This is a genomic window from Desertibaculum subflavum (assembly GCA_003576705.1).
Lineage (GTDB): Bacteria > Pseudomonadota > Alphaproteobacteria > Ferrovibrionales > Ferrovibrionaceae > Desertibaculum > Desertibaculum subflavum.
The window spans coordinates 1-54801 of the sequence record QOZS01000022.1; the positions used below are offsets into that span (position 1 = coordinate 1).

The window sequence follows — 54801 nt, forward strand, 5'->3', positions numbered from 1 at the left end:
TCTCGCCGGCGCGCCGGAAGCCGGCGCCAGGCCGGCCGACCGTGCGCTCGCCGGCGCCTTCGCGGCCGCGCTGCGCGCCGGCGACATGCCCGGCCTGATGCGCCTGCTCGCGGGCGATGCGGTGCTGCTCTCCGACGGCGGCGGCAAGGCGGTCGCCGCGCGCAACCCGATCCTTGGCGCCGACCGGGTGGTGCGCTTCCTGCTTGGCGTGCGGCGGAAGAACTACGCGCAGGCCAGGCTCGAGGGCGTGACCGTGAACGGCGCGCCGGGCTTCGCGCTCTATGTCGGCGACCGCCTTTCCGGGCTCTATGCCTTCGCCGCCCGCGCAGGGCGCATCACCGCCGTCTACGTGGTGCGCAACCCGGACAAGCTCCGCACCTTCAGGGCCTAAGGCGCGCGCTTGCGGCCGCTCCACATCGCGCGCACCAGGTTCTCGCCGTGCAGCAGGCTCGATGCCGCGACGCCGAGCAGGTGCAGCGCAATGCAGCCGAGCATCAGGTTCGCCAGCGCCTCATGCACTTCCTCCAGAGCCTTGGAGCCCCAGAGCGCGTCGCTCGTCATCAGGATGCCGGTCGCGCATTGCAGGGTGAGCAATGCCAGCATGACGACGATCATCGCACCGCCGGCCGGGTTGTGGCCAAGATGGCGCGGCGCCCGCCCACCCACCACCGTTCGGAGGTAGCCGGCGATGGCACTCGGCCGGCGCACGAAGTCGCCGAAGCGAGCATGCCGGGTACCGACCACGCCCCAGATGAGACGCAGGCCCACCAGTCCGGCAATGCCGTAGCCGGCCGCGAGGTGCAGCGCCTCGATCTCGTCGCCGCTCATGAAAGCGACGGAGAACAGGACGACCAGGCTCCAGTGGAACACCCGCACCAGCGGGTCCCACACTTTGACGGTGGCCGGGGGCAGAGCGCCCCCGGTTTCCGTCCGATGCACGATCGATGTCATCGGCGCACCGTCACAGCCGGCCGATGATCTCGCCCGAGGTCGGGTCGACGAACAGCTCGACCCGGGCGCCGCTCGGATCGATGGTGTAGATCTCGCCGCAGGCGTTCTTCAGCTTGGCCTTGCGCACCTTGTAGCCCATCGCCTCGACCTTGGCCTGCAGGGCCTCGATGCTCATCCACTTGGCGGCCGGCGCGTCGGTGCAGGGCCGGCCCAGGCTGCCGGCCTGCGCGGTGGCGGCGCCGGCGGCGATCGCCATCGCAAGGGTGGAAAGCAGAATGGTCTTACGCATGTCATTCTCCCTGGCTTGGGGTTGTCGCCGCGTCGTGCGGCGGGAACGGCGCCACCATGGCGGCGCGGCGCTGACGCCCGCCTGATGGCCGCTGTCAGCTTCCTGTCAGCTTCGCTGCGGCAGGATCGGGTATGGCTGCGGAGAGCGTGACATGACGCGGTTCCATGCATGGTTGCTGCTGCTGGCGCTGGCCGGGGACCTGGCCCGAGCGACGCCGGCACGCGCCGACGGGTACGACCACGAGCTGGCTCGCCGCGCCGTCGAGGCGGGCGAGGCGAAGCCGCTTGCCGAAATCCTGCCGCTGGTCCGCGAGCGCTTCGGTGGCGAGCTGGTCGGGATCGAGTTCGAGCGCGAGGGCGGCGTCTGGATCTACGAATTCAAGGTGGTCGACACGTCCGGCCGGAAGACAGAGATCTATGTCAATGCCCTGACCGGCGCCGTGGTGCAGGTGAAGGACAAAGGCCGGCACCGGGGCAAGGGCTGAGCATGCGTATCCTGCTGGTGGAGGACGATCCGCGCATCGCCGCCGACGTGGCGCGCGCGCTGACGGCCGCCGGCTATGTGGTGGAGTCCGTGGCCGACGGCGAAGAGGCCTGGTTCCGCGGCGACACCGAGGACTATGCCGCGATCGTGCTCGATCTCGGCCTGCCCGGCATGGACGGGCTCTCGGTGCTGAAGCGCTGGCGGCGCGGCGGCAGCGCCATTCCCGTCCTGGTGCTGAGCGCGCGCGGCAACTGGGCCGAGCGGGTCGAGGGCATCGATGCCGGCGCCGACGACTACCTGCCGAAGCCGTTCCGCATGGAGGAGCTGCTGTCGCGCTTGCGCGCCGTCATCCGCCGCGCCGGCGGGCATGCCGCGCCGCTGTTCGAGATCGGCGATCTTGCGCTCGACCCGCGGCAGATGAAGGTGACATTGCGCGGCGTAGCCGTGCCCTTGTCGCCGCTCGAGTACCGTCTGCTCGCCTATCTGATGCACCGTCAGGGGGAGGTGGTGTCGCAGCTCGAGCTGACCGAGCATGTCTATGTCCAGGACCACGAGCGGGATTCCAACGCCATAGAAGTGCTGGTCGGCCGGGTGCGCCGCAAGATCGGTGCGGAGCTGATCGAGACGCGCCGCGGCTTCGGTTACCTCGTTCCAAGAGCCGAGGAATGAGTGGGCGTTCGCTGCGGCTGCGCCTGGTCGCCGGCGGCGCCGCGGCGCTGGCCGTCGCTCTGATCGCTGCCGCCTTCGGCCTCGCGCTGCTGTTCGAGCGACACGCCACAAGAGTGGTATCCGACGAGCTCGAAGTGGTGTTGCGCCAGCTTGCCGGCGCAGCGGAGGTCGGCTCTGACGGTCGCCTGCTGCTCACCGGGCAGCCGGCCGATCCGCGTTTCGCGGTGCCGCTCTCCGGCCTCTACTGGCAGGTCGGCGACGACCGCGGCGATGTGCTGCGCTCGCGCTCGCTGTGGGACACGGTGCTGGCCCTTCCGGACGATCGTCCCTTGCCGTCGGCGGTGCACCATCACGAGATCGGCGGTCCCGCGGGGCAACAGCTTCTGATCGCCGAGCGGATGCTGCGCCTGGCCGATGGCGAGCAGGATCGGCTGGTGCGCCTCGCCGTGGCAGCCGATCGCGTGCGAATCGAAGGGCCGCGCGCTGCTTTCATTGCCGACCTGCTGCCGGCGCTAGGCCTGCTCGGTCTGCTGCTGGCCGGCGCGGCGTGGGTGCAGATCGGCCTCGGCCTGGCGCCGCTCGCCGCCATCCGGCGCGGCGTTGCCGCCGTCAGGGCCGGCGCTTCGCACCGGCTCGTCACCGACGTCCCGGCCGAGGTGCGGCCGCTGGTCGAGGAAGTGAATGCGCTGCTGGCGGCACAGGAGGCGGCGGTCGAACGCGCTCGCGGCCGCGCCGCCGATTTGGCGCATGGGCTGAAGACGCCGCTCGCCGCGCTCGCCGCCGACAGCCGCCGCCTGCGCGAGCGCGGCCAGGCGGATGTTGCTGCCGACCTGGAGCAGCTCGGCGATGCGATGCGGCGCCATGTCGAGCGCGAGTTGGTGCGCGCGCGCCTGCAGGGCGGGGGGCGGCGCCCGGCGGGCGCAACGGCGCTGGCACCAGTGCTCGATGGCGTGGTCGCGACCCTGGCCCGCACGCCGGCCGGCGCGCGGGTGCGCTTCGAGATCTCCGTAGCGGCCGACCAGACGATGCCGTTCGAGCGGGCCGATCTCGCCGAGATTCTCGGCAACCTGCTCGACAACGCGGCCCGTCACGCGCGCTCGCGCGTCCGCGTGCGGGCAAAGGGGGCGGGCGCAGTCACCACGCTCACTGTCGAAGATGACGGGCCCGGCGTGCCCGAGCCGGCCCGCGACGCGGTGATCCGGCGCGGCGCCCGTCTCGACCAGAGCCCTGGCAGCGGGCTAGGTCTCGCCATCGTGCAGGAGGTGGCAGAGGATTACGGCTGGCATCTGACCCTCGCCACATCGTCTTTGGGCGGCTTGGCCGCAACCATGAGGCCGGGAGCATCCGTTTTCCATAATGATCAAAATAAATTGCAGATCTTGTGATATTATTGTATTATAAGAGAAAGAAACGCTGGGTTTCCGGGATGTGCGTCTCTACGAACCTCGCCTCGCCTCGCCGCCGGCTGACGGCCGCGGAACAGAAGCGCCGCGGAACAGAAGCGCCGCGGAACAGAAGCGCCGCGGAACAGGCGTGCCGCGGAACAGATGCGCCGCGGCTCCCGCGATTGCCCCGAAGGCGACTCGCTTGGCCTCCGCCGCCTGCCCTAGGATGGCGCCATAGCCAAGGGGCCATACCAAGGGGAAGCTCCATGAGCGGCATTCCGGACTACGACAGCTACGATGCTCTCGGACTGGCCGGGCTGGTGGCAGGCAAGCAGGTCACCGCGGGCGAGCTGCTCGACGAAGCCGTGCGCCGCACCGAGAAGGTCAACGGCCAGATCAATGCCGTGACGGTGCGCCTCTACGACGAGGCGAAGGCGCAGATCGCGGGCGGCCTGCCGCAGGGCTCGTTCAGCGGCGTTCCCTTCCTGCTGAAGGATCTCGGCGCGCTGCTGGCCGGCACACGCACCACCTTCGGCTCGCGCCTCTATGCCGAGTTCGTCGCCGATCACGACACCGAACTGGTGTCGCGCTACAAGCGCGCCGGCTTGGTTATCTTCGGCAAGTCCGCCTCGCCGGAGATGGGCATCAGCCCCTCGACCGAGCCCGCTTTGTTCGGCCCCTGCCGCAGCCCCTGGAGCCTGGAACACAGTGCCGGCGGTTCCTCCGGCGGTGCGGCGGCGGCGGTCGCCGCGCGCGTGCTGCCGCTCGCGCATGCGACCGATGGCGGCGGCTCGATCCGCATCCCGGCCTCGGCCTGCGGCCTGTTCGGCCTGAAGCCGACCCGCGCCCGCACGCCGTCCGGCCCCGATGTCGGCGAAGGCTGGGGCGGGCAGAGCATCGCCCATGCCGTCAGCCTCAGCGTGCGCGACAGCGCCGCGCTGCTGGACGCCTCGGCCGGGCCGGATATCGGCGATCCCTATTGGGCGCCGCCGCCGAGGCGGCCGTTCCTCGACGAGGTCGGTGCCGATCCCGGCAAGCTCCGCATCGCGGTGACCACGGTGCCGTGGAACGGCGAGCCGGTGGATGCCGAATGCAAGCTTGCCGCCGAGCAGGCGGCCAAGCTCTGCGAGAGCCTCGGCCATGTGGTCGATTTCGCCACGCCGGTCTTCGATGCCGAGGCCTTGCGCAACGCCACCCGTATCATCGTCGCCGCGAACGTGCGCAACGTGCTGGAGCTGCGCGCCGCCGCGCTCGGCCGCGCTCTGAAGCCGGACGATGTGGAGCCGCTCACCTTCTCGCTCGCGCAATCGGCCGACAAGTACAACGCGATGGACTACGCGCGCTCGGTCAATGTCCTGCATCGCACCGGCCGCATCGTCGCGCATTTCCTGGGCAAGTGGGACGTGCTGCTGACGCCGACCATGTGCCAGCAGCCCTGGCCGCTCGGCGTGCTGTCGCTGTCGAACCCGGACGGCGATGCCTTCGCGACGGCGGTCAACCGCTCGATCGGCTTCACCTCGCTGTTCAACGCGACCGGCAATCCGGCCATGTCGGTGCCGCTGCACTGGACGGCCAAGGGGCTGCCGGTCGGCGTGCAGTTCGTCGGCCGTTTCGGCGACGAGGCCACCCTGTTCCGCCTCGCCGCCCAGCTCGAAGCGGCGAAGCCCTGGATCGCCCGGCGGCCGCCGGTGGTGGCGGCATGACGCCTGGCGCGGCGCGGCGCATCCTGCCGCCGGACGAGTTGAAGGTGCTGTCGGTGCGGGCCGATCTGCCCGGCCTTGTCCGCACTGCCGTCCACGCGGCGGCCATCGCCGCCGGCGCCGCCCTGGTCTGGGCATCGCTCGGCACCTGGTTTGTATGGCCGGCGATGTTCGCGCATGGGCTGACTTTGGTCACGCTGTTCGCGCCGCTGCACGAGAGCGTGCACTACACCGCCTTCCGCTCGCGCCGCCTGGCCGAGATCGTCGGTTGGGTCAGCGGCGTGGCGATCGGCTGGAACGCGCCCTACTACCGCTACTTCCACCTCGCGCATCACCGCTACACCCAGGATCCGCTGCGCGACCCGGAGCTGACCGTGGCCGTGCCCACCGGCTGGCTCTCCTTCGCGCTCCGTCTCTCCGGCTGGACGCATTGGAAGAACCGCTTGCTCGAGCTCTGGGATATCGGCCGCGGCGCGTTCGGGCCGCGTGCCGATTGGATACCGGCTTCGGCGCGCGCCGGCGTCGTGCGCTCGGTGCGTCTGCAGATCGTTTTCTACGCCGCCATCGCCGCGCTCTCGCTCGCGACCGGGTCGATGGCCGTTCTGTGGTACTGGCTGATCCCGGTGGTTATCGCGCAGCCGGCCTTGCGCGCCTGGCTCCTCTGCGAGCACACGCTCTGCCCGGAGACCGACGACCCGCTGGTCAATACGCGGACCACGCTGGTGCCGGCCTTGATGCGGCTCCTGATGTGGAACATGCCGTTCCATGCCGAGCATCACCTCTACCCGCAGATCCCGTTCCACGCACTGCCGGCGGCGCATGAAAGATTGCGGCCGCATTTCGCGCATGTGGTCCGCGGCTATGGGCCGACGCTGGCAGCGATCAGGACGAACTTCCGATGACGACCGGAAAGGCCGGCATCTTCCAGCTCGGCGACGTGAAGCTGCAATGCGGCGTCACCTATCGCGGCATGCAGCTCAGCTACAAGGCCTTCGGCCAACTCGATGCCACGAAATCGAATGCCATCGTCTTCCCGACCTCGTATCAGGCCAAGCACACCGACATCCAGCACATGGTCGGGCCGGGCCGCGCGCTCGACCCCGCGCGCTGGTTCATCGTCATCCTCGACCAGTTCGGCAACGGGCTGTCGTCCAGCCCGAGCAATGCCGAGCCGCCGCTCGACAAGGACCGCTTTCCGCGCATCACCGTCTACGACAACGTGATGGCGCAGCGCCGGCTGATGGTCGAGCTGTTCGGCGTCGACCGCCTGCATGCCGCGGTCGGCTGGTCGATGGGCGCGCAGCAGAGCTATCACTGGGCGGCGCTGTTTCCGGACGCGGTGCCGCGCGTCGCCGCGATCTGCGGCTCGGCCCGGACGGCACCGCACAATGTGGTGTTCCTCGAAGGCGTGAAGGCGGCGCTGACCACCGATCCGGCTTGGCGCGGTGGCTGGTTCGACGGCGTGCCCGAGCGGGGCCTGCGCGCCGTCGCCCGCATCTATGCCGGCTGGGCACTGTCGCAGACTTGGTACCGCGAGGAGCGCTGGCGCGGTCTCGGCTATGCCAGCCTGGAAGACTGCTTGATCCACGACTGGGAGGCGAACTGGCTCAGGCGCGACGCCGCCAATGCGCTCTGCCAGCTCGCCGCCTGGAAACATGCCGATATCAGCGCGAACGAGCTCTATAACGGCGATCTCGCGGCGGCGCTGCGGGCGATCAAGGCGCGGGTGCTGCTGATGCCGGGCGACCACGACCTCTATTTCCAGGTCGCCGACAACCAGGCGGAGATGCAGCACCTGCGCAATGCGGAGCTGGTGCCGATCCCGTCGGTCTGGGGTCACCGCGCCGGCAACCCGACCGCCGCCAATCCGGAGGACCGCGCCTTCGTCGACGCCGCGCTCAAGCGCCTTCTCGAGTCTTGAGCGCGCGGGCGAGGGCGCAGAAGCCTTCGATCGGAATTTCCTCGGCGCGCCGCGTCGGCGCGATGCCGGCTTCGGCGAGCAGGGCCTCCGCGTCGCCCAGCGCCTTCAGGCTGCCGCGCAGCATCTTGCGGCGCTGGCCGAAGGCGGCGGCGGTGACGCGCTCCAGGGTGGCGCGGTCGGTCGGGGCGAGCGGCGCCTCGCGCGGGATCAGCTCGACCACGCTCGATTCCACCTTGGGCGGCGGCGTGAAGGCGCGGGCTGGGACATCGAACTGTCGGCGCACCTTGTGGCTCCACTGCGCGATCACGGCAAGGCGGCCGTACGAGGCGCTGCCCGGCGGCGCGGCGAGCCGCTCCACCACCTCCTTCTGCAGCATCACCGTGATGCTCGCGAACGGCGGCTCGCACGCCAGCCATCGCAGCAGCAGCGCGGTGCCGATGTTGTAGGGCAGGTTGGCGACGATGCGGACCGGCCGGCCGCGGGCGAACAGGGCTGCCGGGTCGAAAGCGAGCGCATCGGCCTCGATCACCTCGATCCGGCCGGGATAGGCGGCGATCAGCGGCTGCAGCGCGGCCACCGCGCGGGCATCGCGCTCCACCGCCACCACCTCGGCGGCGCCTTCGGCCAGCAGTGCGCGCGTCAGGCCGCCGGGGCCGGGGCCGATCTCCAGCACGGTCGCGTTCTGGATGTCGCCGGCGGCGCGGGCGATGCGGCGGGTCAGGTTGAGGTCGAGCAGGAAGTGCTGGCCGAGGCTCTTCTTCGCCGCCAGGCCGGCCGCCGCGATCACCTCGCGGAGCGGCGGCAGCGCCGGTTCATCCGCCGGCATGCCGGGCGCGGTTCGCCGCCATCGTGGCCGCGAGCTTCAGCGCCGCGATCAGGCTGGCCGGATTCGCCTTGGCCGTCCCGGCCAGTTCCAGCGCGGTGCCGTGATCGGGCGAGGTGCGGATCACCGGCGTGCCGATGGTGACGTTGACGCCGCCCCAGAAGTCCACCGTCTTGATCGGGATCAGCACCTGGTCGTGATACATGCCGAGTGCCACGTCGTAGGTCCGGCGCGCCTCGGGGTGGAACAGCGTGTCGGCGCTGAGCGGTCCCCGCGCTTCGACGCCCTCGCGCCGGAGCGCCGCGACGGCGGGCGCGACGATCTCGCCGTCCTCGCGCCCGAGGGCGCCGCCCTCGCCGGCATGCGGGTTGAGCCCGGCCAGCGCGAGGCGCGGCCTGGCGATGCCGAAATCGACCCGCAGAGCCTCGGCGGCGATGCGTCCCGTGGTGAAGATCAGATCGGTGGTGAGCCGCTCGATCGCCGCGCGCAGCGGCAGGTGGATGGTCACCGGCACGACGCGCAGCTCCGGGCTGGCCAGCAGCATGACCGGCGTGCCGCCGGCCAGTTCGCCGATGAACTCCGTCTGGCCGGGATGACGAAAGCCGGCGCGATACAGCACCGCCTTCTGGATCGGGTTGGTCACGACGGCGGCGGCCCGCCCGCTGCGCACGTGTTCGACGGCCAGGCGGATGGCGCCGAGCACGGCTTCGGCATTCGCCTCGTCGGGCACGCCCGGAACCACCTGCCGCGGCAGCGCGAGTGGCAGCACCGGCAGCGCGGTGGCGAAGGCGTCGGCGGCCTCTTCCGGTCCGGCGATCGAGCGCATCGGCACGTCAAGGCCGAGGCGACGGGCGAGCGTTGCCAGCCTCTCGGGGCTGTCGACCACATAGAACGGGGCGATTCCCTCGGAGCTGCGATCGCGCCACGCCATCAGCGCGATTTCGCCGCCCACGCCCGCCGGCTCCCCCATGGTCAATGCAAGCGGCAGCGGGGGCATCGCGGCGCTCACCGGAACTCGACGACCGAATCTCGCCTCAGATCACGCAGCAGGCGGCGGGCACCCTGCTCGATGCGGGCGGAGGCAAGGCGCTCGCGCATCCGGTCGCGGTCGGGCTCCTGGCTCGTCTCCTTGCGCTCGCAGACCATGTACATGCTGAGCCCGCTTTCCGAGGGCACCGGCGGCGAAAGCTTGCCGATCTCCAGATCGGCGGCGATCGGCCGCACCCGGGGCGGCATGTCGCCGACCTTCTGGCGCGGAATATCCGTCGCGCCGCCCTTCAGCTGCAGCTCGCGGGCAACGCGTGTCAGGTCGTCGCAGCCGGTCACGCTGTCAAACACCGCGCGGGCCACCGACAGCGTGGCGTCGGCTTCGGCCCGGCTGGTGTTCGGCGTGATCGGAAAGGTTATCTGCTTCATCGCGACGGTGGCATCGGCCGGATTGCCGAGCCGGATCTGTCGCCGCTCGCGCACCAGCACGATATGGAAGCCCGTGGTGGAGCGGATCGGCTCCGAGATCTGCCCGGGGGAGAGCTTCGCGACCACGCGCTCGACCTCCTCCGGCAGCGTGCCGGCCCGCACCCAGCCGAGATCGCCGCCCGCGGTTGCGGTGCTGCCGTTGCTGAACTGGCGCGCCATGGCCGGGAAGGCGGCGCCGCTGCGCAGCTGCTCGATGATGTTGACTGCGTTGCGCCGCGCTTCCTCTTCCTGGTCGGGATTGTCGACCAGCAGCAGGATCTCTGCCAGCAGGCTCTCCGTGCCGCCGACATCGCGCTTGAGCTGCTGGATGGCGAGGTCGACCTCCTCGTCGGTGATGACGATGCTGGGCAGCACGCGCCGGCGTATCACCTTGCTCCAGGCGATCTCGGCGCGAAGCTGCTGGTTCAGTGCCTGGATGCTGGCGCCCTGGCGGGTAACCACCTCCTCGAACTTGCCTTCCGGAATGTTGTTCTGCCGCTCCAGCTGGCGAATGGCCTGGTCGAGCTCTTCCGGCGTCGCGGCGATCTTCATCCGGCCCGCCTCCTGCATCTGCAGGCGCTCGTCGATCAGATTGCGCAGCACCTGGTCGCGCAGGCGCCGGCGCAGCTCCGGGTTGTTCGGCTGTCCGGTGGCGGCGATGGCGAGGTCGAGGCGCTGGTCGAGATCCTGGGCCGAAATCACCTCGTCGTTGACGATGGCAGCGATGCGCAGAATGTCCTGCGCTGCCGCGCTGCCGAAAACCGGCAGAACGGCGGCCAGCGCCAGGGCGAGGGCGCAAAGGGTCGACAGCGGCGACGAGCGGAACCGCACCGTCAAGCTGCGCCGGGGAGACTGCCTGATCATCGTCCGGCCGGTATCACGCCGACCGGGCAGCCGGCAAGGGCAAAGCCGGATCAGCCAAAATTGAGCAGCCGGATACGCAGGTTGAACGAGGTCGAAGGCTTGATGTCGCGGTCGCGCGAGTTGGACTGCTGAATAAGGGCATCGATCACCAGGCACTCGTCGATATAGCGCAGCCCGAGCGCGCCCGACACCATCCGTTCGACCTCGATATCGTAGCGGACGCCGCCATAGACCGAGATGTACTTGGTGAGCTGCAGGTTGGCGTTGGCCGTGATCTCCTCCCGGTTGCCGAATACCGTGGTGGGGTCCTCGCGGCGCAGGTCGACATAGCCGACGCGGAAGCGCGCCCAGGGGGGGCCGAATCCGGCGGAGATCTCCGACCGCCGGAGCTCCAGCGTATCGCGGTCGAGCCGAAATCGGTGGGTGACGTCGAACATCGAGGACGGGGCGACCACGACACGGCCGACATAGTCGGAATGCTCCTTGTCCAGTCCGGTATCGTTCGGGATGCTGTTATCCGGGTCGATGCGCCAGGACTGCCCGACCAGCACTTCGGAGAACCCGCCCGACAGGCCGTACACGGCGCCGCGCAACCCGTAGTTGATGCGCGGGCCGCCCTCGTAGCGATCGCGGCCGGGGAAGCGGTTGATCGCGAACAGGTTGGTCTCGTCGAACTCGAAATTGCGGCTGTCCTCGTTGGTGATGTTGCTGGGATTGCCGCCATACGGCGCGATCACGCCGGAGACGATCGGCTCGATGATGCTGCGTGCGGTGCCGATCGGGGCGACCAGCGGGTAGCGCCATTCGACGGCGGCCAGCGGCTTGACGCGATGGGCCAGCGCGTCGCCCGTCACACGGCCGCCGCCGGTCGGATCAGTGCCCTCGTTGATCCAGTAGCCGTCGGCGCGCAGCTGGGCGGTGAGGGTGAAGACATGGCCGCCATCGGTGACTACCGGATTGTTGTAGCCGAGGATCGTCGACGCCCGGCGCGTGTCGACGCCATCGGTGCGCACGATGGAAAATGCGTTGGTGTCGGCGGAAAAATACCCGCCCCAGTCGTTCAACTCGCCGGCCCAGTAGTGCTGGATGAGCGGCAGCACGATCGGGGTCAGGCCGTTGCGGTCGGTCGGCAGCAGGCCCTGGAACGCATAGGCGTCGACCGAGGCGAAGCCGCGGCCCCTTATGCCCTCGACGAAGACGTTGCTGGTCAAGGTGTCGAGCGGGCTGAGCTTGTAGAAACGAAGATAGGTGTCGTCGGTGGCGCGCATGATGTCGAAGCCCCAGCGCCAGGTCTCGTCGATCTGGAACCGGCCGATGCCGTTGATATGACCGCGGATATCCTTGTCGCCGTTGCGCGCGCCGGTCGAATCGGGCTTTTCCGAAGAGGTGATGCTGCCGCCGAGCTGGAACTGGCCGCTCGCCACGCGCTGCCGGTACTGGGCGCGCATGACCACGCCTTCCTCGCTGGTGATGAACGGCGTCAGCGTCATGTCGCTGCTGTCGTCCAGCACCAGGTACAGCGGCAGCCGCCCGGTCCAGCCGAGCCGGCTCGACCGGCCGATATCGGGAAACAGCAGGCCCGATTGCCGCTTCACCGTCGGGTCCGGATGGCTCCAATAGGGCGAATAGGCGATCGGGATGCCGAACACCTCGAAGGTCGCGTCGCGGTATTCGATGCGCTGGCGCTGCTGGTCATGCACGATCTGCTCGGCCCGGAACTGCCAGATCGGATCGGCATCCGGCTTCTCGGTACAGACCTGACAGCCGGTATAGACGCCGCGCTGCATCACGGTGCGATTGCCGTCGGCGCGGTAGCCGCTGACTGCGGCGAAACGGGAATCGTCCTTGAACAGCAGACGCAGCCCGGTCAGCACGCCGTTGCGGAACTCGTCGCGCAGCTCGACATAGTCGGCGAAGGCCACCTCGCCGGTCGGCTCCATCAGCACCACATTGCCGCTCGCGGTCACCACGCCGGTGCGTTCGTTGTAGGTGACCATGTCGGCCTGCAGGATGCGGTCGTCCTGCCAGGCTTCGACATTGCCGGTGGCGGTGACGATGCCGAGCTCAGAATCGTGCTTCAGTGTGTCGGCGCGGAACGTGACCGGCTGGTCGCTCGGCCCGCGTACGCGCTTGGGTTGCTCCAGCGCGTGCGCAGCGGTGAAGGTCGCGATGGTGAGCCACGCGACGGTGGCGAAGAGGCGCCCCCGCACGCGCTAGGCCTCGCGCGACACCAGGGCCCGGCGGCCTCTCGCCGCCGATGCCCGACTTTCCTCGTGGGGCAAATCCGAACGCGCGGCCACCCTGCCGCCACCAGGCGGGCTGCAGTGCTCAGCCATCAAGATATAGCGGGTCGGGCTTGGCATGAGCCGGCAGTATAGCGGTGGTTAACCACAGCGCCAGCCTGGCTGCGCCTATGCTTTCCTTTGCCCATCAAGCCGTTAAGATGGATTGCAATCAACGAAAGCGGGCTGGCGCGACGGCCCTGCGAGCAGTCAGAGATCGGCATGAAAATCCAGATCAACGAGCCTTCGCTTCCCAAGTCCGGTGCTTTGCTCATTGGCGTCATTCCGGACCGCAAGCTGCTGGCGACCGGCGAACAGATCGACAAGCTGGCCCAAGGCGCGCTCAGCCGTGCGCTGCAGGCCGGCCGCTTCACCGGCCAGAAGGGCCAGATGATCGAGGTGCTGGCGCCGGCCGGCACCGGGCTGTCCCGTGTGCTGCTCTACGGCCTCGGCAAGCCGGAGGAGATCGATCCGCTGACGCTGGAGAATTGCGGCGGCGACGCGGTGAAGCGCGTTCTTCTCTCGGGTGAGAAGGACCTCGCGATCGCCTGCGACCCGGTGCCGGGCGGCAAGGTCTCGCTCGCCGATGCGGCGGCGAGAATCGCCTTCGGCGCCAAGCTCGGCAGCTACCGCTTCGACAAGTACCGCACCAAGCTGAAGCCGGATCAGCAGCCGAGCCTCGTCAATGTCAACGTGCTGGTGAAGGGCGCGCCGGCGGCGCGCAAGCTGCACCAGCCGCTGGAAAAGCTCGCCGACGGCATCTTCTTCGCCCGCGACCTGGTGACCGAGCCCGCCAACGTCATCTATCCCGAGAGCCTCGCCAAGGAATGCAAGAAGCTCGAGAAGCTCGGCGTCCGCGTCGAGATCCTGGGCGAAAAGGCGATGGAAAAGCTCGGCATGAACACCTTGCTGATGGTCGGCAAGGGCTCGGTGCGCGAGAGCCAGCTGGTGGTCATGCAATATCACGGCGCGCCGAAATCGAGCCAGCCCGTGATTTTCGCCGGCAAGGGCGTCTGCTTCGATACCGGCGGCATCTCCATCAAGCCGGCCGGCGGCATGGAAGAGATGAAGTGGGATATGGGCGGCGCGGCGGCGGTGATCGGCGCCATGCACGCGCTGGCTGGCCGGCAGGCCAAGGTAAACGCCATCGGCATCGTCGGCCTGGTCGAGAACATGCCGTCCGGCGAGGCGCAGCGCCCGGGCGACGTGGTGAAGTCGATGTCCGGCCAGACGGTCGAGGTGATCAACACCGATGCCGAAGGCCGGCTCGTGCTGGCCGACGTGATCTGGTACGCGCATACCAAGTTCAAGCCGCGCTTCATCGTCGACCTCGCGACGCTCACCGGCGCGATCATCATCTCGCTCGGCGCCGAATATGCCGGCCTGTTCGCCAGCGACGACAAGCTGGCTGACCAGCTGTTCGCCGCGGGCAAGGCGGAAGGCGAGAAGGTGTGGCGCCTGCCGCTCGACGACGCCTACGACAAGATGCTGGAGAGCCACATCGCCGACATGGCGAACGTGACGGCGGAGCGCGGCGCGGGCTCGATCACCGCGGCGCAATTCATCAAGCGCTTCACCAACAACGTGCCCTGGGCGCATCTCGACATCGCCGGCACGGCCTGGACCAAGAAGGACAAGCCGACCATCCCGAAGGGCGGCGTCGGATGGGGCGTGCGCCTGCTCAACCGGCTGGTCGCCGACAATTTCGAAGGGAAGTGACCGAGGTCGGCTTCTACCACCTGCTCGACCAGCGGCTGGACGACGCGCTCGCCCAGCTGCTCGAGAAGGCCCACGAGCGCGGCATGCGAAGCCTGGTGCTCACCGGCTCCGAGGCCCGTTCGGAAGCGCTGGCCGGCCATCTCTGGAGCTACAGCCGCGACAACTTCCTGCCGCACGGCACCCGGCTCGACGGTCGCGCCGACGAGCAGCCGATCTTCCTGACCGATCGCGAGGAGAACCCGAACGGCGCCACGGCGCTGTTCCTGGTCGAGGGCGGGCCGGTCGAGTTCGTCGGCCGGTTCGAGCGCTGCTTCGACCTGTTCGACGGCCGCGACGAGGAGGCGGTGACGGCGGCGCGCGAGCGCTGGAAGGCGGCCAAGGCGGCCGGCCACAAGCTCACCTACTGGCGCCGGCAGGAGGCCGGCGGCTGGAAGAAGGAAGCCGAGGCCTAGCGACGACAAGGGCCAGGCGGCAACAAAGGGAGGAAACCACATGCTCGATCGCTGCGACCGTCTGCAGATCGCGGTTGCCGACCGGCGCGCCGCCGCGCGCACCTTCATGGCGCTGCTCGGCGCGGAGCCGGCGCGCGAGACGGCGAGCCGTCATCTCGCGGCGAAGATCACCGTGCTCGCCTTGGGCGAGAGCGAGATCGAGCTCTGCCAGCCGGACGGCGCCGGCCGCACGCAGGACCATCTCGGCCGGCACGGCGAAGGCCTGATGAATGCGGGCTACTCGTCCTGGGAGTTCGAGCGCCTGGCGGCGCATCTGGAGCGCGAGGGCGTGCCGACATTGCGCGAGGACGGCCGCCTGTACCTCGGACCGCCGGCAACGCCGGGCCTGCCGATGGTGATCTCGCCGTCGGCGGCGCGCCGGCGCGTCGGCCCGGTCTCGTTCCTGTACGAGACGACGAACACGCTGGCCAGCGACTGGCGCCAGGCGGCGGCCACCTATGCCCGCATCTTCGGCCTCGATCCATCCAGGTTCAGCGAGATCGGCTCCAAGCGTTTCGGCTATCAGGGCACGCTGACGCTGTTCGATCCGCCGAGCCGGCTCGACCGCATCGAGCTGTCGCAGATCGTCGATCCCAATTCGGCGATGGGCCGCTTCGTCGCCCGTCGCGGGGATTCGCTCTACATGGCCTATGTCGAGACGCACGACTTCCCGGCGATCAAGGCGCGTCTCGTCGCGGGCGGCGCGCGCTACACGCCGCGCGGCCAGGATCCGGCCGCCGAGCTCGACGGTCTCTGGGTGCATCCCAAGGACCTGCACGGCCTGCTGCTCGGGGTCTCGCGCACAGGGCTGGCCTGGGAATGGTCCGGCCGCAAGGACCTGGTGCCGCCGTTGCCGAATTAACCATTGCGAATGCGGCGTTGGCGGCATCGCCCGTGCGATGCATGATCCGTGCGGGTAACGTCCAGGAAGTCATATGTCGCTGCCGCTGCATTACCAGTCCGCCAAGTCGCTCGCCGGCCTCGTGCGCCGCAGGAAGATCGGCGCGCTCGAACTGCTCGATCACTTCCTCGGTCGGGTCGAGCGGTACAACCCGCGCATCAATGCGGTGATCTGGGAGAGCGCCGATGCGGCGCGCAAGCGCGCCCGCGCGCTCGACCGCGCCACCGCGAAGGGCGCCAGGCTCGGACCGCTGCACGGCGTGCCGATGACGATCAAGGAATCCTACGACGTGGTCGGCATGCCGACGACGCGCGGCATGCCGGCGCTGAAGAACAATTTCCCGCCGCGCAACGCGCTCACCGTCGATCGTCTGAACGCCGCCGGCGTCAACCTGTTCGGCAAGACCAATGTGCCGCTGAGCCTGGCCGACTGGCAGAGCTACAATGAGATCTACGGCACCACCAACAATCCCTGGGACGTGACGCGCAGCCCCGGGGGCTCCTCCGGCGGTTCGGCGGCCGCGCTCGCCGCCGGCCTTTGCGGCATCGAGGCGGGCAGCGATATCGGCGCCTCGATCCGCAACCCGGCGCATTATTGCGGCGTCTACGGGCTGAAGCCGACTTTCGGCATCGTGCCGGTGCGCGGCCAGGCGATGCCGGGCGTGCTGGCGCCCGGCGACATCACGGTGATCGGCCCGATGGCGCGCAGTGCCGAGGATCTCGCCATCGGCCTCGATGTCATGGCGGGACCGGACGATATCGATGCCGCCGGCTGGCAGCTTCGCCTGAAGCGGCCGACGCAGACGCGGCTGCGCGATTTCCGTGTCGCCGTCATGCTCGACGACCCGAACGCCGAGGTCGATCAGGAAGTGCAGACGCTGCTGACTCGGCTCGCCGATTTCCTCGGACGCCAGAAGGTCAAGGTGAGCCATATCGCGCGACCGGAGATCGACACCGGCGAGGCGCAGCGCGTCTACGTCACGCTGTTGCGCGCCGCCACGTCGGGCCGCCAGACGCCGGAGCAGTTCCAGCACAATGTCGAGGTCGCCCGACGCCTCGACCCGGCGGATGAAAGCTATTTCGCCCGCATGACCCGCGCCAACGTGCTGGCGCACAAGGATTGGCTCGCCGTCAACGAGACGCGGCACAGGATGCGCCATGCCTGGGCGGCGTTCTTCCGCGAATGGGACCTGCTGCTCTGTCCGGCGGCGTCCTCGGCGGCCTTCCCGCACGATCACCAGGGCGAGCGGCACGAGCGCCTGATCACCGTCAACAACAAGCGCGTGCCGACCACCGACCAGCTGTTCTGGGCCGGCTTCTCCGGCGCCTTCTACCTGCCGTCGGTGGTGGCGCCGGCCGGGCTGACGCCGACCGGGCTGCCGGTCGGCGTGCAGATCGTCGGCCCGCAATTCGGCGACCTTGCCTGCATCCGCTTCGCCGAACTTCTGGAGCGGGAGTACCAGGCCTTCACGCCGCCGCCCGGCTATGATTGAGGCGGACTCCATTTCGGGTTGTTGACGGCCAGCGCGGCGGCGAGGCTCCGGCGCAGGTGGGCGACCAGTGCCGCGTCATCGATGCCGCGGCGGCTCGCGGCGATCTCGGCGCAGAGCGCGCGGTTGAGCTCGTCCAGCGAGCCGTCGCGGTCGAGCAGGCTGCGCAGGCGCGTCGCTTCCGCGGCGTTCAGCGCAGGTCCTTCGCGCAGCTCGCGCTCCACCGTCCCCAGCATGTTGACGGCGACGCGCATCAGGAACTTCCGGTCGTCGGAGAGGCCGGGCAGGATCTCGCGCTCCAGCCAGTCGCGGATCACCGCCAGCATGTCGGGCGCCACCGGTCGGCTGTTCGGCACGCTCAATCCTCCCCGGCGAGCAGACGGTAGAAATCGGCGAGCGGCTCCTCCATGCGCCGGCCGATGGCGAGCGCTTCGACGGTGCGTTCGCCGCCCTTGAGATAGGCCTGGCCCTTCATCATGCACATGACCGCCCATTTGAGGCAGCCGAAACCCTCCCAGAACCGGAGATGCGCGGGCGCTACCGTCGCGCCGCCGGCACGCGCATAGGCTTGAAGCAGATCCTCGCGCCGCCCCATCCCGCCGACCGGCTGCGACCCGCCGAACCGCCAGGTGCGCACGCAAAGCCAACCGAGATCCTCGACCGGATCGCCGAGATGGCAGATCTCCCAGTCGATCACCGCGCGCACGCCGTCCGGCCCGAAGATCAGGTTGCCGAAGCGGAAATCGCCATGCGTCACGACCGTCCGGGCATCCGCGGGCAGATGTTCCTCGGCCCAGCGGAAGCCGAGCTCGAGTGCCGGCACCGGATGGTCGAAGCTGCGGTAGATGCGGCGATACAGATCGACCTGTTGCGCGGGCCCGCTTTCGATCAGGAACGGCAGCGCTGCCGGCGGTATCGTGTGCAGCCGCGCCAGGATCGTCCCGCACTGCGCCGCGAACGCGCCGCGCGCCGGCGCGTAGACGGCCTCGCGCAGGACGCGGCGGGCGATCGTCTCGCCCTCCACCCGGTCCATCAGATAGCCGGCGCCGAGTCCGTCGGCTTCGTCGAACACGGCGCGGACCGGCGGCGCCGGCACGCCGGCGGCCGCGGCGGCAATCATGCAGGCGGCGTCGTCGGCGCCGAGCACGCGCGGCAGCTCGGCCATCGGATTGCCGGCATCGACCCGGCGCGGCACCGAGAACTGCGCCACGAAGGCGCGACGCTCGCCGCCAGGCCCGGCTTCGATCGACCATGTCGCCTTGGTGGCGCCGCCGGTCAGCCGGATCAGCCGCCCGATCGGCGCCGGCGCACCCAGATGCCGCCCGAGCGCGGCTTCCAGCCGGCCGGCGAATTCCTCCCTTGCCAACATGCAGGAACCATAGCCGCAAGCCGGGGCGAGCGGCCAGAGCTCAGCGCAGGCGGGAGGCTCAGCGCAGGCGAGCGGCTCAGCGCATGCCGGCGGTGCGGCGCTCCGCGCTGTCCATGATCGACTGCGCCATCAGCCGTCCGATGCAGTCGTAGGAGAGGTCGTTGAGATGCAGCCCGTCGGGCGACAGCATCTCCTCGTTGGTCATGCGCCCGGTCTCGATCCAGGAGCGCATGATCTGGAACCGGCGGAACAGGCCGACATGCTCTTCGGCGGCGACGCGGTCGAGCAACGCCACCATATCGGCATGGTCCGGGTCGTTGAGCAGGCGCGGCGCGTACTGGATATCCATGAGCACGACGTCGGCGCCGGCCGCTTTCAGGCGGCGGATGCCGTCGCGGATCGTCGGTCCGTGGTTCCCAATACCCTTGTCGCGCAGCACCGCATTGGCGCCGACCTGCCAGATCACCAGCTGGGGGTGGTGTGGGAAGACGTCGCGCTCGAAGCGTTCGACCATGCTGCGGGTGAAGTCGCCGTTCACGCCCTTGTTGACGACATGCACCCGGGCGCCATACAGCCGGGCGCCGAGCGCGGCTTCCAGCACACTCGGATAGCTGTGGGCGGCATCGCTCGCGCCGGCGCCGGAGGTGGACGACGATCCGATGGCAACCACCGTGACCGACTTGCCGCGGGCGATGCGGTCGGCGACGCGCGGCAGCGACACGCCGAGCCGCTGGTTGGCTACGGTGGTCGTGCAGCGGTCCTCGGGCATGTCGCGCGCCAGGACCGGGACCGCCCAGAGCAGGGCGGCGAAGAAGGTCATGATTGTGCGGGTCATCGTTTGGCGGCCGTGCGGTCCCTTCCTTCCGGGGCATCGTCGCTCACCGCCGCCGCGATGGCGCGTGCAAGCTGCTCGGCGACGCATGCCTGCACGGTGTCGATCAGCTTGAGCTTTTCCGGCTTGCCGGCCGGGTCCATGGCGATGGCACCGCTCTCCGACCAGTGGCGCATGATGTCGTAGCGATTGAGCAGCGGAACCCGGCGGCTCTGCGCCACCTGCTCCATATAGTCGACATAATCGCCGAAGCGCGAGACCGCGGCCGCCTGCGGCATGAATTGCGGCGTGACGAACAGAAGGTCGACATCGCGCCGGTGCACCAGGTCGATGCCGGTGCCGAGCGCATCGCCGAACTCGCTGACGCCGACGCGGCTGACCGCATCGGTGGAGCCGGTCTGCCAGATCACCAGGTCGGGCCTGGTGGCGGCGATCTCCTGATCGAACCGCTTGATCATCGCCGCCGCCGTCTCCTGCCGGATCGAGCGGTTGACGACCGTCACGGTGGGTACCGGGCGCAGCTTGCGCAGTTCCGTCAGCAGGCGCGCCGGATAGGCGCGGCCGGCCGGATCGGTGCCGTAATCCAGCGACGAGGCGGTGCCCAGCACCAGGATGGCGACCGGCTCGCGCGCCTTCAGCTTGGCGGCCACGCGCGGCAGGCCGAAGGCGATGAAGGTGTCGTCGGCCGGCGCGTCGCAGGTGCCCGCAACGGCCGCAGGCCCGGCCACCGCCATCGCGGTCGCCAGCACAATGGCCGCGGCAAGCCGCCGACCGCTCATGTGCTTTGCCCCCTCATTCCGCGCCGCCGCGCACGGCGACCGCGGTCACCGGCCCCTTCTCGGACAGCTTGTACCAATCGACCAGCGCCGCCACCCCGATCATTATGATAATTCCGAGAAGACTCACAAGTATTTCGGCGATGTTGGTGCTGCCGTTAACCGTCAATACGAAATGCGCTGCGAAGGAAAGGAAGACGCCGACGCAGAAGACATGCAGCGATTGCCGCCCGCAAAGCATTAGCGGTGTCAGTGCGCGATGGCGCAACCATTTCGCGCCGGGCGGCACCAGCAGCACGGTCAGATAGGCCGTGGCCAGGAAATGCGCCAGCCGCAGCGTATCGAGGCCGGTCTTGTCGATCGGGTAGAGCCAGGCGTTCAGCCAGGCCGGCACAAAAGCGGTCAGCGGCGGATGGTGCCAGGTCAGCACGATGGCGAAGGCGAAGACGAGATAGATCGCCGCCAGCCCGCCGACGGTCGCCGGCTGCAGGCGGCGCCAGAAGCCGTGGCCGCGGGTGACGGCGCAATAGGCGCCCAGCACGAACAGGATCTGCCAGGCGAAAGGGTTGAAGAACCAGCCGCCCTCGGGATAGGCGGGCAGGTTCCAGTCGAAGCGCCGCGCGACGACATAGAGCAGGATCGTGCCGAGCAGGGCGGCGAACGGCGCCCGCAGCATCGCCCACAGGATGGCCGGGAACGCCGCCAGCAGCACGATGTAGAGCGGCAGCACGTCCATGTTGACCGGCTTGAAGCGCAGCAGCACGGCCTGCAGCAGGATCACGTCCGGCCGTTCGAGCAGCGGCCCGACATTCATCTCCTCGGCGAACATCGGGTTGTCGAAATTGGCCGAGACATAGGCGATCTGGGCGACGAAGAAGATGAACAGGATCAGGTGCGCGAGATAGATCTGCCAGACGCGCCGAAGCACGCTCGCGGTGGCGCGGGCGAACCCCGATTTCTGCATGATCGAGCCGTAGGCGAGCATGGCGGAATAGCCGGACACGAAGACGAAGATCTCGGTCGCGTCGCTGAAGCCCCAATTCCGGTTGGAAACCCAGCTCGCGATATTGTCCGGAATGTGATTAAGAAAAATGAAGACCAGCGCCAGCCCCCGGGCCAGGTCGATGCGCAGATCCCGCCCGCCCCCGGCAAGGGGCGTCGGGTCGGGACGCAGGAACAGGCGCAGAAACGCGGGCACGGGGGCGGGCACGGGGAACCATCTGGGTCCGTCGCGACGAACCCTCTCACCTTACCAGACCTTGTCGGAAATCCGGCAGGCTGCCCGGCCTATCCGGCGCGCCGGACCAGCTTGGCGAAGGCGGCCGGCACGTCCGCGGCGTCGAAGACCGGCAGCGAGCAAACTTTGTTGGTGCAGGCGAACAGCGCCGGCTCCGGCAGCTCCGGATAGGTCACGTCGTGGTTGGGCAAATCGCCGTCCGCCGGGTCGTAGAGTTCGAGCCGGCGGTAGATGCCGGGCAGCGCCTTGGCGGCGGCGAACAGCGCCCCGGTCGCCGCATCGCGGCGAGCGCCGACCACGGTGAGATGCAGCGGATCGCTGCCGAGCTCGTGCGCCGCCTGCAGCAATCCGGGCCAGAAGGCGGCACGCCCGGCGGCCGGCGCCGCTGCCAGCCAGGCCAAGGTGCGCCTGGCGGCGTCGCGGTGCCGCGCCGCGCCGGTATGGTGGCCGAGCAGGTTCAGGAACCGCGCCGCCATCGTGTTGTCGTCGAGATGCTTGACCGGCTCCGCCAGCGCGCCGATCGCGCCTTTCGGTTCCGGCGCGGCGGGGAAGCCGCCGGCCGCATCCTCCAGCCGGGCGATCATGTGGTCGGCGGTGCGCGCCGCCTCGACCAGCCAGCGTCGGTCGGCCGTGCTGCGATAGAGATCGAGCAGTGCGATGCCCATGGCGAGGTTGGGCTGCAGCGAACGGCGGGGCGCCTCCTCGGCGCCATGCACGAAGCCGCCATCAGCTCCGCGGCGGTTGGCGATCGCCCACGCGGCGCCGTCCAGCGCCGCGCGCAGCGGCGCCGGATCGCCGGTCGCCTCGTGCAGCGCGATATAGGCCGAGATCGTCCAGCCGGTCTCGCGGGCATAGGTGCTGGTGTCGATGCGCGGCAATCCCGCCGCCAGTCGCGCCGCGGCCGGCAGGGCGTAGTAATCCTTGCCCGGCAAACTGCGCGCGCCGCGCAGATCGGCATCCTGGCTGACATAGTACCCGCCATCCGGCGCCCGCATGAAGCGCTCGATGAAGCGATGGATGTCGCGCGCGCCGTCGAGCAGGGCAGGCTCGCGCAGCACCGTCGCCGCCGTCGCATAGAGGCGCAGCGCCTGGGTCTGCAGGCTCATGATCTTCTCGAAATGCGGGCTGTCCCAGCGGCCGTTATCGGAATACTGGAACACGCCGCCGAATACCGGATCAATGAGGGCGCGCGCGTTGCGGAGCGTGGTGCGGGCGCGCTCGGCCGCCGCGCGATCGCCGCGCAGAGCCCGGCTCAGCGCCCAGTCCAGCGCCTCGGCCTGGACGAATTTGTGGCCGCCGCCCCAGCCGCCCTGCTCGTCGTCATAGGCCTCGGCAAAGCGTTGCGTCAGCGCTTCGAGCTGCGCGGGCGAGAGCTGGCCGCCGGTGCTCTCGGCCTCCCGCCGCGGCGGCGCCGCGAGCGGAACCGGATTGGCGATCAGCGCCGCCAGGGTCGATGCCAGATCCGCCGGCGCGATGTAGCCGCGCTCCTTGTGCAGCTCCTGGCCCTGGCCGTCGAACACGATGGTGGCGGGCCAGCCCCAATCCTCGTAGCGCTGCGACAGGGCCGGGTTCGCGTCCTGGTCGACCTTGACCGCGATCACATGCCGGCCAATGAGCTCGACCACCTTGGGATCGCGGTAGGTGGTCTCGTCCATCACGTGGCACCAGTGGCACCACACCGCTTCCATGTCGAGCAGGACCAGCTTGCCCTCGCGCCTGGCCTGCTCGAACACCTCGACCGACCAGCCGCGCCAGGCGATCGGCGAGGCGGGATCGGCCGCCAAGGCCGCGCCGGGCAAGGACAGAATTGCGGTCAAGGCGAGCAGAAGGCGGCGCAACATGGGCTATCCCGGAAGGGTTCGCACCTTCTACGCCCGCCCGCCCCGGCATGGATCGCATGTCGCGCAGCTGTGATTGGGTTGCCCGGCGCGCTACATACGGCGAAGATCGGATAACCCCAGCATTCCCGGCGGCCCCATGCCCGTGACCATCCCGTTCCACCGCGATCTCGAGTTCAGCTATGGCGAGGCCGCGCAGATATCGCCGCTGATCCGGCGCGTGGTGGCGCGCAATCCCGGCCCGTTCACCTTCCACGGCACCGGCACTTACATTGTCGGCCGCGGCAAGGTCGCGGTGATCGATCCCGGCCCCGACATGCGGGAGCATTTCGACGCCCTGCTGAAGGCGGTGGACGGCGAGACGGTGACCCACATCCTGATCACCCATACGCACCGCGATCATTCCCCCGGCGCCAAGTGGCTGAAGGAGGCGACCGGCGCCAAGGTCTACGGCTTCGGGCCGCATCCGGTGCGGCCGGGCGAGAAGGCGGTGGAGGAGGGCGGCGACCACGACTATACCCCCGACGAACGGATCGGCGATGGCGACGTGATCGCGGGCGCCGGCTGGACTATGGAGGCGCTGCACACGCCGGGGCATCTCTCCAACCATCTCTGCTTCGCGTTGCGCGAAGAGCGGGCGCTGTTCTCCGGCGACCATGTGATGGGCTGGTCGACCTCGGTGATCTCGCCGCCCGACGGCGACATGGCCGATTACTTCGCCAGCCTGAAGAAGCTGCTGCCGCGCGACGACCGGCTCTACTGGCCGACGCATGGGCCGGCCATTCCGGAGCCGCAGAGCTTCGTCCGCGCCTTCATCGAGCACCGCGAGGATCGCGAGCGGCAGATCCTCGCCTGCATCGCCGACGGCGCCATGACCATCCCGCGCATGGTCGAGATCATGTACCGCGACGTCGACAAGCGGCTGCATCCGGCGGCGGCGCGGTCGGTGCTGGCGCATCTGATCCACATGGCGGAGACTGGCCGGGTTCGCGTCGACGGCGGCAGCGAGCCCGCCACCTACCGATTGGCCTGACCCATGTCCTCCGACAGCGGCAAGACCCTGGTCCTCACCGGCGCCTCGCGCGGCATCGGCCATGCGACGGTGAAGCGCTTCAGCGCCGCCGGCTGGCGCGTCATCACCGTGTCGCGTCAGGCGTTCTCGGAGGACTGCCCGTGGGAGGGCGGCGAGGAGAATCACGTTCAGCTCGACCTTGCCGACATGGAGAAATTGCCTGCCGGCATCGAGGAGATGCGCAAGCGCCTGCGGGACGGCAAGCTGCACGCCCTGGTCAACAATGCCGGCATTTCGCCCAAACTGCCGGGCGGCAAGCGCATGTCGAGCCTGGAGACCGACTACGCCGACTGGCTCAAGGTCTTCAACGTCAACTTCTTCGCCACCATCCTGCTCGCCCGCGGCCTGGTGAAGGAGCTGCAGGCGGGCGGCGGCTCGATCGTCAACGTGACGTCGATCGCCGGCTCGCGCGTGCATCCCTTCGCCGGCACGGCCTATGCGACATCGAAGGCCGCACTGGCCGGGCTGACGCGCGAAATGGCGCATGACTTCGCGCCGCTCGGCATCCGCGTCAACGCCATCGCGCCGGGCGAGATCGAGACCAAGATCCTGTCGCCCGGCACCGACGAGATCGTGCGGCGCGACATCCCGATGCACCGGCTTGGCAAACCGGAGGAAGTCGCCTCGACGATCTATTTCCTGTGCTCGCCGCAAGCCTCCTACGTGAACGGCGCCGAGATCCACATCAACGGCGGCCAGCACGTCTGACCGGGCGGAGACTTCACGTTCTGTTGAGCATCCGTGTGCCGAGATTGCCGTCCGTCATTGGTCCTCGCTGCTTCGCGATGCGTAGATTCCATGTGAAGGCGGCCTGCGTTTTGGGCCGCGCAGCCAGGGAGAAGATCCACATGACCAGCAAGACCATGCTCGTCGCGGCCACGGCGGCGGCATTCTTCGCGGCCGGCACCATCGCCGCCGTCAGCCCGGCCCGGGCGGACGTGAAATGCGTGGGCGCCAATGCGTGCAAGGGGACAAGCGCATGCAAGACGGCGTCCAGCGCCTGCAAGGGCCGGAATGCCTGCAAAGGCCAGGGCTGGGTCTCGACCAAGGATGAGGCCGCCTGCAAGGCGGCCGGCGGCAAGGCCAGCTGACCGGCGCAGCGACGGCATGCCGCGCCGCGCACGGCAAAGAAACTCTAATCTGCACCTCACACGCTGTTGAACGTTCGTGTGGGCAATATCCCTGAAACGTCATTGGTCATTCCAGTCTGCGGGCATAGCATTCGCCCCGTTCGCGACCCGCATCGGGCCGCCCCCACAGGGAGATGAACCTTATGACCAGCAAAGCCATGCTCGTTGCGGCCACGGCGGCAGCGTTCTTCGCGGCCGGCACGATCGCCCACGTCACCCCGGCGCAGGCCGATGTGAAGTGCGTCGGCGGCAATTCGTGCAAGGGCACCAGCGCCTGCAAGACCGGCTCGAGCGCCTGCAAGGGCCAGAACGCCTGCAAGGGCAAGGGCTTCGTGAGCACGAAGGACGAGGCTTCCTGCAAGGCCGCCGGCGGCAAGGTCGGCTGATCCGACGTCCTGACCGATTTCAGGTCCGGCTGAGGGCGCCGGTGCCGCAAGGCGCCCGGCGCCCTCGCTGCTTCCAGGATGTCGCGGGTTGCGGCTAGGCTCCAGGCGATGAAGACCGAACACCGTCCCTATCTCGGCTTCGGACTCGGGCTGCGCACCGAGCATTACGAGGCGCTGCTCGAGGAGCGGCCCAAGGTCGACTGGCTGGAGGCGATCAGCGAGAACTACATGGTCGAGGGCGGCAAGCCGCTGCATTACCTCGACCGCTTCCGGCGCGACTATCCGATGGTGTTGCACGGCGTCTCGCTCTCCATCGGCGGCAGCGATCCGCTCGATGCCGAGTATCTGGATCGCCTCGCGGCGCTGATCGACCGCGTCGAGCCGCTCTGGGTCTCCGACCATCTCTGCTGGACCGGCCATCGCGGCGTCAACATGCACGACCTGCTGCCGCTGCCGCAGACCGAGGAGGCGATTGCGCATGTCGTCGAGCGCGTGCGGCGCGTGCAGGACCGACTGAAGCGGCAGATTCTGCTGGAGAACGTGTCGAGCTATGTAAGTTATCGCCACTCGGCGATGCCGGAATGGGAATTCCTGTCGGCGATCGCAGATCGGGCCGACTGCCTGATCCTGCTCGACGTCAACAACATCTTCGTCAGCGCCTACAACCACGAATTCGATCCGCGCCGCTATCTCGACGGCGTCGATCCGCGGCGCGTGCGCCAGTTCCATCTCGCCGGGCATCAGAACAACGGCAGCCACATCGTCGACACGCACGACCATCCGATCGTCGACGGCGTGTGGCAGCTCTTTGCCCAGGCCTGGCGGCGCTTCGGCCCGGTCTCGACCATGATCGAGCGCGATGCCGACATCCCGCCGTTGGCCGAGCTTGTCGCCGAGCTCGAACAGGCGCGCGCGATCGCCGCCGACGCCGAGGCCGCCGCGCCGGTGGCGCCATGACCGCGGGCGCCGAAACGGCTCTGGCCGGGTTGCAGCGCGATTTCCAGGACTATCTGCTCGGCCGTCCGCACGAGATGCTGGCGCGCGTGCGGTCGACCGCCAAGGCCGATGCCGCGACCCTGCTCGATGTGTACGGCGCGGCCTATGTGTTGCGCCTGGTCGAGGTGCTGGAGAACGACTTTCCCGGGCTCCGCGCCTGGATCGGGCCGGAGCGCTTCGACGCGCTCGCGCGGGCCTATATCGCGGCGCATCCCTCCGACCATGCGAATGCCCGCTGGTTCGGCCGCCACCTGCCGGGCTTCGTGCGGCAAGCGGCGCCGTGGTCCGGAGAATGCGCGATACGCGACCTCGCGGCGCTCGACTGGGCGGTGGGCGAGGCCTTCGACGCCGCGGAATCCGATCTGGTGACCTTCGCCGACATGGCGGGACAGCCGCCGGAAGCCTGGCCGGGCTTGCGCTTTGCCGTCGTACCGTCGGTGCGGCGGCTCGACCTGAAGACCAATGCCGATGCCATCCGCCGCGCCGCGACGGCGGGCGAGGCGCTGCCGGAAATTGAGCCGGCACCGCGCGCGCTGGCCGTCTGGCGGCGCGGACTGGAAACCGAGATCCTGGATCTCGAGCCCGACGCCCTGGTGGCCTTCGATGCCTTGGCCGCCGGCGAGCCCTTCGCCCGCATCTGCGAACGCCTCGGCGATTTCCATCCGGAAGAGATGGCGGCGGTGCGTGCTGCGGGCCTGCTGCGCGCCTGGATCGAGCTCGACTTGATCGCCGTGGTGACGGCGGAAGGCTGAACAGCAACCCTCCGAAAAGCAAAGCGCCCGGCGGATCGCTCCGCCGGGCGCCTGTGGCCGACCGTGGGGTCGGTCAGTTGCGATTGCCCAGGATGCTGAGCATGAACTGGAACAGGTTCACGAAGTTGAGGTAGAGCCGCACCGCCGACATGGTGGCGCCCTTCTGCAGCACTTCCTCGGCGTGGCCCTCGTCGAACTCGGCCTTGATGTTCTGCGTGTCGTAGGCGGTCAGGCCGGTAAACACCAGCACGCCGATCGCCGAGATCACGAAGTGCATCATCGGGCTCTGCAGGAAGAGGTTCACGAGGCCCGCGATGATCAGCCCGATCAGGCCCATGAACAGGAAGGTCCCCATGCTGGTGAGGTCCTTCTTCGTCAGATAGCCGTACAGGCTGGCCGCGCCGAAGGTGGCGGCGGTGATGAAGAACACCTTCACCACGCTCGAGCCGGTATAGATGAGGAACAGGCTCGCCAGCGACAGCCCCATCAGGCCGGTGAACACCCAGTAGAGGGTGGACAGCATGCGGGCGCTCATCGAGTTGTAGCCGAAGCTCATCCACATGATCAGGCCGAGCGGGGCGAGCAGCACGACCCAGCGCAGCGGCGACATGAAGATCGCCTGGACCAGCGCGGGGCTCATCGACACCGCCAGCGCCACGATGCCCGACAACAGCAGGCCCGAGGCCATGATGTTGTAGACCTTGAGCATGTGGGCGCGCAGCGCCTGGTCGACATCGACCTGCGTCGCTGTGCCGGCATAGCCCGGTACCGCCCAGCGCCTGTCGAATTTCGTTGCCATTGCCTGTCCTTGCGAGAAGTTGCTCCCTAGCCGTTCGAATATGGGGATACGCACCGGGGAATCAAGCGAAACCGGCGTTACAGGGTTGTCATCTGCGCATGACTCCCGCTGCGCGCCATGATTGCTAGGATGGCTTTGTTGCATTGCAGCGAGATGGAGGTTGCCATGCCCGGCAGCGATGCGGCGCTGGTGGTGATCGACGTGCAGAACGACTTCTGCCCGGGCGGCGCGCTGGCCGTGCCCGACGGCGATGCGGTGGTCCCGGCGATTAACCGGCTGATGCCGCATTTCCCCCGTGTGGTGCTGACCCAGGACTGGCACCCGCGCGGGCACCTTTCCTTCGCCGCCAGCCATCCCGGGCGGCAGCCCTTCGAGACAGTGGCAGTGGATTACGGTCCCCAGGTGCTGTGGCCCGACCATTGCGTCCAGGGCACGCAAGGGGCCGCCTTCCACCCGGATCTGGCCACCGCCGCGGCCGCGCTCATCCTACGCAAGGGCATGAATCCAAAGGTGGATTCATATTCCGCCTTCTTCGAGAACGACCGTCGGACGGCAACGGGCCTGGCCGGCTATCTGTCCGGCCTCGGCGTGCGCCGGCTCTATTTCTGCGGCCTGGCGACCGATTTCTGCGTGCTCTACTCGGCGCTCGACGCCCGCGCGCTGGGCTTCGCCTGCACCCTCGTCGAGGATGCCTGCCGGGGCATCGATCTGGACGGCTCGCTGGGCATGGCGGTGCAAAAAATGCGCGAGCACGATATCGAATTTACCGCTGCCGCGGCTGTCGTCTAATCTGACCGCGCCGTCACGTCGGGTAAGGAGCGGTTAAAGCCCGCAACTTAGCCTCCGCGACGGCTGTGCCGCCGCATGAAGGAGGGGCGACGTCCGTTGGCCGCTGTCCCGCATATTGTCCTGGAGCTGGAGCGCATCCACCGCGCCTCGCCCGACATCGCCTTCATGGTGGATGCGCGGCGCGCCGATGTGGTGTGGGTTAACGCCGGCTTTGTCGCCACCACCGGGATGCTGGCGGCCGACACGATCGGCCGCGATCTGGGCCGGCTTCGGCCCAGCGGCGAGGCGGCGCTTGGGGCCTGGCGGGAGGCTGTGGCCGCCGTGGCCGAAGGGCGGCCCGGTCGCTTCGATCTCGCCTGCCAGCGGCTCGACGGCTCGGCCTTCATCGTCGACCTGACCTGCCTGCCTGTCGCCAGCGCCGAGGACGGCACGCTCTATGTCATTGCCACCGGGCGCGATGTCACCCGGGCCCGGCGCCTGCAGACCGATCTCGCCGAGCGCGAGCAGCGCTTCCAGGATTTTGCTGAGATCGCCTCCGACTGGTTCTGGGAGATCGACGAGAATCTGCGTTTCACCTGGATCTCGCCCTCGGTCGAGGCCTATTGCGGCGTGCCGGCATCGTTCTTCATCGGCCAGAAGCGGACCGAGATGCGGGTCACCCCGCTCGACACCTCGCTGGCCGCGCACGAAGCCGATCTGGCCGCGCGCCGGCCGTTCAAGGACTTCATGTATCGCGGCCGCGATCTGAGCGGGCGTTCGCACGCGGTCAGCTCGTCGGGCAAGCCGATCTTCGATGCCGAGGGCAGGTTCCGCGGGTATCGCGGCACCGGTCGCAACGTGACCCAGCTTTACGAGGCCGAGCGGCGCCTGCGCTCTGCGATCGAATCGATGCGCGACGGCTTCGCCCTGTTCGATGCCGACGACCGGCTGGTCCTGCACAACCAGCGCTGGATCGAGTTCTATCCGCATGCCCGCACCATGGCGGGGCTCATCGGGTCCACCTTCGAACAAATCCTGCGTCACTGTCCGCCGGCCCATATCCTCGATCCGGAAGTGGAGCGCGACGCGGAGAGCTGGCTCGAGCGGCGCATCGCCCAGCACCGCGAGGCGAGCGGCGAGCCGATCGAGCAGCTGCATGCCGATGGCCGCTGGCTCAGGATCTACGAGCAGCGTACGGCCGAAGGCGGCGTGATCGGATTGTGGAGCGACATCACCGGCCTCAAGCTCGCCCAGCTCGAAGCGCGCAACGCGCGCGAAATGGCCGAGGCGCATAGCCGCGCCAAATCCGCCTTCCTCGCCAATATGAGCCATGAGCTGCGCACGCCGCTCAATGCCATCATCGGCTTCTCGGAGACGATGAGCCGCGAGCTGCTCGGCCCGATCGGCGCGCCGCGCTATCTCGAATATGCCGACGATATCCACAACAGCGGCATCTATCTGCTCGACCTGATCAATGACATCCTCGACCTGTCGCGCATCGAGGCCGGCAAGCGCGAACTGGTGCCGGAGCGGATCGATCTCGGCGAGCTGATCGAGGAGGCGACGCGCATGATCAGCCCGGTCGCGCAGCGCGGCCGCGTTACCGTCAAGGTGCCGTCCGGCGCCGGCATGCCGGCCGTGGTCGACCGCCGCGCCGTGCAGCAGATCCTGCTCAACCTGCTCTCCAACGCCATCAAGTTCTCGCCGGAGGGCGCCAGCGTCGACGTGCTGCTGCGCCGCGACGGCGAGATGGCGGTGATCACCGTCGTCGATCAGGGGCCTGGCATTCCGGCCGACAAGATCGACACTCTGGGCCGGCCCTTCGTGCAGGTCGACGATGTGCTGTCGCGCCGGCAGCCGGGCTCCGGTCTCGGGCTCGCGATCACCCGCGCGCTGGCGGAGCTGCATGGCGGCTCATTGTCGATCGAGAGCCAGCTTGGCCACGGCACGCGGGTCAGCGTGACGCTGCCGGTGAATCGGCTGGCCGCCGCCGCCGCCTGATCCTGCCGGCGCGCTGGCCTGGCCCGGCCGGGTGTGATTGCATGCTGCCATGTCCGAAGCCGCTTCCGCCACGCCGGCCGACCAGGCGCGCGCGCTGATCCGCGCGCGGCCCGTCGCCGCGCTCTCGACCGCGCTTGCCGCCGATGGCTGGCCCTATGGCTCTCTCGTGCTGGTGGCGACGGCGATCGACGGTACGCCGTTGCTGCTGATCTCGACGCTGGCCGAGCACTCGCGCAATCTCGCCGCCGATGATCGCGTGTCGCTGCTGTTCGAGGCGACGTCCGGCCTCGCCGATCCGCTGACCGGCGCGCGCGTCACCCTGTTGGGACAGGCCCGCCCCTCGGCGGATCCGCTTGACCGGCAGCGCTTCCTGCGACGACACCCGGAAGCGGAGATGTATGCCGGGTTCAAGGATTTCGGCCTGTACCGCGTCGCGCCGCTGCGCGCCCATCTGGTGGCGGGGTTCGGCCGCATCCACTGGATCGACGGCAGTGAATTATTGACAATTCCGGCGCCGGCCCTGGCCGAGGCGGAAGCCGGCATCGTCACGCATATGAACGACGATCACCTGGATGCGATCCAGCTCTATGCCGCCAGGCTGCTCGGCCTCACCGGCGGCGGCTGGCGCATGACCGGTTGCGATCCGGAAGGTTGCGATCTGCGCCGCGAAGCCGAGGTCGCGCGCCTGAAATTCGGGCAGCTGGTGCAGGATGCCGCGGCGGCGCGCACCGAACTGGTGCGCTTGGTGAAGCAGGCGCGCGCGGCGGCGTGACAAAGGTGAAATGCTGCACTGCGGCAGGGCTTTCTTCGATTTCGTAACCCTTTCCTGCCCTTGTACCGCCAAAATCGCCCCTCTATGTTCCGCGCCTCGACAGCGCGGTCCGAGCGGATGGCAGCGCTTCAACCAGCGTGCGGGAGGAACTCCGTGAAACAGACCGGCGCGTATGTATCGCCCCACGGTCTCGACAAGCTCGGGCTGACCAACCTTGGCGCTGCCCACTGGAACCTCCCGGTCCCTGCGCTCTACGAAGCCGCGCTGTCGCGCGGCGAAGGCATGCTCGCCGATGGCGGCCCGCTTTGCGTGCTCACCGGCCAGCACACTGGCCGTTCGGTGAACGACAAGTTCATCGTCAAGGAGCCCGGCTCCGAGAAGAACATCGATTGGGGCAACATCAATCGCCCGATCGAACAAGTGCATTTCGAGGGCCTGCGCCGGCGCATGCTGGCCTACCTGCAGAACCGTGACGTCTACGTGCTCGACACTTTCGGCGGCGCCGATCCGGCCTATCGCCTGCCGGTGCGCATCGTGACCGAGCATGCCTGGCAATCGCTGTTCGCGCGCAACATGTTCCTGCGCCCGACGCCGGACGAGAGCCGCGCCTTCGCGCCCGAATTCACCATCCTCTGCGCGCCCGGTTTCAGCGCCGACCCGAAACTCGACGGCACGCGCAGCGAGACCTTCATCCTGATGAATTTCGCCGAGCGCATGGTGCTGATCGGCGGCACTTCCTATGCGGGCGAGATCAAGAAGTCGGTCTTCTCGATCCTGAACTACCTGCTGCCGGCGCGCGACGTGCTGCCGATGCATTGCTCGGTCAATGTCGGCGATCAGGGGGCGGCGATCTTCTTCGGCCTGTCCGGCACCGGCAAGACCACGCTCTCCGCCGACGCGCGGCGCATCCTGGTCGGCGATGACGAGCACGGCTGGTCGGAGCACGGCTTGTTCAACTTCGAGGGCGGCTGCTACGCCAAGGTGATCAACCTCTCGGCCGAGGCCGAGCCCGAGATCTACGCGACGACCCAGCGCTACGGCACCGTGCTGGAGAACGTCGTGGTCGATCCCGACACGCGCCGGCTCGACCTGAACGACCGCCGCTACACCGAGAACACCCGCGGCTGCTACCCGATCGACTTCATCCCGAATGCCTCGCCGAACGGCCGCGCCGGGCACCCGACTTCGATCATCATGCTGACGGCGGATGCCTTCGGCGTGCTGCCGCCGATCGCCAAGCTGACGCCCGACCAGGCGATGTATCACTTCCTCTCCGGCTACACCGCGCGCGTCGCCGGCACCGAAAAGGGCATGGGCAGCGAGCCGCAGGCGACCTTCTCCACCTGCTTCGGCGCGCCGTTCATGCCGCGGCATCCTTCCGTCTACGCCCGCCTGCTCGGCCAGAAGATGGCCAAGCACGGCGCCACCTGCTGGCTGGTCAATACCGGCTGGACCGGCGGCGGCTATGGCGCGGGCTACCGCATGCCGATCCAGCACACCCGCGCGCTGGTCAACGCGGCGCTGGAAGGCAAGCTCGACAACGTGCCGACCCGCATCGACGCCAATTTCGGCATCGCCGTGCCGACCGCCTGCCCCGGCGTGCCGGAAGAGGCGCTCAACCCGCGCGGCACCTGGAAGGACGGCCAGGCCTATGACAGCAAGGCGCGCGAGCTCGCCGGCCGCTTCAACGACAACTTCGTCAAGTTCGAGCCCTATGTGGACGGCAAGGTGAAGGCCGCGGCGCCCAAGCTCGCCGCCTGATCCGTCCTGCAATTCAGACGAGAAGCCCGGCCGCGGCGATGCGGCCGGGCTTTTTCATCTGCGCCGGAACAGGGCGCCGATCCGGTTGGCGACCGGCGGGATCGACCACAGCACCGAGACGAGCGTGATCAGCGCCAGCACGGCGCTGATCGGCCGGGTGAAGAAGGGCGTGACATCGCCGCCGGACAGGCTCAGGCCCCGGATCAGGTTCTTGTCCAGCAGGTCGCCCAGCACCAGCCCCAATATCAGCGGCGCCATCGGGAATTTCAGCTCGCGCAGGACGAAGCCGAGCAGGCCGAAGAACAGCATGACGTAGATGTCGAAAGTGCGCTGCGCGATGGCGAAAGCGCCGACCGTGCAGAGCACGAAGACGATCGGCATCAGCCGCTCGCGCGGCACCAGCAGGATCCAGAGCAGCGGCCGAACCAGGGTCAGGCCGAAGAACAGCTTGGCCATGTCGGCGATGATCAGCATCGCCACGATCTGGTAGACGAACTCGGGCGTGGAGACGATCAGGTTCGGCCCCGGATTGAGACCGTGGATCAGCATGGCGGCGAGCAGCACCGCGGCCGGCGCGGAGCCCGGCACGGCCAAGGTCAGCACGGGGATGATGGCGCCGGGCACGCAGGCGCTCTCGCCGGTCTCCGCCGCCATCAGGCCTTCGACCGAGCCCTTGCCGTATTTCTCCTTCTCCTTGCTGGCGCGCTTCGCCGCCGCGTAGGAGCTCCAGGCGGCGATGTCCTCGCCGAGCCCCGGCATGGTGCCGATGAAGGTACCGATGCCGCCGGAGCGCAGGATGGTACGCCAGTATTGCGTGACGTCGCGGATGCGGGGGATCACCGAATCGACGGTGCTGGAGACGGCGCGGAAGGCGGGACCGCGCATCACCTGCAGCACTTCCGCCACGCCGAAGGCGCCGACCAGCGCCGGCAGCAGGCTGATGCCGCCGGCGAGATCGACGCTGCCGAAGGCGAAGCGCGGATAGGCATGCGTCGCCTCCTGGCCCATGGTGGCAATCATCAGGCCGAGGAAGCCCGCCATGTAGCCCTTGAGCGGATCGCCGCCGGAGAGCGAACCGGCGACCACGATGCCGAACACCGCGACCCAGAAGAACTCGTAAGAGCCGAAGGTCAGCGCGAGCTCGCCCAGCAGCGGCGTGAACACGGCGACGCAGAGCGTGCCGAACAAGGTGCCGAGCCAGGAGCCGGCGGTCGAGATGCCCATCGCCCGGCCGGCCAGGCCCTGGCGCGCCAGCGGAAAGCCGTCGAGCGTCGAGCAGGCCGAGGCCGGCGTGCCCGGGATGTTGAGCAGAATGGCACTGCGGCTGCCGCCATAGATGGCGCCGACATAGATGCAGATCAGGATCAGGATGGCGCTGTCATGCGCCATCGAATAGGTCAGCGTCGTCATCAGCGCGACGCCCATGGTGGCGGTGAGCCCGGGCAGCGCGCCGATCACGATGCCGAGCAAGGTCGCCCACAGCACGTTGAACAGCGTGCCGAAATTGGCGAAGCCGGCCAGCGCGCCGCCGAGCTGCCCCAGTCCGTCGGCCATCAGGGCAGCCGCACCAGAAAGATCTCCTGGAACACCGCGTGAGCGGCGCCGCCGGCGACCAGGCCGATGACGGCGGCCACGGCGAGCCGGCGCAGCCTCGCCTTCGGCGTCGCGCCGGGATCCCATTCGAAGGCGCCGACGAAGGCGGCGATGAAGAGAGCGCTGGCAAGCCAGAACGGTACGCGGCCGACCAGGCCGACCGTGTAGACGAGGCCGAGCCCGGCGGCGATGGCGAGCCTGGCATTGCTGTAGAGACCGGATGGCGCTGCCGTTTCGGCTTGCCGCTTGAGCGCGCCGCGACGCAGGGCACGCACCGCCAGGATGCTGCTGATCCCGGCCAGCACCAGACCGTAGAAGCCCGGCACGATGCCGGGCGCCGTATAGGGATCGCCGCCGCGATCGGTGAAGGTCGGCATCTGCAGCGCCAACGCGAGCACCGTGAGGCTGATCGCGACGAACACCGCCGCCGTGACCAGATCGGCACGGGGCGAGGGCGGCGGCGAGCCGGAGGCGAAGGAATCGGTTTCGACGGTCATGGGAAGGAGAGGGGCCTCCTTGCGGCGGCCCCTCGATAGATCAGAGGCGCGGAATGCCGAGCGTGTCGGGCGACACTTTCGACTTGCCGGCATCGTGATAGAGCCAGGCGGTGAAGCGCACCATCTTGAAGGCGCCGTCCTGCGCCTCCTTGCCATGCAGTGGTGCGAACAAGGCGCTCCGCTGTTGTGCGTATTTCTGCAGGGCTTCCGACTTGGCGATCTTGTTCTTCCACACCTCGGTCATGGTGCTGACCACCGCGTCCGGCGCCCCCTTCGGCACCCAAATGCCGAAATAGTTGAGCGGCGCCGGCATCTTCGGCAGCCATTTGGTGATCGGCGGAATCTCGCCATAGCCTTCGAGGCTGATCGGCTGGTCGGCCAGAATGGCGAGCGGACGTAAGCGCTTGCCCTTGATCATCTCGGTCATCTCGACCAGCAGCTGTGCCACGACCGGCGTCTCGCCCGAGACGGTGGCAATCACCGCCGGGTTGCCGCCGTCATAGGTGACGTGGCGATAGTTGATGCCGGAATTGGCCTTGATCGATTCCATCAGGTTGTGGCCGGCGGAGGAGAGGCCCGCGGTGGCGACCGCCACCGGCGTTCCGGAGCCCTTCATCGCCGCCAGCAGCTCGCCGAAATCCTTGTACGGCGCCTGCGGGTTGACGCTGATCGCCGACAGGTTGGCGACGGCGAAGAACATGTTCCAGTCGGCCAGCCCGGTATCCAGCATGCCGAGCACGCGGTAGGTGCCGACATCGGTCGCGGCGCCGGCGGCCCAGGTATAGCCGTCCTTCGGCGCTTCCATCGCGTTCTTGGTGCCGATCGAGCCGGAAGCGCCCGGCTGGTTCACCACCACGAACTTCTGGCCCAGCTCCTTCTCCAGCTCGCTCGACACGATGCGCGCCATCTGGTCGGTCGAGCCGCCGGCCGCCCAGGGCACGATGATGGTGACCGGACGCTCCGGCTTCCAGGCATATTGTGCTTCGGCGGTGGTGCCCCCGAGCGCCATCGCGGCGACGAAAGCCGCGGCAAGAACTTTGTGCATGGTGCCTCCCCTGATTACGCTGGTAACGAGACAGTTACTCAGTGTGGTCCTCCGGCGAAGCGGGCGTCAAGTTGGCGAACTCCATCCTGCAGATCGGTTGCGGCGCCTTTGGCCCGGCGCATCTCGCCGCCTGGCGTGCGCTCGGCGTGGCCGACCGGCTGGTCGTGGCCGATCCGAATCCGGCGACAGCGTCCACTGTGCATGCAATCTGTCCGCAGGCGCGCGTGGTCGCCGATTGGCGCACGGCGCTCGCCGCGGCCGATCTGGTCGACATCCTGACGCCGAGCGACACGCATCACGCCATCGCCAAGGCCGCGCTCGCCGCGGGCAAGGACCTCTTCATCGAGAAGCCGGTCACGGTGACGGTGGACGAGGCGGCCGAGCTCGAGCGCCTGGCCGTGTCCACGCGACGCATCGTGCAATGCGGCCTCTATTTCCGCTTCCACCCCAAGGCCCAGGGCCTGCAGGCGATGATCGCGGCGGGCGCCTTCGGCCGGCTGCGCTTCCTCAGCGGGCGGTTCCTCGGCCTGAAGCGCGCGCGGGGCGATTCCGGCGCCCTGCACAACGACGCGGTGCATTTCATCGACCTCCTGACCTGGCTCGCGGGCGAACCGCCGCGCACCGTCTACGCCGTCGCGCGCGATCACTTCGGCCGCGGCATGGACGATCTCGCGGTGCTCCAGCTCGTCTATCCTTCCGGTGCCGCCGCCCTGATCGAGACCGGCTACATACAGCCCGGCCGCTGGCCGGATGCGGTGACGCCCGGCGCGGTGACCAGCAAGGAGATCGCGGTGACCGGCGAGGCGGCGGTGGCGGAGATCGATTTCGCGGCCGAGCGCGCAGCGGTGCAGCGCGGCGCGCATCGGCCGGTCGACGGCATCTGGCGGCCGGATTACGGTGCCCTCGAAGATCCGGGCTGGCCGGCGGCCGATCCGGTCGCCGTGGTGACGGCGGAGCTGGCGCATTTCCTCGACTGCGCGAGAACGCGTCGTGCGCCGCCGGCAGGCCTGCGCGACTGCGCCGTCGTGCCGGCAGCGGTGATAGAGGCGGCGATCACCTCGGCGCGCGACAATCGCGTGGTCGAGATCAACTATCCGGAGTGAAGGGAGGCAGCGCTTGCGCATCGCGCTTTGCAACGAAGTGATCGCCGGCATGGAATTCGCGGAGCAATGCGACTTCGCCGCCGCGCTCGGCTATGACGGGCTGGAGATCGCGCCGTTCACGCTGGGCGAGGAGCCGCATCGCCTGCCGCCCTCGCGCGTCGCCGAGCTGCGGCGTGCGGTGGCCGATGCCGGCCTCGCCACCACCAGCCTGCATTGGCTGCTGGTGCGGCCGACCGGCCTCTCCATCACATCGGCCGATCCCGCCGTACGCGAGAAGACGCTGGACGTGATGCGCCGCCTGATCGGTCTCTGCGCCGAGCTTGGCGGCAAGGTGCTGGTGCATGGCTCGCCGGCGCAGCGCCGCCTGCCGGCGATGAGCGAGCAGCCGGCCGCGATCGAGCGCGGCATCGAGGCCTTCGCCATCGCCGGCGAGGCCGCCCGCGCCGCCGGCGTGACCTATTGCATCGAGCCGCTGGCGGCTTCCGAGACCGCCTTCGTCAACTGGGTGCAGGAGGCCGTCACCATCGTGCAGCGCATCGGCAATCCGCATCTGCGCACCATGGTCGATGCCAGCGCCGCGGCACAGACGGAGCGCGAGCCGGTCGCCGATCTCCTGGCGCGCTGGCTGCCGACAGGCATGATCGCGCATGTCCAGGTGAACGACCGCAACCGTCGCGGCCCGGGCCAGGGCACCGACCGGTTCGCCGAAGTCTTCGCGGTGCTGAAGCGCCATGGCTATGCCGGCGATGTCGCGGTCGAACCGTTCGAATACGTGCCCGACGGCCCGGCCGCTGCCGCCCGGGCCATCGGCTATCTGCGCGGCATCCTGGAGGCCCAGTCGTGACCCAGGCACCGCTGATCACCGTGCGCGAGATCGTCGCCTATGAATGGCCGTTCCAGCTGCGGCTGCCATTCCGCTTCGGCGCCGTCACCCATACGCATGGCCGCCAGGCGGTGGTGCGCGCCCGCATCCGCCTCAGCAACGGGCGCGAAGGCTGGGGCGTGGCGGCCGAATCGCTCGCCGCCAAGTGGTTCGAGAAGGACCCGGCCTTCAGCGACGAGGAGAACTACGCGCAGCTCCGCAAGGCGATCGAGATTGCCGTCGAGCGCTACGTCGCCGCCGGGCCGAACACCGCGTTCGGCCACTACATCGACGGCTATTCGGCCCAGCTCGCGGAAGGCACGCGGGCGCGGCTCAACCCGCTGGTCGCGGCCTTCGGCCCGGCGCTGATCGACCGCGCCGTTTTCGATGCGCTGCTGCGCCTGAGCGGGTTGTCATTCTACGAAGGCATGCGGCGGAATCTTGCCGGCATGCGCGTCCACAGCACCATCGCCGACCTCGCCGGATTCGACTTCGACGCGTTCCTCGGCGCGCTCCAGCCGGCACCCAGCATTGCGGCGCGCCACACCGTCGGCCTGGTCGATCCGATTACGGCGGCCGACCAGGCGCCCGGCACCCGCGTGGAGGATGGGCTGCCCGAGACGCTGGAGGAGGTCGCGCAGGCCTACCGGCAGCGCTACTGGAAGCTGAAGGTCGGCGGCGACGTGACGGCGGATGTCGACCGGCTGACGCGCATCGCATCGGTGCTCGACCGCTCGGCCGAGCCCTATCACGCGACGCTCGACGGCAACGAGCAATATGCCGACCCCGAGGCCGTGCTGGCGCTGTGGCGCCGCATGCAGGCCGTGCCCGCGCTGAAGCGCCTCTGCAGCTCGATCCTGTTCATCGAGCAGCCGATCAAGCGCGCGGTCGCGCTGACCCGCGATGTGCGCATGCTGGCGATCGCCAAGCCGGTGATCGTGGACGAATCCGACGGCGAGCTGGGCGCTTTCCCGCAGGCGACCGCGCTTGGCTATACCGGTATCTCCAGCAAGGCCTGCAAGGGCTTCTACAAGTCGTTCATCAATCTGGCCCGCTGCCGGATGTGGAACGAGGACGCCAAGGCCGGGCGCTATTTCATGTCGGCCGAGGACCTGACCACGCTGGCCGGCACCTGCGTGCAGCAGGATCTGGTGCTGGTGGCGCTGCTCGGCCTCGGTCATGTGGAGCGCAACGGCCACCATTTCGTCGACGGCTTCACCGGCCGCTCCTCGGCGGAAGCCGAGGCTTTCGCGGCCGCGCATCCCGACCTCTACGCGCCGTCGCCGCAGGGCCCGCGCCTGCGGATAGAAGATGGCCTGCTGCAGATCGGCTCGCTCGCCTGCGCCGGCTTCGGCGCCACGGTGGAGCCGGATTTCACGGCGCTGCAGCGGATGCCGAAGGCGGCGTGGAGCTAGACTCTCACTGCTCGACGTGCTACAAAAAGTACTACATTTGGAGAATGGGCAATGGCCCGCACGGTTTCCCTGCGTGACGCCAATCAGCACTTCGCCCGCCTGATGCGCGAAGTGACCGATACGGGCGAGGAGGTCGTCATCACCCGGCGGGGCACGCCGGTGGCCAAGCTCGTGCCGGTGCGGCCGGCCAAGCGCGAGCTGACGTCCGAGCAGAAGGCGGCGCTGGACTTTCTCTTCAGCATCAATGTCGATCCTGAAAAGGCCGAGGATTGGAAGTTCAATCGCGACGAGCTCTATGACCTCTGAGCCGTTCGCGCTCGACAGCAACATCCTGGTGCATGCGGTCGACGACCGCGACCCATTGCGGCAAGCGCTGGCGCAGCAGATCGTGACGGCGGCAGGTTTGCTCGATTGTCGCGTGCCGAATCACGCGATTGCCGAGTTCTTCGCCATTGTGACCTACAAGTTGAAGCTCGACCACGCGACCGCTGTCACCGCCGCGCAGCAATGGATGCGCCTCTTCGTCGGGATTCCGACCAGCCGATCGGCGATCGAAACCGCGATGAAACTACGCGGCGCCAACAGATTCTCGTTCTGGGATGCTCTCTTGGTTGCGACGGCGGCGGAAGATGGCTGCCGGGTCTTCATCAGCGAAGACATGCACGACGGGGCGCGGCTCGGAGACATCGTGGTGCGCGCACCCTTTGCCGACGGCGGCATCGCCCCCGCCGTGCGGGCGCTGCTCGGCCTCGACGGCTAGACCGGAATCCTGACCAGCGCGCGCAGGCCGCCGGCCGGGGCGTCGTGCAGGGTGATGTCGCCGCCATGCGCGCGCGCCACGTCGCGGGCGATGGTGAGGCCGAGGCCGACGCCGCCGGTATCCGGCCCGCGCGCCGCGTCGAGCCGTCGGAACGGGCGGAACACGTCGTCGCGCCGATCGGCGGGAATGCCGGGCCCGTCGTCATCGACCGCGATCTCGACGGCGTCGGCGACGCGCCGCGCGCCGATCTTCACCGTCTTGCCGTAGCGCAGCGCGTTCTCCACCAGGTTGGTCAGGCAGCGCTTGAACGCGTTCGGCCGGATCTTGGCGACCAGATCCTGGTCGACCACGATCGACACCGCCTTGCCCTTGCGCCGCGCATCCGATGCGACCTCGCCGAGCAGGTGCGACATGTCGACCGATTCCGCCGGCTCGCTGTCCTCGCCGCGGGCAAAGTCGAGATAGCCGCGGATCATGCGCTCCATCTCGTCGACATCGCGCTTCAGGTCGGCGGTCTCGTCGGTCACCTTCATCAGCGCCAGCGCCAGCTTCATGCGGGTCAGCGGCGCGCGCAGGTCGTGGCTGACCCCGGCCAGCATCTCGGTGCGCTGGTCGATCTGGCGCTGGATGCGCTCGCGCATGACCATGAAAGCCTCGGCGGCGCGGCGGATCTCGCGCGTGCCTTCGGGGGCGAAATGCGGCACGTCCTGGCCCTTGCCGAAATTGTCCGCGGCCTTGGCCAGGCGCTCGATCGGCCGCATCTCGCGACGCAGGAACACGATGGAGATCGACAGCAGGACGATGGACGCGCCCACCATCCATAGGATGAAGACATAGGTGGTGGTGGAGAACAGGCGCTTCTCGATGGTCCAGACCGTCAGCACGCCGTCATGCAGCTGCAGCTGGATCTCCACCTGGTCATCCTGGCGGTTGGCATCGAAGGCGTAGGGCAGCGCCACGCGATCGTCGAGCGCCCGCTTCAGCTCGCGGTCGGTAATGGACAAGGGCCGCAGCCTCTGGTCCTCCGCGTCCAGCGTCGCGCCAGGATTGAACTCCATCGCCATCTGGAACTGGCGGCGGGCCATGTCGAACACCGCCTGCTGGTCGGCCGGGGTCGGCGCCGTCGTGTAGAGCTCCAGCACGGCGGCGATCTCGCCGGCGATGCCGCCCGACAGCCGGCGCGAGATGGTGTCCCAGTGCCGCTGGTAGAAGGCGAAGGCGGCGACCAGCTGCAGCAGCACCATGGGCACCACCAGCAGCAGGATCGAGCGCCCGAACAGGCTCTTCGGGCGGATGCGGATCTTCATGCGCCGCGCTCCGATTGCGTCAATCCGGCCACAGCACGTAGCCCTCGCCCCAGACCGTCTGCAGATAGCGCGGATTCTTCGGGTCGCTCTCGATCTTGCGCCGCAGACGCGTGACCTGCACGTCGACCGCGCGGCCCTCGGCGCTGCCGGTCTCGCGCGTCAGCTCGGCGCGGCTGATGGTGACGCCGGGCGCGCGGGCGAATACGCGGAGCAGCGCGGCCTCGCCGGTGGTCAGCGGAATAACCTCCCCGTCCCGCGTCAGCTCGCCCTTGCGCAGGTCGAAGCCGAACTCGCCGAAGCGGACGGCCTGCGGCGCCTGGATGCGCTCGCTCGCGCTCGACCGGCGCAGGATCGACTGCACGCGCAGCAGCAGCTCGCGCGGCTCGAACGGCTTCGGCAGGTAGTCGTCGACGCCGCTCTGCAGGCCGGCAATGCGATCCTCCGGCTCGCCCATCGCGGTCAGCATCAGGATCGGCACGTTGTCGGCCAGCCGGATACGCTGCGCGAACTCGACGCCGCTCTCGCCCGGCATCATGCGGTCCAGCACGATCAGGTCGAAGGCGAGGCCCTGCATCTTGGCGCGGGCCTCTTCCGCGTCGCCCGCCAGGGTCACGCGGAAGCCGTTCTCCTGCAGGAACTTCCTGAGCAGGGTGCGCAGACGGCTGTCGTCGTCGACCACCAGGAGATGCGGATCGTCGTCGGCCATCAGCGTCGCTCGATCGCTTTCAGCACGCCCTCGCGGTCGCGCTCGTCGATCAGGCCGGCCAGCACCTTGCGATAGCCGGCCACCGCCTCCGCGCCGGCCTCGCGATAGGCGCGCGCCACGCGGTCGCGCTGCGGTGCCGAGACCCGCCGTTCCAGCGCCTCGCCCTCCGCCGTCAGATAGAGCAGGCGCTGGCGCCGGTCGCGCGCGCCGCGGTCCTGGCGCACCAGGCCCTGCTCGATCAGCGCGCCGAGCACCCGGGCGAGCGATTGCTTGGTGATGCGCAGGATCGCGAGCAGCTGGGTCACCGTCATGCCGGGGCTGCGGTTGACGAAGTGCAGTACGCGGTGATGCGCCCGCCCGTAGCCGTAGGCGGCCAGGATCTCGTCCGGGTCCGAGGTGAAGTCGCGATAGGCATAGAACAGCAGCTCGATGCCCTGGCGGATCTCGTCCTCGGTGAGGAACAGCGGGTTGGCTTGGGATTTTATGTCAGCCATATTGACTTATTTCCGTAATCCTGTTACGCCTTGCCACCCTGATACGCAACTTTATTACAAGGACGCTCACATGGCTGAGTTCCGCACCTTCGACGACCGCGACGGCTTCATCTGGTGGAACGGCGAGCTCAAACCCTGGCGCGAGGCCAAACCGCATGTCCTCAGTCACGGGCTGCATTATGCAAGCACCGTGTTCGAGGGCGAGCGCGCGTATGGCGGCAAAGTGTTCAAGCTGACCGAGCATTCGCAGCGTCTGATCGAATCCGGTCGGATCCTCGGCTTCGAAATTCCGTATACGCTCGACCAGATCGATGCCGCAACGAACATGGTGGTCGAGGCGAACGGTCTTCACGACGCCTATGTCCGCCCGATCGCCTGGCGCGGCAGCGAGATGATGGGCGTGGCGGCGCAACAGACGCGGATCAACCTCGCCATCGCCAGCTGGGACTGGCCGTCCTACTTCTCGACCGAGGCCCGGATGCGCGGCATCCGCCTGCAGATCGCCGATTGGCGGCGCCCCTCGCCGCAGACCTCGCCCACCCGCGCCAAGGCGACCGGTGGCTATATGATCTGCACCATGTCCAAGCACCGGGCCGAGAACGAGGGCTATGACGACGCCCTGATGTACGACTGGCGCGGCCAGGTTGCGGAGGCGACCGGCGCCAACATCTTCTTCGCCAAGGACGGCAAGTTGCACACGCCGGTGCCGGACTGCTTCCTCAACGGCATCACCCGGCAGACGGTGATCGGCCTCGCCCGCGAGCGCCAGATCCAGGTGGTGGAGCGCGCCATAATGCCGGAGGAGCTGGCCGGCTTCGACGAGGCCTTCCTCACCGGCACCGCGGCCGAGGTGACGCCGATCGCCGAGATCGGGCCGCATCGCTTCCAGCCCGGCCGCATCTGCCAGACCCTGGTGGAGGACTACGCCCGGGCGACGCGGGCGTGATCGCCGTTCGGCCGGCCCGCGCAGAGGAAGCGGCGGCGCTGTCCGAGCTCTGCTTCCGCTCCAAGGCGTCCTGGGGCTACGACGCGGCGTTCATGCAGCGGAGCCGCGCGGCGCTGACGGTGAAGCCCACGGCGATCGCGGCCGGTCGGGTGATCGTCGCGGCCGAGGGCGAGGCCCTGCTCGGCGTCGTCGCCGTGGAAGTCGATGGCGACACCGCCGATCTGGACCTGCTGTTCGTCGAGCCGGCGGCGTTCGGGCGGCAGGTCGGCCGGAAGCTGCTCGACGCTGCCGCGGCGCTGGCCCGGCAGCGCGGCGCGCGGCGGATGACCATCCTGGCCGATCCCGGCGCGCGGCCGTTCTACGAGAAGGCCGGTGCCCGCTTCATCCGGATGGCGCCGTCCGACGCCATCCCGGGCCGCGAGCTGCCGCTGCTGGAGCTCGCGCTCTAGATCAGCTCTCCGCGGCGTCGTCGCGGCGGTGGTCCTGGCGCTCGGCGATGCGGGCCGCCTTGCCGGTCAGGCCGCGCAGGTAATAGAGCTTGGCCCGGCGCACCGCGCCCTGGCGCACCACCTCGATCGAATCGATGCGCGGCGAGTAGAGCGGGAAGACGCGCTCGACGCCTTCGCCGTAGGAGATCTTGCGCACGGTGAAGCTCGAGCCGATGCCGCGATTGGCGCGGGCGATGCAGACGCCCTCGAAGGCCTGCACGCGCTCGCGCGTGCCCTCGATCACCTTCACGTTGACCTTCAGCGTGTCGCCGGGGCGGAATTCCGGCACGGCGCGCGCGGCGGAGAGCTTGGCGATCTCTTCCTGCTCGATCTGCTGGACGATGTTCATGGTCCCGATCCTTACCTTCGAATCCTCGTTCAAACCTCAGCTCAACCGCGCGATCGCGCGGCGTAACCTTCCCAAAGGTCGGGCCGGCGGGCCCGGGTGATACGCTCGGCCTCACCCCGCCGCCAGGCGGCGATGGCGCCGTGATGGCCGGAGACCAGAACCTCCGGCACTTCCCGGCCTTCCCATACCCGCGGCTTCGTGTACTGCGGGTATTCCAGAAGACCGGCCGCGAAACTCTCCTCGGCCAGGCTCGCGGCCTCGCCCATCACGCCGGGCAGCAGGCGCACCACCGCTTCGAGGCAGGCCATCGCCGCGATCTCGCCGCCCGCGAGCACGAAATCGCCGAGGCTCACTTCCTCGAGGCCGCGCGCCTCGATCACCCGCTCGTCGACGCCCTCGAACCGGCCGCAGACCAAGACCACGCCGCCCGCCGCGGCCCAGCGCTGCGCCATCGCCTGGTCGAACCGCCGGCCGCGCGGCGACAGGTAAACCCGCGGCACATCCGGACCGACTTGCGTGGTTGCACTATCGAGCGCCGCCGCGAGCACATCGGGCCGCATCACCATGCCGGGCCCACCGCCCATCGGGGTGTCGTCGACGGAGCGGTGCTTATCGCGCGCGAAGCCGCGGATGTCCAGCGCCTCCAGGCTCCAGATGCCGTCCGCCAGGGCCTTGCCGGCGAGGCTCATCCCCAGCGGCCCCGGGAACATTTCCGGGAACAGGGTCAGCACCACGGCGCGGAAGAGCGGGGCGGTCATGCGCTCACCTCGGCCGGCGGCACGACGACGATCCGACGGCCTTCCAGGTCGACCACCGGCACCACCTCGCGGGTGAACGGCAGGTAGACGGTCGGCCCGCCGCCCGCCGGGCGGATCTCGAGCAGGTCGCCGGCGCCGAAATCGCGGAAGTCGACGATGGTGCCGTAGGGCTCGCCCGCCTCGGTGACGGCATCGAGCCCGATCAGGTCGGCCTGGTAGAACTCGTCGTCTTCCTCGGGTGGCGGCAGCGCGTCGCGGGCGACATAGAGATCGATGCCGCGCAGCCGCTCGGCCGCGTCGCGGTCGGTCACGCCGTCGATCTTCGCCACCACGTTGCCGCGCGCCTCGCCGATCACCCGGATCTTGAAGCTGCGCGTGCCCGTCGCGTCGGAGAGCGGGCCATATTCGGCGATCGCCGCCGGGTCCGCCGTGTGGCTCCTGATCTTCACCGCGCCGCGCACGCCGTGCACGCCGACGATGCTGCCGAGCAGGACGCGCGCGCCGCCGTCAGTGCCGCCGACGGCACCGATCTGGCGCTCGCTCCTCTGCATCGCGGCCTGCACGTCAGCGTCCTGCGGTCAGGCGGATCAGCTCGCCGCCGGCTCGCCGGCAGCGGCCGCGGCGGCCTTGGCGCGCTCCTGCGCCTTCGCCTTCGGCGCCGACTTCTTCGGCGTCTCGCCCCACTTCCAGGTCATCAGCCCAGCCTGGGACAGGAAGCGGGCCACGCGGTCGGTCGGCTGCGCGCCCTTGGCGAGCCAGGCCTTGGCCTTCTCCTGGTCCAGGATCAGGCGCTTGTCGCTCTCCTTCGGCTGCATCGGGTCGTAAGAGCCGATGCGCTCGATGAAGCGGCCGTCGCGGGGCGAGCGCGCGTCGGCGATCACGATGCGGTAATAGGGGCGCTTTTTGGCGCCGCCGCGGGAGAGGCGGATCTTCAGCATGTCGTCTCGGTCCTTTCGTTCAATCTCTGTCTAGCGGCCGAACGGCGGCCTGCCGCCGCCCCCGCCGAGCATGTTGGCAAGCCCGCTCCGCATGAAGCCTTTCTCGCCCATGCGGCTCATCTTCTTCATCATGTCCGCCATCTGCATGTGCTGCTTCAGCAGGCGGTTGACGTCTTCGACCTTGGTGCCGGAGCCGGCGGCGATGCGGCGCTTGCGCGAGGCATGGATCACCTTCGGGTTGCGCCGCTCCGCGCGTGTCATCGAGCCGATGATCGCTTCCTGGCGATTGATGATCTTCTCGTCGACGCCGCCCTCGGCCATCTGCTTCTGGATCTTGCCGACGCCCGGCAGCATCGACAGCACGCCCTGCATGCCGCCCAGCTTCTTCATCTGGCGGAGCTGGGTGGCGAGGTCGTCGAGGTCGAACTCGCCCTTCTTCATCTTGGCGGCGAGCTTCTCGGCCTCGTCCTTCTCCAGGGTCTCGGCCGCCTTCTCGACCAGGCTGACGATGTCGCCCATGCCGAGGATGCGCGACGCGATGCGGCCGGGATGGAAGGTCTCCAGCGCGTCCATCTTCTCGCCGACGCCGATCAGCTTGATCGGCGCGCCGGTGATGTAGCGCATCGAGAGGGCCGCGCCGCCGCGGCCGTCGCCGTCCATCCGCGTCATCACGATGCCGGTGACGCCGATCTGTTCCTTGAACTGGCGCGCGACGTTGACCGCGTCCTGGCCGGTCAGCGCATCGACGACGAGCAGCGTCTCATGCGGGCCGGTGGCGTCGCGCACCGCGCGCGCCTCGCTCATCATCGCCTCGTCGATATGCAGGCGGCCGGCGGTGTCGAGCATCACCACATCGGCGCCTTGCAGGCGGCCCGCCTGCATCGCCCGCTTGGCGATATCGACCGGCAGCTGGCCCTCGATGATCGGCAGGGTGGCGACGCCGATCTGCTCGCCCAGCACGCGCAGCTGCTCCTGCGCCGCCGGGCGGCGCACGTCCAGCGAGGCCATCAGCACCTTGCGCTTGTCGCGGTCCTTCAGGCGCAGCGCGATCTTCGCGGTCGTCGTCGTCTTGCCGGAGCCCTGCAGGCCGACCATCAGGATCGGCACCGGCGGCACGGCGTTGAGGTCGATCTCCTGGCCCTCGGCCCCGTCCTCGCCGCCCAGGATCTCGGTCAGGCGGTCGTTGACGATCTTGACCACCTGCTGGCCGGGCGTGACCGATTTCAGCACCTGCGCGCCGACCGCGCGCGCCCGCACGCTGTCGACGAAGCTCTTCACCACCGGCAGCGCGACATCGGCCTCGAGCAAGGCGACGCGCACCTCGCGCATGGCCTCGTTGACATCGGCTTCGCTCAGCGCGCCGCGCTTGCGCAGGCGGTCGAAGACTTCGCCGAGGCGGCCGGTCAGGCTTTCGAACATCGCCGATCAGTTCTCCAACGCAAAACGCACCAGCGCGCGAAACTCGCGGACTGGTGCTCCGTCAGGGCGCGGAGTAAAGCCACGCCGGACCGTGGACGTCAAGCCCGCCGCGGAGTGGGTGCTACGGTAGAGGTGTAAGTCTTTGTTTCTACTGGTCTCACGGCACCGACAGCGCCGCAATTTGCGCGACGATCGACTGCACCGTCTCCTTCTCGATGCCGAGGAAGCCGTGCGGGGTGAAGGCCTCGCAGGGGTTCGGGTCGGTCGCCGGCGAACCGCCGGTCATGGTCAGGATGCCGGTCTTCGGCGCCCCGGTGAGCTTCGCGCGCAGCCGCGCCGCCTGGTTCGCCGGGGTGAACTCGCAGGCATCGGCCTCATGCCCGACGATCAAGGTCGGCACGCCGATCTTCTCCAGCTCGGCGCCGAACACGGTCTCGCGCAGGCGCGGGTTGCGGCTGGATAGCGTGATCGAGGAGGTGAGAACCAGGCCGGCGATCTCGCCCGGCGGGATCGCCGCGGCGGCCGCGGCGGCGCCCACCGTGCCGGCCGAGGTGCCGACCAGCCAGATCGGCGCCGTCGTCTGCTGGCGGAGCCGCAGCACCACGGCGCGGATTGCGCGGGCGTAATCGCTGTCGAGGCGCTGGCCGAACAGGTCGCGGGTATAGGTCGGCGCGTCGAGCGTCGCGGTGGCGATGCCGGCCGCGTGCCACTCGGCGCGGCTGCGCACCAGGAAATTGCCCTTGAAGGCGATGTTGCCCTTGCCGTCGATGTTGATCCGCCCGGCGCCGCCCGGGAACAGCACCGCCAGCGCGGTGGGCCGGGACGGCGCCTGATACAGCACGCGCAGGCTGTGGCCCTTCTCCAGCGCGACGTCGATCACCACCGGCCCCACCGGCTGGGCGCCGGCCGGTGCGACGAGCAGAAGCGCAGCGAGCAGCGCGGCAGCACCGGCCAATGCCCGGCCCATATCGACCTCCCGCGATTCGGTTGGCCGAAGGATTCTAGCGCCGCGCCGCCGCGGTGAGGCGCAGGATCTCGCCGTCGGAATCGTCGGTCAGGACATAGATCGCGCCGTCCGGTCCCTGGCGTACGTCGCGGATGCGGGTGCCGAGCGAGATGCGCTCCTCACCCGTCACCTTGTCGCCGTCGAGCGTGAGGCGGACGATCCCGTCGAAGACCAACCCGCCGATAAGCACATTGCCCTTCCAGCCCGGCAGCAGATCGGTGGTGCAGAAGGCCATGCCGGAAGGCGCGATCACCGGCGTCCAGTGCCGGACCGAACCGGCGAGGTCCGGCCGCGTCGGCGGATCGGGAATGGAGGTGCCGCCGTAGTGGCGGCCCCAGCTGACCAGCGGCCAGCCGTAATTCTTGCCGGGTTGGGGGATGTTGAGTTCGTCGCCGCCGCGCGGGCCGTGCTCGTGCAGCCACAACACGCCGGTCGCCGGGTTGATCGCCGCGCCCTGGATGTTGCGATGCCCGTAGGACCAGATTTCCGGCCGGGCATCCGGGCGCCCGACGAAGGGATTGTCGCGCGGGACGGAGCCGTCCGGGTTGATGCGGATGAGCTTGCCGAGATGGCTCCGGAGATCCTGCGCCGGGTCGAACTTGAAGCGCTCGCCTGTCGTGACGAACAGGGTGCCGTCGGGCGCGAAGACGAGCCGGCCGCCGAAATGGTTCGGCCCGTCGACCTTGGGCAGCTGGCGGAAGATCACCTGCATGTCCTCGACGGCGCCGTCGCCGAGCCGGCCGCGCGCCACGGCGGTGGAGGCGCCGCCTTCGCCGGGCTCCGCGAAGGCGAGATAGACGCGCCGGTTGGATGCGAAATCGGGATCGAGCGTCACGTCGTGCAGCCCGCCCTGGCCTTGCGCGAAGATGCGCGGCAGGCCGCGCAGGGGCTCGGAGAGCTTGCCTTCCGCCGTGACCACGCGGAGCCGGCCGGGGCGTTCCGTCACCAGCATGCGGCCGTCCGGCAGGAAGGCGAGGCTCCAGGGATGTTCCAGGTCCTTGGCGATCTGGGTCACGCGCAACCGGCCGGCCCGGCTGTCGATCTCCCGTTCCTTTGCCTCGGCCGCGACGGCGGCGAGCAGCAGCGCCACAGCGACAAGCGACAGACAGCGTTGGATCGGGCAGCGTTGCATCGCGAACTCCCTCCTCTCGGCCGGGGCCATCGTATCGCCCCTCGCTCAACAGGTGGCGCGGTTCATCGTTCCCGGCCGCGATGCTCCCGGCGATGTGATGGGGCATCGCCGCAAAGCGGCTTTGCCGGCGGACGGGTTTGCCGCGCCGACCGGCCCCCGGCACTATCCCGCGCGCCCTTAGGTGGAGAAGTCCGGATGGCGAGCGTCGAGCCCACGATCGAACTGACCGACCAGCCGCGGCCGGAGGACAACGCCGCCATCGTCGACGTGCTGATCGCCCATAACGACAAGGTGGGCGTGCCGCTCGACCGCCGGCCGCTCACCATCATACTGCGCGATGCCGAGGGGCGCATCGAAGGCGGCATCGTCGGCCGCACGCAATGGGGCTGGCTGCATGTCGAGACCTTCGCGCTGCCGCCGGGCCGGCGCGGCCAGGGCCTTGGCACGCGGCTGCTCGCCATGGCGGAGGCGGAGGCAAGGGCGCGCGGCTGCCACCACGTCTATCTCACCACGCTCAGCTGGCAGGCCAAGCCGTTCTACGAGAAGCACGGCTACCACGAATACGGCCGCCTCGACGACTTCCCGCGCGGCCACCAGCGCCACCACATGACGAAGGCGCTGTAAGACGCCTCAAGCCGGCAGCTTTGGCCGGCGCTCCTGCATCGTCACTTTCCAGATGCTGATGCCCGTAACCAGGATCGGCGCCGCCAGCAGCGCCCCGGCCGGTCCCCAGAGCCAGCTCCAGAACACGATCGCCAGGAAGACGATCAGCGGGTTGACCGCGAAGCGGTTGCCGAGCAGGTAGGGGGTCACGAGCTGGCCCTCGATGGATGTGGCAACCAGATAGATCGCCAGCGGTGCCAGGCCCCACAGCGCGCTTTCATAGCTGACCAGCCCGCCGATGCTGATCAGCCCGGCCATCACCGCCGCGCCGATATAGGGGATGAAGTTCAGCCCGAAGGCGAGAATGCCCCAGACCAGCGGGTTCGGCATGCCGATCGCCAGCATGGCGAGGGCGACCACCACGCCGAGGCCGAAATTGATCACCGCGATGGTGCCGAAATAGACACCGAGATCGTGCTGCACCCGGGTCGCCATGCGCAAGGCCGCGAGGCGCCGCTTGCGGCCGTGCAGCACCATCACGACCTCGCGGCGCAGCCGCTCGCGGCCGATCAGCAGGAACAGCAGCGCGCCGAAGAACACCAGCAGCTGACCGATGGCCGGCGACACGGCCACCACCAGCGAGGGGCCGAGGCCGGGCTCCGCCACTTCCACCGACAGGGCGCCGGTCGCCGAGCCCAGGATGGATTTGACGATCGCCTGGATGCGCTCCGCCGCCTGCAGCGGCTCGATGATGAAGTCGAGGCGCTGGCGCAAGGTCGCGCCGATCTCCGGCGCGCGCTCGATCCAGTCCGATATCGGCCCCGACATCAGGGTCGCGAGCAAGGCGAGGATGGCGGCCAGCAGCACGACCAGTCCGCCGGCCAGCGCCGCGGGCGGCACGCCCGCCCGCCCCAGCCCGTCGGCGATCGGGCCCAGCATCAGCGCGGTGATCAGGGCGGCGACGATGGGTACGGCGACCGGCTCGGTCGCCTGCAAGGCGGCGCCGACCGCGACCACGGCGACGGCGAAAATGGCGACACGCAACAGCGAGTACGGCCGCGTGACATCGGCCTGGCCGACGATGGACGATTCGCGCGCAACGACGGCTGTGGGCGGAGCGCGATCCTGCATCGGCTTTCGTGAGTTGCGCCGGGGCCGGTGCGTGGCCCCGCGATCGGCTTCGCAACGCGCGAACGGCACGATTGGTTGCGCTGGGCGGCCGGGCCGGCATTCCTGGCCGCCGCGCCGGATGTGGCATAGTGCGCCGCCTGAACTCAACCGACAGGAGCCGCCGTGTCCGCACTCACTCTCGCCCAGGCCTCGACCATCGTCGACAAGGCGCTCGAACTCGGCCGCCAGAAAAGCTTCAAGCCGCTCACCGTCGCCGTGCTCGACGTCGCCGGCGTGCTGAAGGCGTTCAAGCGCGAGGATCAGGGCGTCGCGCTGCTCAGGGCGGATATCGCGCAGGCCAAGGCCTGGGGCTGCCTCGGCATGGGCGTCGGCGCGCGGCGGCTGTCGCAGATGGCCGAGGCGCGCCCGCATTTCATGGCGGCGCTGATCGAGACTTCCGGCGGGCGCATGGTGCCGGTGCTGGGCGGTGTGCTGATCCGCGATGCCGCGGGCCAGGTGATCGGTGCGGTCGGCGTCAGCGGCGACACCTCGGAGAACGACGAGGTGGCGGCGGTGGCCGGCATCAAGGCCGCCGGCCTGGTCGCCGATAGCGGCGAGGCCTAGCCGCCGTTGCGCGCGCTCCAGTGCCGGTGCGCGGTGGTGAAATCCGCGCCCGCCGGCATGGTGTCGCGCGCCTCCGCCCACAATCCGCTCACCAGATCGACCAGCGGCGCGGCGGCGCCGGTCGCCGCCGCCATGGCGCGGGCGATGCCGACATCCTTCGCCATCAAAGCGAGGGCGAAGCCGGCGGCGTATTTGCCGGTCACCACATGGTCCTTGATCGGGCCTTCGGTGGCGGCGTTGCGGCCGCTGGAGGCGTTCAGCACGCCGATCATCACCTCCGGATCGAGGCCGAATTTCGCGCCGAGGATCAGCGCCTCCGACGAGGCGGCGAAGGCGGCGGCCAGCACGTAGTTGTTGAGCGCCTTCATGGCATGGCCGGACCCGAGCGGGCCGGTGCGGAAGACCTGCTTGCCCATCGATTGCAGCAGCGGCAGGACGCGCGCTATCGCCGCTTCGTCGTCGCCGCCGACCATGATGGCGAGCGTGCCGGTCTCGGCGCGCGGCATGCCGCCGGAGACCGGCGCGTCGACCAGCGCGATGCCGCGCGTCTTCAGCTCGGCGCCGAGCGCCCGGGTGCCGACCGGATCGGCCGAGCTCATGTCGACCACGACGGTGCCGGGCTTGAGCCCCTTGGCCAGCGCGCCGCCCTCGGCCTCCAGCAGCGCCTGCCGCACCTCACGGCCGGTCGGCAGCATGGTGATGACGACATCGCTGGCGCGCGCGAGGTCGGCCGCGCTGTCGGCGGCGCGCGCGCCGGTGGCTTGCGCGAAGCTCAGCGCCCGGTTGACGTCGATATCCAGCACGCCGAGCGGGAAGCCCGCCTTGGCGACATTGGCCGCCATCGGCCGCCCCATATTGCCGATGCCGACGAAGCCGATGCGCGGCCGGTCATCCGTCATGCGCTCTCCCCCTGTTCCTCTTCCGGGTGGTGATTACTTGAACACGGTCTTCAGCAGATCCGTGGTGCGTGCGGCCGGATTGCGCCGGATCGCTTCCTCTTCCTTGGCGATGTATAGGAACAGGCCGTCCAGCGCCTTGTCGGTCACGTGGTCGCCGAGGTCGAAGCCGAGGCTGCCGGTGCCGGGCAGGCCCGAGCCGCGCTGCACCAGATTGTCGAGCGCCTTCACAGCGCCGACATCGGTGAGCTGATCGTCGATGATCGGCCGCATCGCCTTGTAGAGCGGATCGCTCGAGGTCTTGCGCAGGTATTGCGTGGCGGCATCCTGCGGCCCGTCCAGGATCTGGCGCGCATCGTCGATCGTCATCTTCGAGATCGCGTCGGCGAAGATGTCCTTGGCGAGCGGCGCCGCCTTCTCGGCGGCGCGGTTCATCTTCAATTCCAGGTCGTCGACCAGGTTGCCGTAGCCGGCGAGCTTCAGCGCCGGCGCCGCCTTCTGCACCAGGCCGGGCGGCTTGATGCGGATCGCCTGGTCGGCGAGGAAGCCGTCGGCGCGGCCGACCCGGCCTACCGTGCGGTCGGTGCCGACCTTCAGCGCCTCGCGAAGCCCGTCGCCGATCTGGCCCTGGCTCAGGCTGCCGCCGGAGCTCTTGGCCCCGCCGGCGCCGCCGCCTTCCATCAAGCGCTTGCCTTGGTCGAGCAGGCTGCCCTGCGCCAGCGCGGCGCCGGTGACGAGCAGGAGCGAAAGGGAGATCGGCAGCAGGATGCGCATGGCTGGCCTCCGTGCAAATGCCCGGGCGAATGCCGCCGCGGGGTCGCCCGGACCAGCCTAGTGTC

The 54801-nt window shown here is 69.0% G+C and carries 58 protein-coding genes and 1 pseudogene; 30 read left to right on the plus strand and 29 right to left on the minus strand.

All coding sequences use genetic code 11. The features are described from left to right. Positions 1–391, plus strand: a pseudogene (locus tag DT074_RS13185) (RNA polymerase subunit sigma-24); the annotation flags it as partial. Here the strand turns inward: DT074_RS13185 and DT074_RS13190 are convergent. Then, positions 388–951: a cytochrome b/b6 domain-containing protein gene (locus DT074_RS13190; RefSeq protein ID WP_119420324.1), complete on the minus strand. Its 564-nt coding sequence runs from the start codon at positions 949–951 to the stop codon at positions 388–390. The pseudogene DT074_RS13185 and the gene DT074_RS13190 overlap by 4 nt on opposite strands. A gap of 10 nt (positions 952–961) precedes the next feature. Beyond that, positions 962–1240 carry a PepSY domain-containing protein gene (locus DT074_RS13195; RefSeq protein ID WP_119420325.1) on the minus strand — a complete coding sequence of 93 codons (279 nt, stop codon included), beginning with the start codon at positions 1238–1240 and terminating at the stop codon, positions 962–964. A gap of 151 nt (positions 1241–1391) precedes the next feature. Here DT074_RS13195 and DT074_RS13200 point away from each other — a divergent pair, with 151 nt between their 5' ends. The 6 genes from DT074_RS13200 (at position 1392) to DT074_RS13225 (ending at position 7398) form a co-directional block, all read left to right on the plus strand. After that, positions 1392–1724 (plus strand): PepSY domain-containing protein, encoded by a 333-nt coding sequence (locus DT074_RS13200; protein ID WP_119420326.1) that lies wholly within the window; start codon positions 1392–1394, stop codon positions 1722–1724. A 2-nt stretch (positions 1725–1726) separates the two neighbouring features. Continuing rightward, positions 1727–2392, plus strand: coding sequence for a response regulator transcription factor (locus DT074_RS13205; protein WP_119420327.1), 666 nt, complete (start codon positions 1727–1729; stop codon positions 2390–2392). Next, positions 2389–3777 carry a sensor histidine kinase gene (locus DT074_RS13210; protein WP_119420328.1) on the plus strand — a complete coding sequence of 463 codons (1389 nt, stop codon included), beginning with the start codon at positions 2389–2391 and terminating at the stop codon, positions 3775–3777. The genes DT074_RS13205 and DT074_RS13210 overlap by 4 nt, the downstream gene beginning before the upstream one ends. 266 nt (positions 3778–4043) lie before the next feature. Then, positions 4044–5480, plus strand: a complete 1437-nt coding sequence (locus tag DT074_RS13215) for an amidase (RefSeq protein WP_119420329.1) — start codon at positions 4044–4046, stop codon at positions 5478–5480. Continuing rightward, the gene (locus tag DT074_RS13220; protein ID WP_119420330.1) at positions 5477–6379 is read left to right on the plus strand and encodes a fatty acid desaturase; all 903 of its coding nucleotides are present in this window, start codon (positions 5477–5479) and stop codon (positions 6377–6379) included. The genes DT074_RS13215 and DT074_RS13220 overlap by 4 nt, the downstream gene beginning before the upstream one ends. Beyond that, positions 6376–7398 (plus strand): alpha/beta fold hydrolase, encoded by a 1023-nt coding sequence (locus tag DT074_RS13225; protein ID WP_119420331.1) that lies wholly within the window; start codon positions 6376–6378, stop codon positions 7396–7398. The genes DT074_RS13220 and DT074_RS13225 overlap by 4 nt, the downstream gene beginning before the upstream one ends. Here DT074_RS13225 and rsmA read toward each other — a convergent pair. The 4 genes from rsmA to DT074_RS13245 all read right to left on the minus strand — a co-directional run bounded on the left by rsmA (position 7376) and on the right by DT074_RS13245 (position 12750). Next, entirely contained in the window at positions 7376–8224 is an 849-nt protein-coding gene (rsmA, locus tag DT074_RS13230) for a 16S rRNA (adenine(1518)-N(6)/adenine(1519)-N(6))-dimethyltransferase RsmA (protein WP_119420332.1), read from the minus strand. The genes DT074_RS13225 and rsmA overlap by 23 nt on opposite strands. Beyond that, positions 8211–9218, minus strand: coding sequence for a 4-hydroxythreonine-4-phosphate dehydrogenase PdxA (pdxA, locus tag DT074_RS13235; RefSeq protein ID WP_119420409.1), 1008 nt, complete (start codon positions 9216–9218; stop codon positions 8211–8213). Before pdxA ends, rsmA begins: the two co-directional genes overlap by 14 nt. An 8-nt stretch (positions 9219–9226) precedes the next feature. Continuing rightward, on the minus strand, positions 9227–10507 hold the full coding sequence (locus tag DT074_RS13240) for a peptidylprolyl isomerase (protein WP_162914876.1): 1281 nt from the start codon (positions 10505–10507) through the stop codon (positions 9227–9229). Positions 10508–10590: 83 nt separating this feature from the next. Next, positions 10591–12750 (minus strand): LPS-assembly protein LptD, encoded by a 2160-nt coding sequence (locus DT074_RS13245; RefSeq protein WP_119420334.1) that lies wholly within the window; start codon positions 12748–12750, stop codon positions 10591–10593. A 294-nt stretch (positions 12751–13044) separates the two neighbouring features. Between DT074_RS13245 and DT074_RS13250 the strand changes: the two genes are divergently transcribed. From DT074_RS13250 to DT074_RS13265, 4 genes are all read left to right on the plus strand, one after another. Continuing rightward, entirely contained in the window at positions 13045–14541 is a 1497-nt protein-coding gene (locus DT074_RS13250; RefSeq protein WP_119420335.1) for a leucyl aminopeptidase, read from the plus strand. Next, the gene (locus DT074_RS13255) at positions 14538–14993 is read left to right on the plus strand and encodes a DNA polymerase III subunit chi (RefSeq protein WP_119420336.1); all 456 of its coding nucleotides are present in this window, start codon (positions 14538–14540) and stop codon (positions 14991–14993) included. Before DT074_RS13250 ends, DT074_RS13255 begins: the two co-directional genes overlap by 4 nt. A gap of 40 nt (positions 14994–15033) precedes the next feature. Beyond that, on the plus strand, positions 15034–15894 hold the full coding sequence (locus tag DT074_RS13260; RefSeq protein WP_119420337.1) for a VOC family protein: 861 nt from the start codon (positions 15034–15036) through the stop codon (positions 15892–15894). 73 nt (positions 15895–15967) lie between these two features. Next, entirely contained in the window at positions 15968–17425 is a 1458-nt protein-coding gene (locus tag DT074_RS13265) for an amidase (RefSeq protein WP_119420338.1), read from the plus strand. Here DT074_RS13265 and DT074_RS13270 read toward each other — a convergent pair. The 6 genes from DT074_RS13270 to DT074_RS13295 form a co-directional block, all read right to left on the minus strand. After that, positions 17416–17778: a DUF6285 domain-containing protein gene (locus DT074_RS13270; protein WP_119420339.1), complete on the minus strand. Its 363-nt coding sequence runs from the start codon at positions 17776–17778 to the stop codon at positions 17416–17418. The genes DT074_RS13265 and DT074_RS13270 overlap by 10 nt on opposite strands. Before the next feature lie 2 nt (positions 17779–17780). After that, the gene (locus tag DT074_RS13275) at positions 17781–18791 is read right to left on the minus strand and encodes a phosphotransferase family protein (RefSeq protein ID WP_119420340.1); all 1011 of its coding nucleotides are present in this window, start codon (positions 18789–18791) and stop codon (positions 17781–17783) included. A 76-nt stretch (positions 18792–18867) separates the two neighbouring features. Next, entirely contained in the window at positions 18868–19626 is a 759-nt protein-coding gene (locus DT074_RS13280; protein ID WP_162914877.1) for an SGNH/GDSL hydrolase family protein, read from the minus strand. Next, positions 19623–20402: an SGNH/GDSL hydrolase family protein gene (locus DT074_RS13285; RefSeq protein ID WP_119420342.1), complete on the minus strand. Its 780-nt coding sequence runs from the start codon at positions 20400–20402 to the stop codon at positions 19623–19625. The genes DT074_RS13280 and DT074_RS13285 overlap by 4 nt, the downstream gene beginning before the upstream one ends. Before the next feature lie 13 nt (positions 20403–20415). Beyond that, entirely contained in the window at positions 20416–21609 is a 1194-nt protein-coding gene (locus DT074_RS13290; RefSeq protein WP_368744655.1) for an OpgC family protein, read from the minus strand. A gap of 77 nt (positions 21610–21686) precedes the next feature. Continuing rightward, positions 21687–23477, minus strand: a complete 1791-nt coding sequence (locus tag DT074_RS13295) for a DUF255 domain-containing protein (RefSeq protein WP_119420343.1) — start codon at positions 23475–23477, stop codon at positions 21687–21689. 136 nt (positions 23478–23613) lie between these two features. Here DT074_RS13295 and DT074_RS13300 point away from each other — a divergent pair, with 136 nt between their 5' ends. The 6 genes from DT074_RS13300 (at position 23614) to DT074_RS13325 (ending at position 27810) form a co-directional block, all read left to right on the plus strand. Then, positions 23614–24507: an MBL fold metallo-hydrolase gene (locus DT074_RS13300; RefSeq protein ID WP_119420344.1), complete on the plus strand. Its 894-nt coding sequence runs from the start codon at positions 23614–23616 to the stop codon at positions 24505–24507. A 3-nt stretch (positions 24508–24510) separates the two neighbouring features. After that, positions 24511–25254 (plus strand): SDR family NAD(P)-dependent oxidoreductase, encoded by a 744-nt coding sequence (locus tag DT074_RS13305; RefSeq protein WP_119420345.1) that lies wholly within the window; start codon positions 24511–24513, stop codon positions 25252–25254. Between the two features lie 140 nt (positions 25255–25394). Then, positions 25395–25637: a BufA2 family periplasmic bufferin-type metallophore gene (bufA2, locus tag DT074_RS13310; protein ID WP_119420411.1), complete on the plus strand. Its 243-nt coding sequence runs from the start codon at positions 25395–25397 to the stop codon at positions 25635–25637. 182 nt (positions 25638–25819) lie between these two features. After that, complete coding sequence (gene bufA2, locus DT074_RS13315; RefSeq protein ID WP_119420346.1) at positions 25820–26062, plus strand: BufA2 family periplasmic bufferin-type metallophore; 243 nt, start codon at positions 25820–25822, stop codon at positions 26060–26062. A gap of 108 nt (positions 26063–26170) precedes the next feature. Further along, a complete protein-coding gene (gene bufB, locus DT074_RS13320) occupies positions 26171–27019 on the plus strand; it encodes an MNIO family bufferin maturase (protein ID WP_119420347.1) in 849 nt (282 codons plus the stop codon). Next, entirely contained in the window at positions 27016–27810 is a 795-nt protein-coding gene (locus DT074_RS13325) for an HvfC/BufC family peptide modification chaperone (protein WP_119420348.1), read from the plus strand. The genes bufB and DT074_RS13325 overlap by 4 nt, the downstream gene beginning before the upstream one ends. Before the next feature lie 73 nt (positions 27811–27883). Here the strand turns inward: DT074_RS13325 and DT074_RS13330 are convergent, their stop codons facing one another. Next, on the minus strand, positions 27884–28609 hold the full coding sequence (locus tag DT074_RS13330; protein ID WP_119420349.1) for a Bax inhibitor-1/YccA family protein: 726 nt from the start codon (positions 28607–28609) through the stop codon (positions 27884–27886). Between the two features lie 165 nt (positions 28610–28774). On the opposite strand from DT074_RS13330, the gene pncA reads away from it, so the two are divergent. The 4 genes from pncA (at position 28775) to DT074_RS13350 (ending at position 33911) form a co-directional block, all read left to right on the plus strand. Then, a complete protein-coding gene (gene pncA / locus DT074_RS13335) occupies positions 28775–29398 on the plus strand; it encodes a bifunctional nicotinamidase/pyrazinamidase (RefSeq protein WP_368744656.1) in 624 nt (207 codons plus the stop codon). A gap of 96 nt (positions 29399–29494) precedes the next feature. Continuing rightward, positions 29495–31378 carry a sensor histidine kinase gene (locus tag DT074_RS13340; protein ID WP_162914878.1) on the plus strand — a complete coding sequence of 628 codons (1884 nt, stop codon included), beginning with the start codon at positions 29495–29497 and terminating at the stop codon, positions 31376–31378. 49 nt (positions 31379–31427) lie between these two features. Further along, positions 31428–32150 (plus strand): HugZ family pyridoxamine 5'-phosphate oxidase, encoded by a 723-nt coding sequence (locus DT074_RS13345; protein WP_119420352.1) that lies wholly within the window; start codon positions 31428–31430, stop codon positions 32148–32150. A gap of 153 nt (positions 32151–32303) precedes the next feature. Continuing rightward, entirely contained in the window at positions 32304–33911 is a 1608-nt protein-coding gene (locus DT074_RS13350; protein WP_119420353.1) for a phosphoenolpyruvate carboxykinase, read from the plus strand. A gap of 54 nt (positions 33912–33965) precedes the next feature. Here DT074_RS13350 and DT074_RS13355 read toward each other — a convergent pair whose 3' ends face one another. The 3 genes from DT074_RS13355 to DT074_RS13365 are packed head-to-tail and all read right to left on the minus strand — an operon-like array spanning position 33966 to position 37046. Next, a complete protein-coding gene (locus DT074_RS13355; RefSeq protein WP_119420354.1) occupies positions 33966–35465 on the minus strand; it encodes a tripartite tricarboxylate transporter permease in 1500 nt (499 codons plus the stop codon). Next, on the minus strand, positions 35465–36001 hold the full coding sequence (locus DT074_RS13360; protein WP_162914879.1) for a tripartite tricarboxylate transporter TctB family protein: 537 nt from the start codon (positions 35999–36001) through the stop codon (positions 35465–35467). The genes DT074_RS13355 and DT074_RS13360 overlap by 1 nt, the downstream gene beginning before the upstream one ends. A gap of 40 nt (positions 36002–36041) precedes the next feature. Further along, the gene (locus DT074_RS13365) at positions 36042–37046 is read right to left on the minus strand and encodes a tripartite tricarboxylate transporter substrate binding protein (RefSeq protein ID WP_119420356.1); all 1005 of its coding nucleotides are present in this window, start codon (positions 37044–37046) and stop codon (positions 36042–36044) included. 71 nt (positions 37047–37117) lie between these two features. On the opposite strand from DT074_RS13365, the gene DT074_RS13370 reads away from it, so the two are divergent. From DT074_RS13370 to DT074_RS13390, 5 genes are read left to right on the plus strand one after another with little or no spacing between them, the layout of a single operon-like run. Beyond that, entirely contained in the window at positions 37118–38149 is a 1032-nt protein-coding gene (locus DT074_RS13370) for a Gfo/Idh/MocA family protein (protein WP_162914880.1), read from the plus strand. A gap of 13 nt (positions 38150–38162) precedes the next feature. Continuing rightward, the gene (locus tag DT074_RS13375) at positions 38163–38993 is read left to right on the plus strand and encodes a sugar phosphate isomerase/epimerase family protein (protein WP_119420358.1); all 831 of its coding nucleotides are present in this window, start codon (positions 38163–38165) and stop codon (positions 38991–38993) included. Then, on the plus strand, positions 38990–40426 hold the full coding sequence (locus DT074_RS13380) for a mandelate racemase (RefSeq protein ID WP_119420359.1): 1437 nt from the start codon (positions 38990–38992) through the stop codon (positions 40424–40426). Before DT074_RS13375 ends, DT074_RS13380 begins: the two co-directional genes overlap by 4 nt. Positions 40427–40477: 51 nt before the next feature. Next, positions 40478–40732, plus strand: a complete 255-nt coding sequence (locus DT074_RS13385; RefSeq protein ID WP_119420360.1) for a type II toxin-antitoxin system Phd/YefM family antitoxin — start codon at positions 40478–40480, stop codon at positions 40730–40732. After that, positions 40671–41186: a PIN domain-containing protein gene (locus DT074_RS13390; RefSeq protein ID WP_119420361.1), complete on the plus strand. Its 516-nt coding sequence runs from the start codon at positions 40671–40673 to the stop codon at positions 41184–41186. The genes DT074_RS13385 and DT074_RS13390 overlap by 62 nt, the downstream gene beginning before the upstream one ends. Here DT074_RS13390 and DT074_RS13395 read toward each other — a convergent pair. Genes DT074_RS13395 through DT074_RS13405 form a run of 3 tightly spaced genes read right to left on the minus strand, consistent with a single transcriptional unit; the run spans position 41183 to position 43693 of the window. Continuing rightward, positions 41183–42493 (minus strand): ATP-binding protein, encoded by a 1311-nt coding sequence (locus DT074_RS13395; protein ID WP_119420362.1) that lies wholly within the window; start codon positions 42491–42493, stop codon positions 41183–41185. The two genes, DT074_RS13390 and DT074_RS13395, sit on opposite strands and share 4 nt — an antisense overlap. A 19-nt stretch (positions 42494–42512) precedes the next feature. After that, positions 42513–43199, minus strand: coding sequence for a response regulator (locus tag DT074_RS13400; protein WP_119420363.1), 687 nt, complete (start codon positions 43197–43199; stop codon positions 42513–42515). After that, on the minus strand, positions 43199–43693 hold the full coding sequence (locus tag DT074_RS13405; protein ID WP_119420364.1) for a MarR family winged helix-turn-helix transcriptional regulator: 495 nt from the start codon (positions 43691–43693) through the stop codon (positions 43199–43201). Before DT074_RS13405 ends, DT074_RS13400 begins: the two co-directional genes overlap by 1 nt. Before the next feature lie 70 nt (positions 43694–43763). Between DT074_RS13405 and DT074_RS13410 the strand changes: the two genes are divergently transcribed. After that, positions 43764–44639, plus strand: a complete 876-nt coding sequence (locus DT074_RS13410; protein WP_119420365.1) for a branched-chain amino acid aminotransferase — start codon at positions 43764–43766, stop codon at positions 44637–44639. Next, positions 44636–45088 (plus strand): GNAT family N-acetyltransferase, encoded by a 453-nt coding sequence (locus DT074_RS13415; RefSeq protein WP_119420366.1) that lies wholly within the window; start codon positions 44636–44638, stop codon positions 45086–45088. Before DT074_RS13410 ends, DT074_RS13415 begins: the two co-directional genes overlap by 4 nt. 1 nt (position 45089) lies before the next feature. On the opposite strand, the gene rplS is transcribed toward DT074_RS13415, so the two are convergent. The 7 genes from rplS to DT074_RS13450 all read right to left on the minus strand — a co-directional run bounded on the left by rplS (position 45090) and on the right by DT074_RS13450 (position 50729). Continuing rightward, entirely contained in the window at positions 45090–45476 is a 387-nt protein-coding gene (gene rplS / locus DT074_RS13420; RefSeq protein ID WP_119420367.1) for a 50S ribosomal protein L19, read from the minus strand. Positions 45477–45517: 41 nt separating this feature from the next. Continuing rightward, positions 45518–46234 carry a tRNA (guanosine(37)-N1)-methyltransferase TrmD gene (trmD, locus tag DT074_RS13425; protein WP_119420368.1) on the minus strand — a complete coding sequence of 239 codons (717 nt, stop codon included), beginning with the start codon at positions 46232–46234 and terminating at the stop codon, positions 45518–45520. Next, complete coding sequence (rimM, locus tag DT074_RS13430) at positions 46231–46785, minus strand: ribosome maturation factor RimM (RefSeq protein ID WP_119420412.1); 555 nt, start codon at positions 46783–46785, stop codon at positions 46231–46233. The genes trmD and rimM overlap by 4 nt, the downstream gene beginning before the upstream one ends. A gap of 36 nt (positions 46786–46821) precedes the next feature. Continuing rightward, positions 46822–47172, minus strand: a complete 351-nt coding sequence (rpsP, locus tag DT074_RS13435; RefSeq protein ID WP_119420369.1) for a 30S ribosomal protein S16 — start codon at positions 47170–47172, stop codon at positions 46822–46824. Between the two features lie 30 nt (positions 47173–47202). Further along, positions 47203–48591 carry a signal recognition particle protein gene (gene ffh / locus DT074_RS13440; protein WP_119420370.1) on the minus strand — a complete coding sequence of 463 codons (1389 nt, stop codon included), beginning with the start codon at positions 48589–48591 and terminating at the stop codon, positions 47203–47205. A 157-nt stretch (positions 48592–48748) separates the two neighbouring features. Then, positions 48749–49558 (minus strand): alpha/beta hydrolase, encoded by an 810-nt coding sequence (locus DT074_RS13445; protein ID WP_119420371.1) that lies wholly within the window; start codon positions 49556–49558, stop codon positions 48749–48751. A gap of 34 nt (positions 49559–49592) precedes the next feature. Then, complete coding sequence (locus DT074_RS13450) at positions 49593–50729, minus strand: PQQ-dependent sugar dehydrogenase (RefSeq protein WP_119420372.1); 1137 nt, start codon at positions 50727–50729, stop codon at positions 49593–49595. 195 nt (positions 50730–50924) lie between these two features. Here DT074_RS13450 and DT074_RS13455 point away from each other — a divergent pair, with 195 nt between their 5' ends. Continuing rightward, a complete protein-coding gene (locus DT074_RS13455; RefSeq protein WP_119420373.1) occupies positions 50925–51353 on the plus strand; it encodes a GNAT family N-acetyltransferase in 429 nt (142 codons plus the stop codon). A 6-nt stretch (positions 51354–51359) separates the two neighbouring features. On the opposite strand, the gene DT074_RS13460 is transcribed toward DT074_RS13455, so the two are convergent. Continuing rightward, positions 51360–52463 (minus strand): AI-2E family transporter, encoded by a 1104-nt coding sequence (locus DT074_RS13460; protein ID WP_119420374.1) that lies wholly within the window; start codon positions 52461–52463, stop codon positions 51360–51362. A gap of 162 nt (positions 52464–52625) precedes the next feature. Between DT074_RS13460 and DT074_RS13465 the strand changes: the two genes are divergently transcribed. Beyond that, complete coding sequence (locus DT074_RS13465) at positions 52626–53066, plus strand: GlcG/HbpS family heme-binding protein (RefSeq protein ID WP_119420375.1); 441 nt, start codon at positions 52626–52628, stop codon at positions 53064–53066. Here the strand turns inward: DT074_RS13465 and DT074_RS13470 are convergent. Both DT074_RS13470 and DT074_RS13475 read right to left on the minus strand, forming a co-directional pair. After that, positions 53063–53965, minus strand: coding sequence for an NAD(P)-dependent oxidoreductase (locus tag DT074_RS13470; RefSeq protein ID WP_119420376.1), 903 nt, complete (start codon positions 53963–53965; stop codon positions 53063–53065). The two genes, DT074_RS13465 and DT074_RS13470, sit on opposite strands and share 4 nt — an antisense overlap. A 33-nt stretch (positions 53966–53998) precedes the next feature. Next, entirely contained in the window at positions 53999–54736 is a 738-nt protein-coding gene (locus tag DT074_RS13475) for a DUF4197 domain-containing protein (protein WP_119420377.1), read from the minus strand. Positions 54737–54801: the final 65 nt, after the last annotated feature.

Bases quoted from the DNA above. Each gene is read 5' to 3' on its own strand.
- DT074_RS13365 (WP_119420356.1), bottom strand. From the start codon at position 37,046: ATGCACAAAGTTCTTGCCGCGGCTTTCGTCGCCGCGATGGCGCTCGGG.
- DT074_RS13460 (WP_119420374.1), bottom strand. From the start codon at position 52,463: ATGCAGGATCGCGCTCCGCCCACAGCCGTCGTTGCGCGCGAATCGTCC.
- rplS (WP_119420367.1), bottom strand. From the start codon at position 45,476: ATGAACATCGTCCAGCAGATCGAGCAGGAAGAGATCGCCAAGCTCTCC.
- DT074_RS13285 (WP_119420342.1), bottom strand. From the start codon at position 20,402: ATGAGCGGTCGGCGGCTTGCCGCGGCCATTGTGCTGGCGACCGCGATG.
- trmD (WP_119420368.1), bottom strand. From the start codon at position 46,234: ATGACCGCCCCGCTCTTCCGCGCCGTGGTGCTGACCCTGTTCCCGGAA.
- DT074_RS13280 (WP_162914877.1), bottom strand. From the start codon at position 19,626: ATGACCCGCACAATCATGACCTTCTTCGCCGCCCTGCTCTGGGCGGTC.
- DT074_RS13215 (WP_119420329.1), top strand. From the start codon at position 4,044: ATGAGCGGCATTCCGGACTACGACAGCTACGATGCTCTCGGACTGGCC.
- DT074_RS13265 (WP_119420338.1), top strand. From the start codon at position 15,968: ATGTCGCTGCCGCTGCATTACCAGTCCGCCAAGTCGCTCGCCGGCCTC.
- DT074_RS13395 (WP_119420362.1), bottom strand. From the start codon at position 42,493: ATGAAGATCCGCATCCGCCCGAAGAGCCTGTTCGGGCGCTCGATCCTG.
- DT074_RS13260 (WP_119420337.1), top strand. From the start codon at position 15,034: ATGCTCGATCGCTGCGACCGTCTGCAGATCGCGGTTGCCGACCGGCGC.
- DT074_RS13195 (WP_119420325.1), bottom strand. From the start codon at position 1,240: ATGCGTAAGACCATTCTGCTTTCCACCCTTGCGATGGCGATCGCCGCC.
- DT074_RS13275 (WP_119420340.1), bottom strand. From the start codon at position 18,791: ATGTTGGCAAGGGAGGAATTCGCCGGCCGGCTGGAAGCCGCGCTCGGG.
- DT074_RS13455 (WP_119420373.1), top strand. From the start codon at position 50,925: ATGGCGAGCGTCGAGCCCACGATCGAACTGACCGACCAGCCGCGGCCG.
- DT074_RS13250 (WP_119420335.1), top strand. From the start codon at position 13,045: ATGAAAATCCAGATCAACGAGCCTTCGCTTCCCAAGTCCGGTGCTTTG.
- DT074_RS13200 (WP_119420326.1), top strand. From the start codon at position 1,392: ATGACGCGGTTCCATGCATGGTTGCTGCTGCTGGCGCTGGCCGGGGAC.
- DT074_RS13300 (WP_119420344.1), top strand. From the start codon at position 23,614: ATGCCCGTGACCATCCCGTTCCACCGCGATCTCGAGTTCAGCTATGGC.
- DT074_RS13190 (WP_119420324.1), bottom strand. From the start codon at position 951: ATGACATCGATCGTGCATCGGACGGAAACCGGGGGCGCTCTGCCCCCG.
- DT074_RS13330 (WP_119420349.1), bottom strand. From the start codon at position 28,609: ATGGCAACGAAATTCGACAGGCGCTGGGCGGTACCGGGCTATGCCGGC.
- DT074_RS13405 (WP_119420364.1), bottom strand. From the start codon at position 43,693: ATGGCTGACATAAAATCCCAAGCCAACCCGCTGTTCCTCACCGAGGAC.
- DT074_RS13305 (WP_119420345.1), top strand. From the start codon at position 24,511: ATGTCCTCCGACAGCGGCAAGACCCTGGTCCTCACCGGCGCCTCGCGC.
- DT074_RS13325 (WP_119420348.1), top strand. From the start codon at position 27,016: ATGACCGCGGGCGCCGAAACGGCTCTGGCCGGGTTGCAGCGCGATTTC.
- ffh (WP_119420370.1), bottom strand. From the start codon at position 48,591: ATGTTCGAAAGCCTGACCGGCCGCCTCGGCGAAGTCTTCGACCGCCTG.
- rpsP (WP_119420369.1), bottom strand. From the start codon at position 47,172: ATGCTGAAGATCCGCCTCTCCCGCGGCGGCGCCAAAAAGCGCCCCTAT.
- DT074_RS13210 (WP_119420328.1), top strand. From the start codon at position 2,389: ATGAGTGGGCGTTCGCTGCGGCTGCGCCTGGTCGCCGGCGGCGCCGCG.
- DT074_RS13360 (WP_162914879.1), bottom strand. From the start codon at position 36,001: ATGACCGTCGAAACCGATTCCTTCGCCTCCGGCTCGCCGCCGCCCTCG.
- DT074_RS13450 (WP_119420372.1), bottom strand. From the start codon at position 50,729: ATGCAACGCTGCCCGATCCAACGCTGTCTGTCGCTTGTCGCTGTGGCG.
- DT074_RS13225 (WP_119420331.1), top strand. From the start codon at position 6,376: ATGACGACCGGAAAGGCCGGCATCTTCCAGCTCGGCGACGTGAAGCTG.
- DT074_RS13410 (WP_119420365.1), top strand. From the start codon at position 43,764: ATGGCTGAGTTCCGCACCTTCGACGACCGCGACGGCTTCATCTGGTGG.
- DT074_RS13390 (WP_119420361.1), top strand. From the start codon at position 40,671: ATGTCGATCCTGAAAAGGCCGAGGATTGGAAGTTCAATCGCGACGAGC.
- rsmA (WP_119420332.1), bottom strand. From the start codon at position 8,224: ATGCCGGCGGATGAACCGGCGCTGCCGCCGCTCCGCGAGGTGATCGCG.
- DT074_RS13385 (WP_119420360.1), top strand. From the start codon at position 40,478: ATGGCCCGCACGGTTTCCCTGCGTGACGCCAATCAGCACTTCGCCCGC.
- DT074_RS13345 (WP_119420352.1), top strand. From the start codon at position 31,428: ATGTCCGAAGCCGCTTCCGCCACGCCGGCCGACCAGGCGCGCGCGCTG.
- DT074_RS13295 (WP_119420343.1), bottom strand. From the start codon at position 23,477: ATGTTGCGCCGCCTTCTGCTCGCCTTGACCGCAATTCTGTCCTTGCCC.
- DT074_RS13445 (WP_119420371.1), bottom strand. From the start codon at position 49,558: ATGGGCCGGGCATTGGCCGGTGCTGCCGCGCTGCTCGCTGCGCTTCTG.
- rimM (WP_119420412.1), bottom strand. From the start codon at position 46,785: ATGCAGAGGAGCGAGCGCCAGATCGGTGCCGTCGGCGGCACTGACGGC.
- pdxA (WP_119420409.1), bottom strand. From the start codon at position 9,218: ATGCCCCCGCTGCCGCTTGCATTGACCATGGGGGAGCCGGCGGGCGTG.
- bufA2 (WP_119420411.1), top strand. From the start codon at position 25,395: ATGACCAGCAAGACCATGCTCGTCGCGGCCACGGCGGCGGCATTCTTC.
- DT074_RS13355 (WP_119420354.1), bottom strand. From the start codon at position 35,465: ATGGCCGACGGACTGGGGCAGCTCGGCGGCGCGCTGGCCGGCTTCGCC.
- DT074_RS13470 (WP_119420376.1), bottom strand. From the start codon at position 53,965: ATGACGGATGACCGGCCGCGCATCGGCTTCGTCGGCATCGGCAATATG.
- DT074_RS13205 (WP_119420327.1), top strand. From the start codon at position 1,727: ATGCGTATCCTGCTGGTGGAGGACGATCCGCGCATCGCCGCCGACGTG.
- DT074_RS13475 (WP_119420377.1), bottom strand. From the start codon at position 54,736: ATGCGCATCCTGCTGCCGATCTCCCTTTCGCTCCTGCTCGTCACCGGC.
- pncA (WP_368744656.1), top strand. From the start codon at position 28,775: ATGCCCGGCAGCGATGCGGCGCTGGTGGTGATCGACGTGCAGAACGAC.
- bufA2 (WP_119420346.1), top strand. From the start codon at position 25,820: ATGACCAGCAAAGCCATGCTCGTTGCGGCCACGGCGGCAGCGTTCTTC.
- bufB (WP_119420347.1), top strand. From the start codon at position 26,171: ATGAAGACCGAACACCGTCCCTATCTCGGCTTCGGACTCGGGCTGCGC.
- DT074_RS13400 (WP_119420363.1), bottom strand. From the start codon at position 43,199: ATGGCCGACGACGATCCGCATCTCCTGGTGGTCGACGACGACAGCCGT.
- DT074_RS13220 (WP_119420330.1), top strand. From the start codon at position 5,477: ATGACGCCTGGCGCGGCGCGGCGCATCCTGCCGCCGGACGAGTTGAAG.